This window comes from Bacillus sp. ME78, assembly GCF_903970865.1.
Classification (GTDB): Bacteria; Bacillota; Bacilli; order Bacillales; family Bacillaceae_G; genus Bacillus_A; species Bacillus_A cereus.
Genome location: NZ_CAJCKK010000014.1, coordinates 1 through 57671, shown reverse-complemented (window position 1 = coordinate 57671; position 57671 = coordinate 1). Strand labels below are relative to the sequence as shown.

Genomic DNA, 57671 nt, shown 5'->3' with positions numbered 1-57671 from the left:
AATTAAAGCGTTAATAATTTTCGGGTGACGATGACCTTGGTTTACTGCAGAATATGCACTTAATAAGTCCATATAGCGGTTTCCTTCAGGATCTTCTACCCAAACACCTTCTGCTTTAGAAATAACGATTGGAAGTGGGTGATAGTTATTTGCTCCATATGTGTCTGTAAGTTCGATAATATCCTTAGTTTGAATCATGATTGTTCCCCCTTTTGTTATTACAAGAAGTTTGTAAATACTCTAAATATTATAGCATTTAAATGTAAAAAAGCGAAACATTTCCTGAAAATAAATGAACATGTTATCATATAGAGTGAAAAAGTGTGAAAAGAGGAGGTAAGGGATACGATGGTACATATGCATATTACAGCATGGGCGTTAGGTTTAATTTTATTCTTCGTTGCGTATTCACTTTATTCAGCAGGAAGAAAAGGTAAAGGTGTACATATGGGGCTTCGTCTTATGTACATTATCATTATTGTGACAGGTTTCATGTTGTACATGAGTATTGTGAAGACAGCAACAGGTAGCATGCACATGTGGTATGGCTTAAAAATGTTAGCTGGTATTTTAGTTATCGGTGGAATGGAAATGGTTCTTGTGAAAATGAGCAAAAACAAACCAACAGGGGCGGTTTGGGGCTTATTTATTGTTGCGCTAGTAGCAGTATTATACTTAGGACTGAAATTGCCACTTGGCTGGTACGTATTCAAATAAAAATAAAACCACCTTATAATCTCAAAGACTTGGGAGCTAAGGTGGTTTTTATTTTTTTATGTCGCATCGATATGCAACTCTTCTCCATTTACTTTCGTAAAACGGAACATATTTTTATTGGATGTAGTGTGACGGACGAAATGATGCTGTAGTGTACAGATCATCTCTTCGTTATCAAACAAAAGAATATTTACTCCTTCGCGTGAATCCTCTTTCGGTAAGAAAGATAAATAATTATGACAATACATGCAATCATATAAAGAGTAGTGAAGTGATTGCAATGATTCGGTTAATAATGTGAACACAGAGTCGGGTAATTCCTCGAGCCATTCATTATAGCTAAGAAGTAATTTTTTTCGAATGCGTATCATTTCCCCGTTTTGCAGGTGGTGCTGTTCGTTGGCGATTTGTAATATATCTTGTTCATAGAAACGAGCTGGTAGCCAGTTGTTGTTATATAAAATCTCAAAACCATCTTCGGCAATATCTTCTAATAAAAATGCTTCATCATTTTCATCATCAAAGAATACCCATTCATTGTTTATATATTCTACATTACCGACTGTATGAGCGCGGGGCTGGTTATATAAAATATGGTTACGTTGTATCATACATGATTTCTCCTTTATGAAAAGTAGTTATTCCTGTTATAGACAGTTCGTGCATTCTTTATAACTAGACACATCTAGACATAGGTGGGCATACAATAAAACACGTTTTACTGAGTGAGAATGCTATTCCATATGTGGATAGTAGGTTATCGTCAAGTTTTCCATTTTTTGATCCGCACTCTTAGGGTGGGGATTACTGCACGTTCAAGAAAAGAAATAAGATGGAAGGATGATTTATATGTGCGGGATTACAGGCTGGGTGGATTATAAACGCTCATTAGAAGGAGAAAGAGCTGTCGTTACGAAGATGGCTGAGACGTTAGCGAAACGTGGTCCGGATGATAATAAAGTTTGGATTAAAGGCAATGTCGCATTTGGGCATAAACGATTAATCGTTGTGGACCCTGAGGGCGGGAAACAACCGATGACTTGTTTAAAAGATGAAACGAATTACGCCATTTGCTATAACGGTGAACTTTATAACACAGAAGACATTCGAAAGGAATTATTAAGAAGAGGATATACGTTCAAAGGTCATTCTGATACAGAAGTATTATTAGCTTCTTATATTGAATGGAAAGAAGAATGTGTCGATCATCTAAACGGTATATATGCGTTTGCTGTATGGGATGAACAGAAAGAACAAGTATTTATTGCGCGAGATCGACTAGGTGTAAAACCGCTATTTTATAAATATGATAGTGGGCGATTACTATTTGGTTCAGAGTTAAAAGCGATACTGGCTCATCCAGATGTGAAGGCGGAAGTAACGTTAGAAGGGTTATCCGAAATATTCGGTCTCGGACCGTCAAGAACGCCTGGCCATGGTATTTATGCTGGTATAAAAGAATTACGTCCAGGTCATGCGATGACATTTTCAAAGAACGGTTTATGTATATGGAGATATTGGAATGTAGAAAGTAAAAAACATGAAGACTCTTTTGAAGAAACAGTAGAGAAAACGCGCTTTTTATTACAAGATGCCATTACAAGACAGCTTGTTTCTGATGTACCACTATGTACTTTTTTATCAGGTGGTGTAGATTCGAGCGCTATTACAGCTATCGCAGCGAAAGAATACGAGAGATCAGGAAAAGGGCAATTACACACGTATTCTATTGATTACGAAGATAATGACAAATACTTTAAAGCGAATGCGTTCCAGCCAAATTCAGATGCTCCGTTTATTAATTTAATGACTGAGACATTTCAAACAACCCATCATCGCTGCGTCATTTCGAATGAAAAATTAGCAGAGTATTTAACTGAAGCAGTACTCGTTCGTGATTTGCCTGGTATGGCAGATATCGATTCGTCATTATTATGGTTTTGTCGTGAAATTAAACAAGATTTTGTCGTCGGTTTATCTGGGGAATGTGCAGATGAAATATTTGGTGGATATCCGTGGTTTTATAGAGAAGATGATTTACAATCGAGTGCCTTTCCGTGGATGCGCTCTACAGAAGCACGTGAACAACTGCTAAAGAAAGAATGGAGAAATAAATTAAATTTACAACAATATGTACAAAGGCGCTATGAAGAGTCGATTCAAGAAGTTCCTATTTTAGAGGGAGAAAGTCCGCTAGAAGCAAAAAGACGCCAATTATTTTATTTAAATATGGTATGGTTTATGACAACATTATTAGACAGAAAAGACCGCATGAGTATGGGGGCAAGTTTAGAAGTACGTGTTCCATTTGCAGATCATCGCCTTGTCGAATATGCGTGGAATATTCCTTGGGAAATGAAAATGTATAAAAACCGCGAAAAAGGTCTATTACGTAAAGCGTTAGAAGATGTACTTCCACATGACATCTTATATAGAAAGAAGAGTCCTTATCCGAAAACGCATAATCCACACTATACAAAAGCAGTAACAGTATGGCTTCAAAAACTATTAACGGATAAAGGTTCAATTTTACACGAATTGTTTGATAAAGAGCAGTTGAACGGATTAATTCAGTCTAATGGCAGTGCATTTCAAACACCATGGTTTGGTCAATTGATGACTGGGCCACAGCTTTTAGCTCATTTAGCACAAATTCACGTTTGGTTTAAAGAATATGGGGTAAATATTAAGGAATAAGGGAAAAGCGGCTTACAATTATGTAAGTCGCTTTTTATTAAAGAAATTGTCATATAAAATTCAAAATCACCTTATAAATAATACTTAATTATAATTATTATTTTGACGTACTTATTATTGCTTGTTATAATTGGAAACAAACGTTCTGAAAAGGATTCTCATTTATAAAATTGAGGTGTTATATAGATGACAAAGAAAAAAATAGGTTTACTCGTAATGGCGTATGGAACACCAGAATCATTAGACGATGTAGAGGCATATTATACACATATCCGTCACGGGCGTAAGCCGTCAGAAGAAGCGCTTGAAGATTTAATTGAGCGCTATAAAGCGATTGGTGGAATTTCGCCGCTTGCAAAAATTACGAAAGAGCAGGCGCATAAATTAACAGATTCAATGAATAACATATTTACAGAGTATGAATTTACTTGTTACTTAGGTTTAAAACATACTGCGCCATTTATAGAAGATGCTGTAGAGGAAATGAAGCGAGATGGAATTGAGCAGGCGATTAGTATCGTATTAGCACCGCACTATTCTACATTTAGCATTAAAGCGTATAATGATCGTGCTATTCGTCTTTCAAAAGAAATCGGTGGTCCTGTTATTGAACCAATTGAACAATGGTATGATGAACCGAAATTTATTTCGTATTGGGCAGACCAAATAAAAGAAACGTTTACAGAAATTGATGATAAAGAGAAAGCAGTCGTAATTTTCTCAGCGCATAGTTTGCCAGAAAAGATTATTGCAGCAGGAGACCCATATGTAGAACAACTAAAACATACGGCAGATTTAATTGCAGAAGCTGCAAATATTCAAAACTATACAATCGGTTGGCAAAGTGCTGGGAATACTCCTGATCCATGGATTGGTCCAGATGTGCAAGATTTAACGAAAGATTTATATGCAGAGCATGGGTACGAATCTTTCGTATATTGCCCAGTTGGTTTTGTAGCGGAGCATTTAGAAGTTTTATATGACAACGATTATGAATGTAAAGTTGTAACTGATGAATTAAATGCCAAATATTTTAGACCAAGTATGCCGAATGCACAATCTGCATTTATCGACTGTTTGGCTGAAATTGTTTCAAAAAAAGTGAAGGAAATAGTTGACAAAGGTTTAGTTCTGAATAATAATTAGTTTATAATAATTTTAAATAAATAATAATTACTATGAAAGAAAGAGGAGGATCCCCCTAGATGAATCCAAATAATCGCTTAACAACAAACCAAGGTGCTCCAGTTGGAGATAACCAAAATTCTCGTACAGCTGGTCGTCGTGGACCAGTATTATTAGAAGACTATCATTTAGTAGAAAAACTTGCGCACTTTGATCGTGAACGTATTCCGGAGCGTGTTGTGCATGCACGTGGTGCAGGTGCTCACGGTGTATTCGTAACGAAAAATAGTATGAAGCAATATACGAAAGCGGCATTTTTACAAAATGAAGGAACTGAAACGCCTGTATTTGTTCGTTTTTCAACGGTTATTCATGGTCAAGGTTCTCCTGAAACAGCACGTGACCCACGTGGGTTCGCTGTTAAATTTTATACAGAAGAAGGAAACTACGATATCGTAGGTAATCATTTACCGGTTTTCTTCATTCGTGATGCAATTAAATTCCCTGATATGGTACATTCTTTAAAACCAGCACCTGATACGAATATTCAAACGCCAGATCGTTACTGGGATTTCATGACGTTAACTCCAGAATCTACACACATGATGACATGGGTATTTTCTGATTACGGTACACCAGCAAGTTATCGTGAAATGGAAGGTTTCGGCGTCCATTCATTTAAATGGATTAATGAAGAAGGTAAAATTGTTTATATTAAATACCACTGGAAACCACAGCAAGGTGTACGTAACTTAAATGCGAAAGAAGTGCAAGAAGTACAAGGGAAAGACTTCAATCATGCAACTCGTGACTTGTTCGACGCAATCGAAAAAGGAAATCACCCGAAATGGGATTTACACGTACAAGTTATGCAATTAGATGAAATGGACTCTTTAGACTTTGATCCATTAGATCCAACGAAAGTATGGCCAGAAGATCGCTTCCCATTAATGGAAGTAGGGACGATGACGTTAAATCGTAATCCGAAAAATTTCTTTGCAGAAGTAGAACAAGTAGCGTTCTCTCCAAGTGCAACTGTAAATGGTATTGAGCCATCGGAAGATAAATTATTACAAGGTCGTTTATTCTCTTACCCAGATACACAGCGTTATCGTCTTGGTGCAAATTACTTACAAATTCCTGTAAACTGCCCATACGCAGCTGTTCATAATCAACAACGTGATGGTGCGATGCAAGTAAATCAAAACCCATCTACAATCAACTACGAACCGAGCCGTCATGCAGAGAATCCGGTTGAAGACAAAGCTTACCGCGATTCAACTATGAAAGTAGAAGGCTATGTATCTCGTGAAAAAATCGAGAAACCAAATGACTTCAAACAAGCAGGTGAGCGTTACCGTTCATTCTCTAAAGAAGAGCAAGATAACTTAATTGCAAACTTAACAAATGATCTAAAAGACGTAAATGAACGCACAAAATTATTAGCTGTTTGTAACTTCTTCCGTGCAGATCAAGAATACGGTATGCGTTTAGCGCAGGCATTAAATGTTGATATTACGCAATATGTAGGAAATGCTCCGAAATAAATAGGAAAAGACGACTGTTATGAAACGGTCGTCTTTTTTATGTGTAAAGTTACACGCGGGTATTCTTCAGTTTCGTTATGTCGGAATTTGTTGGTAAATCGATATCTTGTGTCGAAACGTTGATATATTGAAAGAAACAATCGATATATTTGAAAAATCGTTGATATATCCAAAAAACCGTTAATATATTTCCGGTTATACTAGGTGGGATATGTTGCCCGGTGCGCAAAAAAGAGATGCAATCTATTACTAATAGATTGCATCTCTTTTTTAGTTTGCTCGCTCTGCATGTTCATAAGCTTTCTCACCATGCATCGAAATATCAAGTCCCATATGTTCCTCGTGCTCATCTACCCGAACAGGGAGGAAGAAGTTAATAACTTTAATAATGGCATAAGTCATTATTATTGTGAATGCATATGTTGCTCCAATTGCTACCAGTTGTTTAAACAGTAAAGCGGCATTTCCGTAAAATAATCCGTTTGCACCATCTCCGTTTATGGTAGTGGTTGCAAATAGTCCTGTTGCAATACCGCCCCAAGTTCCTCCGATGCCGTGGCATCCAAAGGCATCAAGTGTATCGTCATACCCGAATTTTGTTTTTAAGAAGAAAACGGCGCCAAAGCATAATATACCACCAATTGCTCCGATAAGAAGAGCGGAGAAAGGTGTAACGAACCCGCAAGCTGGTGTAATAGCGACTAGACCAGAAACAACTCCGCAAGCAGCTCCCATCGCAGTCGGTTTTGATTGGAAGAACCATTCAGAAAGCATCCAAGTTAGAGCGGAGGCAGCAGCGGCTATATTTGTATTAATAAATGCAGTTAAAGCTACGTCGTTTAAGGATAATGCGCTGCCGACGTTAAAACCGAACCAGCCAAACCATAATAAGCCTGCGCCTAACATTGTAAATGGCAAATGGTGAGGAGAAGAACCATTTATGTTTTTTCGTTTTCCAAGGAAAATAGCTAATACAAGACCAGCAACTCCGGAAGTGATGTGAACGACGTTTCCGCCAGCGAAGTCTAGTGCCCCAAGTTCCCTTAGCCACCCGCCGACGCCCCATACCCAATGAGCGACAGGATTGTAAACGATCGTTGTCCATAGAAGGATAAAAATAAGAAAGGCAGAAAATCGCATTCTTTCAGCGAATGCACCTGAAATTAAAGCTGGAGTTAAAATGGCGAACATGAGTTGAAACATCATGAATAAATTGTGAGGAATAGTAGATGAGTAGTCTGGATTTGGTGCGTAGGTAACTCCGTTTAGCCCGAACCAATCAAGTGTACCGATAATCCCGTGCCAATCTGGTCCGAATGATAAAGAATAGCCGATAACAATCCATTGAATCGAAACGATAGCCATTGCGCTATAACTATGCATCGTTGTACTGAGTACATTTTTGCTGCGAACCATACCTCCATAAAAAAGTGCCAATCCTGGTGTCATTAACATGACCATTACTGTCGTTACAAACATAAAAACCGTATCTCCCATATTCATGATTTTCCCTCCTGTAATGTTAGAAAAAATAACATCATTTTGTTATGTTTCATATCATATTCGAAATTAAACTAAAAATCAACTAAAAATTCATAAAATTATATAAATGATGTTAGGAAATCTAACATGTATTATTTTGTGAGGGTTGAAATCGACATATGCGTTTCATTCAGAAAATTGGTATAATATTCTTACAATTAAAAAACTTGGGGGATGCGTGTGGGAAAAATACGGACTAGGAAACTATTCATTTGTTTTTGCTTAGCTGTTGTTTTGTTTGTACCAATACATACTTTTGCAGACGAAAAAAGAGAGTGGCGAGACGAAGTTATCTATTCCATTATGATTGATCGCTTCAATAATGGAGAACCGAAAAATGACAAACAGTTAGAAGTTGGTAATTTAGAAGGGTATCAAGGCGGGGATATAAGAGGAATTATAAAAAGGTTGGATTACATAAAAGAAATGGGTTTTACTACCGTTATGCTTTCGCCACTTTTTGAAAGTGGAAAGTACGATGGATTAGACGTGCGAAATTTTAAAAAGGTAAATGAACATTTCGGGACAGAAAATGATGTGAAAGAACTTGTAAAAGAAGCTCAGGCAAAAGGAATGAAAGTTGTATTTCAATTTCCGCTTGGAGAAAACGAACAACAGGTAATTGACGCAATGAAATGGTGGATAAAAGAAGTTGATTTAGACGGAAGCTATGTTATACATAGTGAAAAAAAGCCGCGTTCCTTTTGGGATAACGCGCAAAAAGATATGCAAGTGATAAAGAAAGATTTTCGTATTATGACAAAGGAGGATAGCGAATACAACGAAAAAATAGTAGAATCGTTTTCCAAAGCGGATGTATCGGTGAAATCGTTATACGATGTGAGTAAAAAAGAAGGGGAATTTGTTACGTTTTTAGATGATCAAGAAACAAAAAGATATGCGCGTATTGCAAAAGAAAATATGTATTATCCGCCATCACGTTTAAAACTGGCGCTTACATATTTGTTAACATCACCTGGGATTCCGAATTTTTATTACGGAACTGAAATTGCATTAGATGGAGGAAGTGTACCCGATAATAGACGATTAATGGATTTTAAGTCAGACGAAAAATTTATGCAGCACATAACAAAACTAGGTGAACTTAGGCAGGCGAGACCGTCTTTACGACGCGGTACGTTTGAGCTTCTGTATGATAAGAGCGGGATGAGCATACTAAAACGAAAATATAAAGATGAAGTAACTTTAGTAGCAATTAATAATACGAAAGAAACACAAAAAGTCTCCTTACCTGCAAGTGCAATTGGTGAAAAACAAGAGTTAAGAGGATTGTTGCAGGATGAAATTATAAGAGAGGAAAACGGAAAATTTTATCTCGTTTTAAAGCGTGAAGAATCAAACGTGTATAAAGTTAACAGAGAAACAGGTGTGAATTGGTTATTTATCTCCTTAATCGTTGGTGTGAATGTATTATTTATTGCGTTTTTAATTGCAGTTAAAAGGAAACGTAGATGAGATGAGAAGTTACGCACTCTATGTTCATGTCTTCTTATTGGATTTGTAAGTTTGTTCGGTGGGGCCAGGTTAGGGAGAAAGTCTTCTTCCTAGCCTGTTTTTGTGTCAATACGGATAGAGAAAGACCTTTGAAACAAACAATAATTGCAACTATATTAATTTTACATTACATTAAAAGTTAGAGAATACTCTTATACTAATATAGTACTAAATAGTAGGTGGGAAAATGGAATTTTACGATTTGGGTATTACCATTAAAGAGCTTAGAATTAAAAAAAATATATCACAATCCGAATTATGTCATGGAATATGTTCGCAAAGTCAAATTAGCAAAATAGAAAAAGGTATGATTTATCCATCTAGTATATTGTTATATCAATTATCAGAAAGACTTGGTATTGACCCAAATAATATATTTGCATTAACTCAAAACAAAAAGTTAAAATATGTAGAAAATGTAAAATGTGTAATAAAAGATTGCTTAAAGCAAAAACAATATAAAGAACTTTATGAAATCGTGAAAAAAGAGAAAGATGAAAAAAATTTTCAGGCAAAAGAAGATAAACAATTTCTCCTATGGCATGAAGCAATTGCTGTATTTGAGGTGAACAGATCCATAAAAACTGCTTTAAAGCTTTTAAATAATGCATTAAAACTAACTTTAACCAATGTTGATTTTTTATCAGAAAGAGAAATAGATATTATGCAGACAATGTCTATATTTTATGCGGAAAATAAAGAATATGATAAAAGTATTACTATATTAGGAAGATGTTTAACTAATTTTAATAAGTTAGATTTTCCGAGAGATAAAGCGATTAAATTAAAAATCATTTTTAATTTAGCGAAATGTTTAGGTATGACCTATCAATATGAAGAAGCGGTAAAATACATTGATAAGGGCATCAAATTAGCTATTAATCTAAATACTCTATACTTATTAGGTGAACTTTACTATTTAAAAGGATGGAATTTATTAAGATTTAAACAACAGAATGAAGAAGATATTGCAAATAACATGAAAAAAGCATTATTTATATTTGAACTAACAGAAAAAGAAAATCTGATAAAAATGGTTAAAGAAAAATATTTTGAAAACCAAACTGAAAAAAGCCACTCATAATACATTTGGAAATCACTTGAAATATAATAAAACCTACAGGGGAAATCCCTGTAGGTTTTACACTTATAAACTTGCTTCTAAAATATTAGTGTTTAATATAAATTTTTGAATAAGAGTTTACTTAGTGTACTTTTTATTTTGAAGTCTGCATCTTTATTAACAATTTATGCTTCTTTTTAATTACATCCAAATATTGTTAAGATTGAGATGATTCAAGTCGGAGGAAGGCACTTTGAGGTGTCTTTTTTTTATGACCTTTATCATTAACTATTTAATGTTTTTTAAATGATTACATGACATATTTTTTTTGTACCAAGCTTTGTTGATACAGTTAGACTTATCCGTTAGTGTATTCGTATTATTAGAACATCCTACAGTATTTAGGGAGAATGTGGCCAATAAAAACCATAATATTAATTTCTTCAAATAACCACTTCTAACTCTTTTTTTATTAACATTTTTTTAAATACTTATTAATTTTACATTACATTAAAGGTTGGAAAATATTCTTATACTCATAAATTGTTACGTTTTGGCGAGGAGAGGAATTATGAGTTATAGCAATTTTTAAGATGACTTTGGCCTAGGATGTAATTACTAAGAAAAGTAATTCAAATCGAAGGGAAAACGTCTTAAGGTGTCTTTTCCTTATTTTCAATTTACTTAGCGATTTTTACCGCACATACCCTTTTTTCTATGGTTTGTTCTTGTAATATTGTCTCTACAAGACAAAAAGAAAACTCCTCTAATTAAGAGGAGTTTTCTTTTTAGCGGTAGTTAATGAACTGTACGTCGATTGGTAAATCAGCGCTACGAACAGCTGCGATTACGGCTTGTAAGTCATCACGGCTTTTCGCTGTAACACGTACTTGATCGTCTTGTACTTGTGTTTTTACTTTTAATTTCATTTCTTTAATGATGTTGTTAATTTTTTTAGCGTTATCTTTATCGATACCTTGTTGAAGTGTTGCACGTTGGCGAACAGTGTTGCCAGTTGCAGCTTCAACTTTTCCGTAATCTAAGTTCTTAATTGGAACGTTACGTTTTACAAGTTTAGAAATTAAAACGTCTTTTACTTGGTCTAATTTGAACTCGTCGTCAGAAGTTAAAACTAGTACTTCTTTTTCTAATTTAATATCACTTTTACTTCCTTTAAAGTCATATCGGTTTTGGATTTCTTTTAATGCGATATTAATTGCGTTTGTTACTTCAGGTAATTCTACTTTCGAAACGATGTCAAAAGAACTATCTTTTGCCATAGTTAGCACCTCCAAATAAATTTCTAATCTTGTTATGTACTGTACATACTAAAGTATAGCTGAAAACGAGTCTAGACTTAAGTGTTTTCGTACTTATATTCATGGAACCTCATTTTATTATAGTGAATTTTGGGCAGTTGGACAAATACAGGAAAAATCATGTTATAATTAACTTTTGTTTGGAATGATAAAAAAGATAATTTTATATATATAGAAGGGAATTAAAAAATATGTATTTGCAAATAGGATCGATTGAACAGGTAACTGTTTTACGCGAAACGGAAATCGGATATATGGTTGGGAATGAAGAAGAAGAAATTTTCCTACATAAAAACGAAGTAGCTGGAGAAATTGAAGAAGGCGATACGATTGATGTATTCTTATACCTTGATCACCAAAATCGTATTTCAGCAACAATGAAGGAACCGATTATTACAACTTATGATTGGAACTGGGTAAAGGTTGTAGAAGTCATTCCTAGTTTAGGTGTGTTTGTTGATATTGGTGTGTCAAAAGATATACTAATTCCAGCTGATGAGTTCCCGATTTATATGCCAGTATGGCCAGAAGTAGGCGACGAATTATATTGTACGTTAAAATTAACGAATCGTGATCGTTTAATTGCTCTTCCGGCAAGAGACAGTGATATGCAAGAAATTATCGTAGATGCAACGCCATCTATGCGTAATAAAAACGTAAATGGACGTGTATATCGTTCGCTTCAAGTTGGTTCATTCATACTAACTGATGAGCATTTCCGTGCTTTCTTACACCATACAGAAAGAAAAGAACAAGTTCGCATCGGTGAGCGTGTAACGGGCCGTATTATTGACGTGAAAGATGATGGTACAATTAACATTTCACTTCTTCCTCGTAAAGAAGAAGGAATGGAAGACGATGCGGCAGTAATTTATGCATATATGGAAGAACGAGGCGGAGCAATGCCGTTTTGGGATAAGAGCCATCCGGAAGATATTAAAGAACGCTTTAACATGAGTAAAGCTGCATTTAAGCGCGCACTTGGTAAATTGATGAAAGAAGAAAAAGTTTACCAAGAAGAAGGTTGGACTTACTTTAAGAAATAAGATAGAAGATTAAAAAGCACAACCTTATTTAAAAAGATAAGGTTGTGCTTTTTTAATTTCCTTGCGGTGAAACAAGAGTAAACGTATCTTTCAAATCACTATCATTTATTTTAATATTTGCCTTTTTTAATTCCTCTTGTAACAATTTTTTGCTGAATACAGGATCAGCAGTACGTTCTTCCTCTAAGTTTTTGCGAATAGAGTCTTTCACTTCATCATAAGGCTTTAAAGCTTTTTTATCAGTTAATTTAATAACGTGATAACCGTTTGATGATTTTACGGGATTGCTAATTTGTCCAACATTTAGTTTGTAGGCAGCGGTTTCGAATTCAGGAGCCATTGTACCTGAATTGAAGTATCCAAGGTCTCCACCTTTATCTTTTGATAGCAGATCTTGTGATTCTTGTTTTGCTAATTCTTCAAATGAAGCACCAGCATCTAGTTTACTCTTTATTTCTTTCGCTTCATTTTCGTCACTTACTAAAATGTGACTCGCTTTAATTTCTGGCTTATAGTGGTCTTTTACGTCTTTTTCTGTAATGCTTTTCTTAATCGCTTCATTCATAGCAAGTTTGAACTTAATTTGATTTTTGAAATCCTCTTCATCTTTTAAACCATAATTTTCTAATACTTTTTTGAATTGATCTCCATATTGTTTTTTTACTTTTTCTACTTCTTTATTTACCTCTTCATCAGGTACTTTATATTTTTTTGTGATGACGTCTTGTGCCATCATTTCGTATAGCATGTCTTTTCCGTAACGATCTTTCAATTGTTTTTCGAAGTCGTCCTTCGTAACAGTCGAGTCTGTTGCTGTGGCGACTGTAGCTGATCCGTTTTTTTGTCCGCAAGCAGATAGCATCAATATACTTATTAGTGCAGTAATAATGAAAATATGTTTCCCTCTCATGCCAACACCTCATCCGAATATGTTATCGCTATTGTAGAATATAGAAGTGAACATGAAGTGAATTTTTAATGTTTTTTTCCTTTAAAATGTAAAAAAGTACATCAACATAATTGTTGATGTACGATGGAATCAAAGGTGATCGGTCTTTTTAGAGTATGCACGTTTACCTTGCTGAATATTTTTTTGCTCTTGCTCATTTTTTTGTGTGCGTTTTGCATTATTATCGCGTGCTTTTTTGTCGTTATCACTCGTATGTGGCATATGTATCAACTCCATTTCTAAACGTTGTACGTTTATCATTTCCTTTTTCGTAAAGACTATGTATAGAGGTGCATTTATGAAGGGTAAAGGTGGATTCGAAATGGATTTGAAGTTGAATTATACTGAACTTATAAAGAAGTTAATCGTTGTAATCATCGCAGGTTTATTAAACGCGATTGGGATGAATTTATTTTTAACGCCAGCGAAAGTGTATGCGAGCGGCTTTGCTGGATTGTCTCAATTATTATCACAAATATTAGGTGATTTTTTATCGATTCACATATCTACGGGAGTATTGTTTAGCTTATTTAATATTCCTGTCGTTATTTTAGCGTGGAAAAAGGTTGGAAAGGCCTTCACCTTTTTTAGTTTTCTTTGTGTTATATTTATGACTTTGTTTCTAGAAATCATCCCTGTTAGAGCGGTTTCGAATGATATCATATTAAATGCGATTTTTGGCGGGATTATTTCGGCAATTGGAGTAGGGATTGCTTTAAAGTGGGGTGCTTCTACAGGTGGATTAGATATTATCGCCATGATTTTATCAAAAATAAAAGATAAGCCTGTCGGTACATACTTTTTCTTTTTTAATGCAATTATCATTATCGCTGCTGGCTATGTATATGGATGGGAAAAAGCGTTATATACGTTAGTGACTTTATATGTATCGACGAGAATTATTGATGCAATTCATACTCGTCATGTAAAGATTACAGCATTAATTGTTACGAAGAATGGGGCGGACGTAAGAAAGGCGATTCACTCGCGATTAGTAAGAGGAATTACAACGATACCAGCAACAGGTGCTTATACGAATGAAAATAAAGAAATGTTAATGATGGTTATTACCCGTTACGAGTTATACGAATTGGAGAGGATTATTAAACAAGTGGACCCAGGTGCATTTACAAATATACTGCAAACAGTTGGGGTGTTCGGATTGTTTCGGAAAGATTAAAGAGGACCGAAGTTGGTCCTCTTTTTTAATGTACATTCGTAATGTTTTGCAATTGCTCTTGCATTTCACGGAGCTGAACTTTTTCAGCAGTTGAAGAGTTTGCGTAAGCAGATTGCAAAGCATTTTTTGCTCTATATACGAGATCTTGTTGCTCAGTACCGCTTGAACAAGATACGGCATTTTCAACAGCATTTCTAGCTTGTTGGAATAGTAAGTTCCCCATTTAAACCCCTCCAAAAGAAGAGTTACTTCTTGCCTTTTCTGCCTCAGCTAATGTACCTCTGTACGGGAATCTTGCATCATGCTTCATAACAGCATCGGCTCCTTGTTGGATAAAACGCTTTGATTTGTTCTTTTTACCCATTCGAAAAACCCCCTTTATTTAGCTGAAAACAATCGACGCGATGTCTCTTGCGTCTACTTATAGTATGGACATTTGGCAGGAAACTATAAGTAGGGAATTTTTAGATTACAACCCAAGAACCTCTTCTAAATATAAAGCAATTCCATCTTCTTCGTTCGTTAACGTCGTATGGTTTGCGAGTGATTTTAATTCAGGGATGGCATTCCCCATTGCGATGCCGTGACCAGCAAATTCAATCATTTCAAAATCATTATCTTCGTCACCGAAAGCGATAATTCGCTCTTGTGGAATGTTGTAATGACTAGAAATTTTTTGTAATCCAATCGCTTTATTTAATCCGCTTTTCACAATCTCAATAATCGGCCAAGGTGCGCCCCATTTTCTATGATCGATTACTTCCGCGTGCATATCCGTTAAATGTTGACGAATTGCAGTGGAATGCTCGTCATGTGCATCAATTAATAAGCAAGTTGGATGATCGTTTAAAATATTTAATAAGTCTCCCGTAAAAATCTTAGGAGAGCCGAATTCGAAAATATGTTTTTTATCTTCATCAATTTCTCGAACATACACATCGTCCATTACTTCCGCGTATATATTTTTTACGCCGAAATCAAAGCAAGCTCGTACAATTTCTTGCGCTGTTGCTAGCTCAAGAGGAGAGTGATGTGTTCCCCAGCTTGTATCAAGAGGATGATGTACGTAAGCACCGTTAAAGTTTACGATAGGTGTGTTAAGAGCAAGTTCTTTATAGTAATCATAACTAGCACGGAATGGACGTCCTGTTGAAATAACAACAATATGTCCCTGTTCCTTTGCTTTTGCAATTGTATGTTTCGTTCGAGTGGAAATTATTTTGTTGTCTGTTAATAAAGTACCGTCTAAGTCTAATGCGATTAAATGTTGTTTGTTCATAATTTCACCTCTTATAATAATTTTTTTGTATCTATCTGTATTTCCGTTTTTAATATGCAGAAATAAGAGGTTAGACTCGGTGAAATCACCATAGATGGAAATTTCACTATATATCCATCTTACGTCTCAAAGTGCTGCGGTGTCTACTATTTATCGTTGGAAATTAAGAAAAGTCAACATCTTTTTAGAAAGTTCAAACAATGTTTCTTTCATTATGTACAAATTGTGAAAAGGGTTACATTGCCCGTGTGATGAGACTTATAATGAACATGTAATCTTCTCGTATATGTTTGACTCTCCTTTGAAACTAGCCTAGAGTAGGTTGGTTTCTTTTTTTTCTACAAGTAGGAAAGAAATCCCTGCTTACGCTTGTGTCATTCATATATATGTACAAGAACGAGATGTAGTACTGTTTCCTAAACATGACAGAAAACCTTTCTTTTAAAATGGATATACTAATGAGGCAAAGACGTCATGGAAGGAGAATGAAAATGGGACAAAATCGCAGGTTTCGTTCTGGACAAAAAGCGCCGAATGATGGTATTTATGTAGAAATTGGTGAAACGGGAAGTATGGTGAAAAATCCGCAAATGGTACAATTAACTGCCGGTGAAAAGTTTCCAGATAATACGAATCATAACCGTCAGTGGACATATAAAAGAAAACCGTAACAGAAGCCGCAATCGTTATTGCGGCTTTTTTGTCGTTACACATTATAATTTCATTTACCGTATTTTTAAAACAATATAATGAATGCTTCCTTTTTCTTTTTCCAATAATAAGTTTGAAAATACATAGGCAAAATTATTGTATAAAAAAGTCAGTTGGCGTATAATCAAATCAAAGGTCAAAGAAAGTCAAACTTTTGGAGGGCTGTAAAGATGGACTTAAATCAAATGACAACAAAAACACAAGAGGCGATTATGAGTGCCCAATCTTTAGCGGTATCTCATCATCACCAAGAGGTGGATACTGTTCATCTATTACTTGCATTATTAGAAGAGCAAGATGGATTAGCAGTACGTATATTTCAAAAAATGAATGTTGATATAGAAGCGTTAAAGCAAGGCGCTGAAAGCTTAATTAAAAAGAAACCTTCTGTAACGGGAAGCGGTGCAGAAGTTGGAAAATTGTATGTAACGAGCGCTCTGCAACAACTGCTTGTAAGAGCAGGGGAAGAAGCAGAAAAACTGCAGGATGATTACATTTCAGTCGAACATGTATTGCTTGCTTTTTCCGAAGAAAAAGGCGATATAGATCAATTATTTGCAAGATTGCATATTACGAAAGATAACTTATTACAGTCTTTAATGACAGTTCGGGGGAATCAAAGAGTGACTAGTCAAAATCCAGAAGCAACTTATGAAGCGTTAGAAAGATATGGCCGTGATTTAGTGGCAGAAGTGAGAGCCGGGAAAATTGATCCTGTTATCGGCCGAGATAGTGAAATTCGACGCGTTATCCGCATTCTTTCACGTAAAACGAAAAACAATCCTGTTTTAATTGGTGAGCCAGGTGTTGGTAAAACAGCAATCGTTGAAGGATTAGCACAGCGTATTGTGAAAAAGGATGTACCTGAAGGATTGAAAGATAGAACGATTTTTGCGTTAGATATGAGTGCGCTCGTAGCAGGTGCGAAATTCCGTGGTGAGTTCGAAGAGCGTCTGCAAGCTGTATTAAATGAAATTAAAAAGAGTGAAGGACGCATTTTATTATTCATTGATGAACTTCATACAATCGTTGGAGCTGGTAAAACAGAAGGTGCGATGGATGCAGGAAATATGTTAAAACCGATGCTTGCTCGTGGTGAACTGCATTGTATCGGGGCGACAACATTAGATGAATATCGTAAATATATTGAAAAAGATCCAGCACTAGAAAGACGTTTCCAACAAGTATTAGCAGCAGAACCAACTGTTGAAGATACGATTTCCATATTACGTGGATTAAAAGAACGCTTTGAAATTTATCACGGTGTAAATATTCATGACCGTGCGATTGTAGCAGCGTCAGTTTTATCAGATCGATATATTTCAGATCGCTTCTTACCGGATAAAGCGATTGACCTTGTTGATGAAGCGTGCGCAACAATTCGTACAGAAATCGATTCTATGCCGACAGAATTAGATGAAGTAACGCGTCGTATTATGCAGCTGGAAATTGAAGAAGCGGCTCTTGGAAAAGAAACGGATCGTGGTAGCCAAGAGCGTCTAAAAACATTGCAACGTGAATTATCGGATTTAAAAGAAGTTGCAAGTGGTATGAGAGCGAAATGGGAGAAAGAAAAAGAAGACATTCACAAAGTTCGTGACTTACGTGAACATTTAGAACGTCTGCGCCGTGAATTAGAAGAAGCAGAAGGTAATTACGATTTAAATAAAGCAGCCGAACTTCGTCATGGGAAAATTCCTGCAATCGAAAAAGAATTAAAAGAAGCGGAAGAAATGGGCGCGCATAATAAAGAAGAAAATCGTTTATTACGTGAGGAAGTAAGTGAAGAAGAAATTGCAGATATTGTTTCACGCTGGACTGGTATTCCTGTTGCTAAACTTGTTGAAGGCGAACGTGAGAAATTACTACGCTTAGAGCAAATCTTATCAGAGCGTGTCATCGGACAAGAGGAAGCAGTAAGCCTAGTATCAGACGCGGTTCTTCGTGCACGCGCTGGTATTAAAGACCCGAATCGTCCAATTGGTTCCTTCATTTTCTTAGGCCCTACGGGTGTTGGTAAAACAGAACTTGCAAAAACGTTAGCGCAGTCTTTATTCGATAGTGAAGAGCAAATGATTCGTATTGACATGTCTGAGTATATGGAGAAACACGCTGTGTCACGCTTAATTGGTGCGCCTCCTGGATATGTAGGATATGAAGAGGGCGGTCAATTAACAGAAGCGGTAAGACGTAAACCATATTCAGTTATTTTGTTAGACGAAATCGAAAAAGCACATCCAGAAGTATTCAACATTTTATTACAAATGTTAGATGATGGACGCATTACAGATTCACAAGGAAGAACAGTAGACTTTAAAAACACAGTTATTATTATGACTTCAAATATTGGATCTGCTCATTTACTAGAGGGATTAGAAGAAGATGGTTCGATTAAAGAGGAATCAAGAGACCTTGTAATGGGGCAATTAAGAGGACATTTCCGCCCTGAATTTTTAAACCGTGTTGATGAAATTATTTTATTCAAACCTCTTACAACGAATGAAATTAAAGGCATTGTTGATAAAATTGTAAAAGAACTACAAGGCCGTCTAGCTGACCGTCACATTACAGTAGAATTAACAGATGCAGCAAAAGAATTTGTTGTAGAAGCTGGTTTCGATCCAATGTACGGAGCTCGTCCGTTAAAACGATACGTACAACGTCAAGTGGAAACGAAATTAGCAAGAGAATTAATTGCAGGAACAATTACAGACAATAGTCACGTAGTTGTTGATGTAGAAAATAACGAATTAGTCGTTCATGTGAAATAAAAATAAAAAAAGAGTTCGGATAAAATCCGGACTCTTTTTTAGTGTTGTTCTACTGGCTCGTTTGGAATTGCAGCTGAAATTGCGAGTACTAATACAGCAAGAACAACTGAGAAAATAGACGCTTGGTTAAAGTCGTATGTACCGCCAGTCATAGAGCCAATTACGTAGCTCATCATATGTACAAGTAAGAACGACCAAATTAATGCCCAAATGAAACGCATATTTTACACCTCTATTCGTTCAATCTGTCCTTATTGTAACACAATTGAAAAAAGAATATAGAAAAATATTTGTAGATTTTTCAACGCAAATTTGCATTCCGTTCATACATTATAAAAGAGTGGTTTTATATGTTTAGAAAATAAGGCGGGGGAAAAATGAGTATTACGGAACGTTTTTTTTACTTAGAAAAAGAACCATGTGTCATTTATTTACCGGAGAAGCCAAATGGATTTTCTGTTATGCTCCTCGGTGATTATAACTACTTTATTGAGAATGGTACAAGTTTATGGACACAACATGCGGGTAAATCTTATTTCTTACATGGTCTTATTGAGCAAGGCTACACGGTCTTTTCCTCTAATTTATACGGAAGACATTGGGGGAACGATCAATCTGTTCGTCTGGCAAAACGTTTATATGATGTTGTTTTGAGAAAAGAGACGTTAAATGCGAAGATGCACATTATGGCAGATGGTATGGGAGCGCTTGTGGCACTTGAAATGATGAACAAATATCCTGAATGTATTCGTTCTGTTGTTATGTTAAATCCGTGTTTAGATTTACCAGAATATGTGGGTTTTGAGAAAGAGCATAAGTTTTTTTACAAGAGACTCGTGAAGGAATTAAGTTTGGCGTATGATTCCAAAGAAGAAGAATTAGATTTAAAAATAAATAAGAAATCATTTACGCTTCTTCCATCTTGTGTACCTGTTAAAATTTTCGTATCAACACAAGAAAAAAGAGGAAGAAAACAGCAGTTGCGGAGATATGAGAAAATGAGGCAATTAAATCAATGTGATACTTCTGTCTTATTCCATCTGCAAGATGTGAAATATAAAATGGTTAGGCAAACGACCGATTTCTTTAAAAAATATGAAGAAGAATTGTGAAGCTCCCATATACATAAATGAGGAGCTATTTGTTTCAAAGGGAAAGGGTTGGTGGTATGGAACGCGTGCTGATAATAGGTGCACTTACGTTTGTAGGTTATCACCTTGTGAATAAAATGATCGTAGAAGAAGTAGAAGTGTATGGTCTTGATTTTGATGAATTCGATAGTATGACCAAAATTAATGAAGAGAAGTTATTGTTAATTGGGCGAAATGCGTTATTTACGTATTATTCGATAAGAGATGAAGATGGATGGAGATCGGTAGAGGAAGAGAGATTCGATACTGTCTACTTTTGCTTATATGAGCCAAATCAGCAATGTGGATTTCGGAATGAAAGAGTCATATTACAATATTTAAAGCGAATTATAAGAATGTGTGAAGAACAAAAAGTGAAGTTAAATTTAATTTCTTCTATTGAAGTAAGTAGTACAGGTGAATCCGAAAATAAGCGACTATTTTTGAAAGTAGAAGAAGGGTTGAAAAAAGGGAATTTAAAATATAGTGTATTTCGAGTTCCTACATTATATGGACCGTGGCAACCATCCTTTATGATGTATCATCAGCTCATTTTATCAGAATTAGACGAGAAAGAGTGCCGTTGTACGAGTGAGGAAAAAGGAAGTGATTTACTTTATATTGAAGATGTATGTGAATACTTATGGGAAAATGGAACGAACGGGGCGCATCTTGGTATATACAATTTACTTAGTGGTAAACAGTCATTATGGGAAAAAGGTATGAATCTTTTACGCGCGGATGATAAAGTAAATAAAAATAATAATGAAATAAGAGATGAGGCTATTGAAGTCATTTCGATAAAAAGAAATACTCCGTTAGAATACGGTTTAAATAAGCAACTGGCACACATGAAAAAATATAAAGAGTTATACGAAGAGTAGCACGCGTGTTACACTATTGTATGTGAAAGTTTTAATGGAGAGGAAGAGTATAATATGAACGAAAAAAGCATGCAGTTTTTACAAATCGCAATGAAGCATTTACCGGAAGCGAAGGCAATTTTAGATGATAACGGAATTGCACTTGATATGGAGAAGGCACAGCCGGTGTTAGAGTTGTTAATGAAAGTTATGAACGAAGCTTATGAGCTTGGGAAAGCAGATAAAGAATAAAATCCTTCTTTTTTGATGGAGGGGAGGCTCGAATCGTGAGTAGAAGCGGTTCGGGCCTTTTTATTTGGAATGAAACACGAAAAGGTATGATTCTGTTTCTTTTAATGAAAAATAAAGTGGATAATGCGTTAGCTTTCTGTTTTATGCGAAATATATTCTAGACAAAAATACATTTATGTTTTAAAATTAGTACCAAGTCATAATAATTGATATAAAACGGAGGGCTGCGATGTGAACGTGGGCATTTTAGGGATCGGAAGATATGTGCCAGAAAAAGTAGTCACAAATCACGATTTAGAGAAAATAATGGATACATCCGATGAATGGATTCGTACGAGAACGGGAATTGCAGAAAGACGCATTGCCGATGATACAATAGATACTTCATATATGGCCGTAGAGGCTGCAAAAAAAGCACTTGAAGATGCAGGGGTTAGCGGAGAAGATATCGATCTTATTTTAGTGGCGACAGTAACACCAGATCGTGCGTTTCCAGCAGTAGCTTGTGTCATTCAAGAAGCGATTGGAGCGAAACATGCAGCTGCAATGGATGTAGGTGCAGCATGCGCTGGCTTTATGTACGGAATGATTACAGCGCAGCAATTTATTCAAACGGGGACTTATAAAAACGTATTAGTAGTTGGTAGTGATAAGCTATCTAAAATTGTAGACTGGAATGATCGAAATACAGCGGTATTATTTGGAGACGGAGCCGGTGCTATCGTAATGGGAGCAGTTTCAGAAGGAAGAGGCGTTCTATCTTTCGAATTAGGAGCAGACGGAAGCGGCGGTAAGCATCTATATCAAGACGAGTATGTTATGATGAATGGCAGAGAAGTCTTTAAATTTGCCGTTCGTCAACTTGGTGAATCTTGTCTTCGCGTGCTGGATAAGGCTGGTCTTACAAAAGAGGATGTAGATTTCTTAGTACCGCATCAAGCGAATATTCGTATTATGGAATCTGCAAGAGAGAGATTAAATTTACCACAAGAAAAAATGAGTATGACAATTGAAAAGTTTGGTAATACATCAGCTTCTTCAATTCCGATTGCAATGGTAGAGGAATTGCAAAATGGACGTATTCAAGATGGTGATTTAATTATACTTGTTGGTTTTGGCGGCGGATTAACATGGGGAGCAGTCGCTCTTCGTTGGGGTAAATAAGGACTGAGAGAAAAAAAGGAGTGTATTTTGTATGGAAAAAAAGAGGGTCGTAATTACAGGACTAGGAGCTGTTACACCGGTCGGAACAGATGTTGAAACAGCATGGGAAAACATTAAAAAGGGTGTATCTGGAATCGGGCGACTTACAAGAATTGATCCAGAACTATTTCCAGCAAAAGTAGCAGCGGAAATTAACGACTTTGAAGTCGAGAAATATATTGATAAAAAAGAAGCGCGCCGTATGGACCGCTTTACACAATATGCAGTAGCAGCAGCGAAAATGGCAGTTGCAGATGCAAAGCTTGAAATTACAGAAGAAAATGGACCTCGAATTGGTGTATGGATTGGATCTGGTATTGGTGGTATGGAAACATACGAAGAACAATTTAAGATTTTTACTGAGAAAGGCCCGCGCCGCGTGAGTCCATTCTTCGTACCGATGATGATTCCAGATATGGCAGCAGGCCAAGTATCAATTGCAACAGGAGCAAAAGGAATTAACACTTGTTCTGTAACGGCTTGTGCATCTGGTGCAAACTCAATTGGTGATGCATTTAAAGCAATTCAGCGTGGTGATGCTGATGCAATGATTACAGGTGGAGCAGAAGCGCCGCTAACAAGTATGGCATTCGCAGGATTTAGCTCAGCGAAAGCATTAACATTTAATGAAGACCCAGCAACGGCTTGCCGTCCGTTTGATAAAAACCGTAGCGGTTTCGTAATGGGTGAAGGTTCAGGTATTTTAATTCTTGAAGAATTAGAGCACGCATTAGCTCGTGGTGCTCACATTTACGCGGAAATCGCTGGTTACGGTGCAACTGGTGATGCATTCCATATTACAATGCCTGCTCCTGGTGGTGAAGGCGGAGTGCGTGCAATGCGTCAAGCTTTAGCTGATGCAGGCCTACAGCCAGAAGATATTGATTACATTAATGCGCATGGTACAAGTACGGATGCGAATGAAAAATATGAAACGATGGCAATTAAAGAAACTTTCGGTGAGCATGCGTATAAAGTAGCAATTAGCTCAACGAAATCAATGACAGGTCACTTATTAGGAGCAGCTGGTGCTGTTGAAGCGATTTTCTCTATTAAATCAATTACAGACGGAGTAATTCCTCCAACAATTAACTATGAGACACCAGATCCAGAATGTGACTTAGATTACGTACCGAATCAAGCGAGACACCAAGAAGTAAATGCAGTATTAAGTAACTCATTAGGATTCGGTGGTCATAACGCAGTGTTAGTATTTAAATCGTATAAATAATAGATAAAATAAGGAGTTTTTCCGCATTATATTGCGAAAAAACTCCTTATTTATTTTTACGTCTTTTTCTCCTGTAGCATATACATAAGAAAAAGGAGGGATAAAGATGGGGATTGTTGAAACAGCTGAATGGCTACATTTATATTATGGACGGCCAGAGAAACTTTGTGAGAAATTTACGAAGTATATTCCGTTGCCAAAAGAAAGGTTGTATCGCTTTTTAATTTCAAAAGGGATGTATCGCCCGATCATGCGCGGGGAAAAGGAAATTAAAGAATTAGAGGAAAAGGAAATTTGGAAAGAGTTGAGCCTGGAGTATGATAAATTGAAAAATTGGTTGAAAGGTCCGGATGTCCCTGTCTTTATTTTATTATCAGATTCCTATAATCGAACTGTGCAAGAAGAGTATAACGGTAGGGCTGGATTATCTATGCGTCATGTTATTTTCTTATTCGTATGTGGACGGAATTCGGTAGAAGAATTAAAAGTGTTATTGGCGCATGAATACCATCACATATGCAGGTTACATCAAATTGAGACGAAAGAAACAGAATATACATTACTTGATACAATGATTATGGAAGGGCTAGCTGAGCAAGCAGTGACGGAAAGATATTCAGAAAAAAACAATGCACCGTGGACGGCGTATCTTTCAAAAGAAGAGGCTATTTATTATTGGAAAAATGTTGTACATGAAAGAATAAGTATAAAACGAGGAACAAGGGAACATGACATCTTATTAAATGGCTTTCACTCTTATCCGAAGATGCTTGGCTATGCGCTTGGATTTCATATTGTCAAAGATTGTGTAACTTTGGAAGGAGAAGATACACTTTCTTTATTATCTATAGATGCAAAAGAAATATTGAATAAAGCAAATACATTTCATATATAAAAAAACAGGGGCTCTATTTCCTGTTTTTTTTAGTATTAATAGAAGAAAAAATAATAATTAGAATATATTTCCTCAAGTGGAATAAAGTTAAGCAAAAATGAACATAATGATTGGTACAAACAGTAGTGAAGTGAGGGGTAGTGAATGTTATATCTACATGATGTATGGGTAAATTGGTTTGAAGGTGAAGAGAATGGGTATAACGTTTGTCATTTTTACGAATGGCGGAAAGATGATACGATTGAGCTATTAGATCAAGTGCCATTATTAAAAGTAGATGCCACATTATATCATTACATCGAGAACGAATTGTTAGAGCTTCCGCAAAAAATGCTGGAAGACGTACATCATAAGGCTTATATTCGTAAAAATCATGAACGTTTGCAGCAAGAGTATTGCTTTGTTGTTACAGATGGAAAAGGAATTATTGCGATTGACACAATTGGTTACAATGTACCAATTCGCAAAAGCAGACTTATACCACGCCAAGAGCAGATGGTATATGAGATGGTAGAAAACGTACAAGCAGAAAAGTATGAGTTCCAAGTAGAAGAAACAGAAAAAGAACACCACATTTTATCACCATCGCCTTTCATTATGAATGGCTTGACTCGTAAAGAAAGACAGCTGAAACAATTATTATTTATGGCGTTAGATCAATTACATACAACGAAAAATACAGCGGAGATTCGCTATTGGTACACAGAGTGGGATCCATCAGCATATGGAACGGTTCAACATATGGAGTTCGAGGATATTTGGGCTAGACTGTATGATGAAGCGAAAGCTGGCTGGTCTGAGAAACATGAACAATTATGCGAGCGTCTCGTAAAAGGACAGCCATTTTTTGAAAAGTTATGGGAAATGGAAAATGAGCAAAAGGTAAATTAAAAAACCGCCAATTGGCGGTTTTTTAATTTTGTAGTAATCTAGCTCCGGCAGCAAGCCCTCTGCTTTATATGAAATCCAGCTCCGGCTCCTAGCCCTTCGCTTTATATGTTACCTACGTTTTCTACTTAACCCCATTGCATTTTCTACTTTGCGTAGTTGTTTGAATGCAACGCGGTTTGCTTTTTCTGCACCTTTGTCTAGAATTTCGTCTAGTTCTGGTGAGTTGATTAGTTCGTTATATTTGTCTTGGATTGGACGAATTGCTTCTACGACTACTTGCGCTAGGTCGCCTTTGAAGTCGCCGTATCCTTTTCCTTCGTACATTGCTTCAATTTCTTCAACTGTTTTTCCAGAGAATGAAGAGTAGATTGTTAATAAGTTAGAGATACCAGGTTTGTTTTCTTTATCAAATTTCACAATACCTTCAGAGTCAGTAACAGCACTCTTAATTTTCTTTTCAATTGTTTTTGGCTCATCAAGCATACTAATCATTGATTTTGGATTCGGATCAGATTTGCTCATTTTTTTCGTAGGTTCTGTTAATGACATAACGCGAGCTCCTACTTTTGGAATACGAATTTCAGGCATTGTAAAGATTTCACGGTAACGTTTGTTGAAACGCTCTGCTAGGTCACGTGTTAATTCGATATGTTGCTTTTGATCATCACCAACCGGCACGATTTCAGTATTGTAAAGTAAAATATCAGCAGCCATTAATGGTGGATACGTAAGTAATCCAGCTGGAACTGAATCTCTACCAGAAGCTTTATCTTTATATTGCGTCATACGCTCTAATTCTCCAACGTAAGCAACAGATTGCATGATCCAACCTAGTTGAGCGTGTGCTGGTACTTCTGATTGTACAAATAAAGTAGCTTTTTCAGGGTCAATGCCACATGCCACATAAAGTGCAGCAAGACTGCGGATGTTTTTACGAAGTTGTACGGGATCTTGAGGTACTGTAATCGCATGTTGGTTTACAATACAGAAATAACAGTCGTGTTCATTTTGAAGCTCTGTAAACTGCTTCATTGCTCCTAAATAGTTTCCAAGTGTAATCGTTCCACTTGGCTGAATACCAGAAAAGATAACTGACATAAGTAATTCCTCCTAAAATTGAATGCGTGATGGGGGAAGAGAAGGCAAACAAAAAAGCCCATTCATCCCAAAAACTATAGGGACGAATGGACCGCGGTACCACCCTAATTATTTCACTACTGTGAAATCTCTCTAATCCATAATAACGTTTGGATATAACGCCAAAGCCTACTACTTTCGGTTCGGTTTGGTGCTCAAAAGCCCATTCCATACTGTACAATTACTTGTTCACACCGACCACAAGCTCTCTGAAATTGCCTCAATATGTACTCTTCTTTATCATCGCATACATATAAATTTATTTATTGTTACTTGAGCTCTTTTAATATGAAAGAACTAAAGTTTTATAACAAAATGTTTTGCTGATTATTATATCATATGGGATAGTGTTTGCAAACTACATCAAAATAGTAAAGCTAATAAGGGTCGAGAACAACCCAAGAACGATACCTGTAATACAAATTGGATATGTCCATTTGAATGAATATGTTTTATAAATACGTTCTTTCTTATCTGTAGGTTCCTCGACTTCTTCAATTAAAGAGTCAATCTTTTTATTCGTACCAAATACTCTTTGGAATGCGTAAATGGTTACATTGAAAAAACCATTTTGAAATATGTATAAAAAACCGCCGATAAGAATAAAAAACAGTGCAATATAAAACAAGATGTTGACAAAATTCAACAAAAATTGCGATGAAATGAGGAATGCGCCAATACTAGAAGCGATTATCGCTATGAAAATTAGTATACAAGTATGAAAAAAAACTTTATTCAAAATGTTCCCCCCCGTCAAAATATTACTAGAATTATTATACTATAAAAGCTATAATATGTACTAGAATTAATTTTTTGAAAATTATACGCAATTAAAGGTCTGATTTCAAGATGATGGTATCAATGTTAACGTATCCCTTTACAAAAAAATAAAAATATAAACATTTTATTAAAAATTTTAACAAAAAAACAAAAAACTATATTCACAATTGTTATATTATATGTATAATGAAAATTGTAGAAACTTGGAGATTATTCTTTCAATTCTACTTTTTAACAAGTGAGGGTACAGGAAGTGCAAGTAGGGGAGGCAACACAACATGAAGAAAAAGATACCGTTATTAGTTGCATCGACGTTGACAGTCAGTATGCTAGGGGCTTGTAGTTACCAAAAAGAGGACAATAAAGCAGGCGCAAAAGAAAAATCCTCAAACAAACAAGTGTTAAATTTAACCGAAACAGCTGAAATTCCAACTATGGATACGACGTTATCAACAGATGCAACATCTTCTAACATCATGAATAATACAATGGAGGGATTATATCGTCTGGGGAAAGATGATAAACTTGTTCCAGGTGTCGCAAAATCTTATGAGAAATCAGAGGATGGCAAAAAGTATGTATTTAAATTACGTGAAGATGCGAAATGGTCTAATGGTGAACCTGTAACAGCGAAAGACTTCGTTTATTCTTGGAGAAGAGCTGTAGATTCAAATACGGGTGCCAAGTTTGCTTACATACTATTTGATGTTAAAAATGCGGAGAAAGTTAACAAAAAAGAATTACCAATTGAAGAACTTGGTGTAAAGGCAATTGATGATCATACACTTGAAGTGGAATTAGATAACCCTGTTCCTTATTTTGTAAGTTTAACAGTCTATCCAACATTGTATCCTTTGAATGAGAAGTTTGTAACAGAACAAGGAGCAAAATTTGGATTAGAATCCAATACGACACTTTATAATGGTCCATTCGTATTAAATGAATGGAAGCATGAACAAAGCTTCCAACTTAAGAAAAATCCAACGTATTGGGAAAATAAAGAAGTAAAACTTGAAGAAATAAACTTCAATATTGTTAAGGATCGTTCAACTGCTATAAATTTATATGAAACGAAAGCAATTGATCGTGTAGTGTTAACATCAGAGTTTGTAGATAAATACAAATCAGATGCTGATTTCAAAACGATTAAGAGGCCATCTACACAATTTATTCGCTTAAATGAAAAGAATAAATTTTTAGCAAATAAAAATATCCGAAAAGCAATTGCAATGTCCTTTGAACGTGAAAATATCGGAAAAGTTATCTTAAACGATGGTTCAGAGGGGATATATGGTTTTGTTCCGAAAGGCTTAGCAAAAGGTCCGAATGGAAAAGACTTCCGTGAAGAGAACGGAAAGCTTATAAAAGAGGATATTAAAGAAGCTCAAAAATATTGGGAAGCTGGTAAAAAAGAACTTGGTGTAGAGAAAGTAGAGTTAGAGCTATTAAACTTTGATACTGATGATGCTAAAAAAATCGGAGAGTATTTAAAAGGCCAATTTGAAAAGAACTTACCAGGTCTAACAGTTCCGACAAAAATGCAGCCATTTGCACAAAAATTAAAACTTGAAGCAAGTGGAGATTATGCGATGTCGTATGCAGGATGGAGTCCAGATTATATGGATCCAATGTCATTCCTTGAAATGTATACAACAGGTAATGCGCAAAACAAAGTAAATTACGCAAATTCAGCGTATGATGATTTAATTAAAAAAGCAAAAACAGAAGTTGATGTACAAGCTCGCTGGGATGCACTATTAAAAGCGGAAAAACAACTGCTTGAAGATGCTGCGATTGCTCCAGTATATCAACCTGGAAAAGCATATTTACAACGTGGCTCAATTACTGGCCTATTAGAACATAAATATGGCGGAGAATTTAGCTATAAGTGGGTTGAACTCAAAAATTAAAAATGGTTTCCATCATGAATAAGGGTATATGCCTATGATGGGCATATGCTCTTATTTTAAAAAAATAAAAGTAAGAATATTTTAAACTATCTTATTGCTTTTGAGAAAAACGGGGAGGTGCTTGACTATGGGACGTTATGTATTAAAACGTTTCGTGTACATGGCTTTGACATTATTTTTAATTACTACGCTGACTTTCTTTTTGATGAAATTACTTCCGGGTTCTCCGCTTAAAAATCAGGAGAAGCTATCACCGGCACAAAAAGAAATCATTCTTGAAAAATATGGTTTAAATGATCCAGTACCAGTTCAATATGCACGTTACTTAGGTAACTTAGCAAAAGGTGATTTAGGGGTATCATTCCAATATGATAACCGTCCAGTAACAGATATGATTGTGGATCGCATTGGACCATCAGCACAGCTTGGTTTACAAGCGATTATATTAGGAACATTTATCGGTTTAATTTTAGGAATCGTTGCGGCACTTCGTAACAATACATGGGTCGATTATGGAGCGACAATTATTTCCGTACTCGGGATGTCGGTACCATCATTCGTATTCGCCGCTTTACTACAATATTTCGTAGGGGTAAAACTTGGTTGGTTCCCAGTAGCGTTCTGGAAAGGACCAGAGTTTACAGTAATGCCTACAATTGCTTTATCGATGGCAGTTATTGCAACAATCGCACGTTTCGCTCGTGCCGAGTTAATTGAAGTTATGCAAGCCGATTACATTTTAACAGCAAAAGCGAAAGGGATTAGCCAAGGCGTTATCATTATCAAACACGCACTTCGTAACGCGTTAATTCCAGTAGTAACAATTTTAGGACCAATGGTTGCAGGTTTAATCACAGGTACATTAGTTATTGAGCAAATTTATGCTGTACCAGGACTAGGGGAACAGTTCGTTAAATCTATTACAGTGAATGACTATACAGTTATTATGGGAACTACAATTTTCTATAGTGCAATCTTCATTTTAGTTATTTTCATTGTCGATATTTTATACGGAATTATTGATCCTCGAATTCGTTTAGCGGGAGGGAAAAAGTGATGAAAGATGTACAAAAATTATCTCCAGATTTATTTCAACAAGCCAATCAAAATAATGTGGATAATGAAGTCATTGCCCGTCCAAGCTTAACGTTTTGGCAAGATGTAAGAAGACGTTTGTTCCAACATAAAGGCGCGATGTTTGGTTTCGTATTATTAAGCCTTATTATATTACTAGCAATTTTTGGACCGATGGTAAGTAAACACTCGTATAAAGAGCAAGATTTAGGTCGTGCGAAAATGCCACCGAAAATTCCTGTTATTGAAAATGTTCATTGGTTACCATTTGATGGTACAGATCAATATGGTGTTGACCAATATGAAAAACGTGATATTAAAGAGTATTTCTGGTTTGGTACAGATGATCTTGGTCGTGATTTATGGACAAGAACATGGGAAGGTACACGAGTATCATTATATATCGCTCTTTTAGCAGCAGCAATTGACTTAGTAATTGGGGTTGCATACGGAGGTATTTCAGCGTTTTATGGCGGCAGAGTAGATAATATTATGCAACGTATTATGGAGATTATTAACGGTATTCCATACTTAATCATCGTTATCTTAATGGTAATCATTATGGGATCTGGTATATGGTCAATTACACTCGCAATGGCAATTACAGGTTGGATAGGGATGTCGCGTATCGTTCGTGGACAAATCCTGAAATTAAAAAACCAAGAATATGTGTTAGCATCTCGTACATTAGGTGCAACAAATACACAATTAATTGTAAAACACTTAATCCCGAACGTAATGGGACCAATTATCGTAATGACAATGTTTACAATTCCAACGGCGGTGTTTGGTGAGGCGTTCTTAAGCTTCATCGGTTTAGGTATTCAGCCACCATTCGCGTCACTGGGTTCTCTTGTAAATGACGGTTATAAATCTATTCAAACGTATCCGCATATGATGTTCATCCCTGCGGTTGTCATCAGTATATTAATTTTAGCGTTTAACTTAATGGCAGACGGATTACGCGATGCGTTAGATCCAAAAATGCGTAAGTAAAAGAGGGGAGAGGCAAAGATGAAAACATTGTTAGAGGTAAAAGATTTACAAGTCTCCTTTGATACACATGCAGGTGAAGTACAAGCTGTACGCGGCGTTACTTTTGATTTGAAAAAAGGAGAGACATTGGCGATTGTAGGAGAATCTGGTTCAGGGAAATCAGTTACTTCTAAAGCGTTAATGGGATTAATTCCGAATCCTCCTGGACGCATTAAAAATGGTGAGATCGTATTTGAAGGTCGTGACTTAACGAAATTAACAGAAAAAGAAATGCAGCAAGTACGTGGTAAAGATATCGCGATGATTTTCCAGGATCCAATGACATCATTAAACCCAACGATGACAATTGGAAATCAAATTATGGAAGGCCTTATTAAACACCAAGGGATGAGTAAAGCAGACGCACGTAAAGTTGCGTTAGAATTAATCGACCTTGTAGGTATTCCAAATCCAGAAGCTCGTTTAAAACAATATCCTCACCAATTCTCAGGTGGTATGAGACAGCGTGTAGTTATTGCAATGGCGTTAGCTTGTAACCCGAAATTATTAATTGCCGATGAGCCGACAACAGCGCTAGACGTTACGATTCAGGCACAAATTTTAGAACTTATGAAAGACATTCAGCAAAAAACAGAAGCGGCAATTATTTTCATTACACATGACTTAGGTGTAGTAGCAAACGTTGCTGACCGAGTGGCAGTTATGTACGCTGGTAAAGTTGTTGAAATTGGAACTGTAGATGAAATTTTCTATAATCCGAAACATCCATATACTTGGGGCTTAATCGCATCTATGCCAAGTTTAGATGGCTCAGAGGAAGAGTTATATGCAATTCCTGGAACGCCTCCGGATTTATTAAAGCCGCCAAAGGGTGATGCTTTTGCACCACGTAATCCACAGGCACTAAAAATTGATTTTGAAATGGACCCACCTTTATTTAAAGTAAGTGATACACACTATGCGGCAACTTGGTTACTTCACGAGCAAGCTCCAGAAGTAAAACCGCCGGCAGTCGTTGAAAAACGTATTCTTCAAATGAAAGCAGGTGAACAACATGACTAAACAACGTGAGAAATTAATTGAAGTAAAAAATGTAAAGCAGCACTTCGACGTGAGTGGTGGTGTTGTCAAAGCGGTTAATGATATTTCATTTGATATTTACCGCGGAGAAACATTTGGTCTTGTAGGAGAATCAGGTTGTGGTAAATCAACTACTGGAAGAACGATTATTCGTTTATATGATGCAACTGCTGGTGAAGTATTGTTCGATGGTGAAAACGTACATGGTAAGAAATCACGCGCAGAATTGAAGAAATTCAACCGTAAAATGCAAATGATTTTCCAAGATCCATACGCATCATTAAATCCTCGTATGACAGTAGGGGATATTATCGCAGAAGGTATTGATATTCACGGATTAGCGAAAAGTAAAAAAGAGCGCATGGACCGTGTTCATGAACTATTAAACACAGTTGGTTTAAATAAAGAGCACGCAAACCGTTTCCCGCACGAATTCTCAGGTGGACAACGTCAGCGTATCGGTATCGCTCGAGCGCTTGCTGTAGAACCAGAATTTATCATTGCGGATGAGCCGATCTCAGCACTTGACGTATCGATTCAGGCGCAAGTTGTAAACTTACTGAAAAAGCTACAAAAAGAAAAAGGTCTAACATACTTATTCATTGCCCATGATTTATCAATGGTAAAATACATTAGTGACCGCATCGGTGTAATGTACCGTGGTCAAATCGTTGAGCTAACAACAAGTGAAGAGTTATATGCGAATCCAGTTCATCCATATACGAAATCACTATTATCAGCAATTCCGCTACCAGATCCAGATTATGAGCGCAATCGTAAACGTATCGTATACGATCCATCGCAGCATGATTACGGTAGCGAAGTGCCAACAATGCGTGAAATTCGCCCAGGACATTTCGTACTATGTTCTGAAGCAGAGTATAAGAAATATAAAGAGATTTATCAATAATAAAAAAAGCCATTCTTCCATTAAGGAAGGATGGCTTTTTTCTATACTATATAAATGAGTTGTCGGTAAGTCGATATAAATTGCATTTATTAATAACTACATCATGATCAAACAAGTACTACTGTGCCTGAACAGAACCAATCTCGTCTTGCTCTTCTGGTTTCACAAGTGCGTAACGTTCCCACGCCCTGCTTTTCCAGCGGAAGAACATAATAATGGCACGCGTCCATTCGTCGATGGCGATCGCTAGCCAAATACCAACGAGCCCCATATCTAAATGAAAGGCGAAAAAGTAACCTAGTGGTAAACTCATTAACACCATAGAGAATGCACCGATTAAAACAGGATATTTTGCATCACCAGCTGCACGAAGCGAATTAATGATGACGATATTCATCGTACGTCCCGTTTCAAGTAGTACACTTAGTAAAAGAACACTTGCGCCTAACCCGATAATGTGCGGATTATCTGTAAACAGTCCCATTAATTGTGTACGGAATGTAATAACGAGAGCGACCATACATAGAGTTACACCAATCGCCCATTTTACACTTTTCCATAAGCGTTCGTATGCTTCATCCTTTTCGCCACCACCAACAAGGCGGCCAATAATAATGGCTGTTCCCATACCAATCGCAATTGCAAATAAATAAGTGAACATGGAAATGTTAGTAGCGTATTGTCTAGCAGCTAATGATTCCGTTCCTAAGTACGTTGCGTAATAAAGGAAGACGATTTGACAAGCTTGATACATCACTTGTTCAAATGCAGATGGAATACCGATTTTTAAAATTTTCCCAATGTATTCTTTGGATAAAGTGAAGTAATATTGTAATTTCACGCGATATTCCATAACGCGGTATAGTAACCAGAAGAAAACAATAAGTGCGATCAATCGACTGATAGCGGAAGAAATTGCAGCCCCTTGTACACCGAGCTCAGGGAAACCAAATTTCCCGAAAATGAGTACGTAGTTTCCAGCGATATGAATAATATTCATTCCGAGTGAAATAAACATCGCTTGCTTTGTAAAACCGTGTACACGGATAATTGCGGCTAATGAGTTAATGATAGCTTGCAGGAAGATAGCTCCTCCGACGATAGATAAGTAGTTTTGCGCATACGTTAGTACATCGCCTTGTAAGTTCATTGCGAGCATCATATGTTTCGAAAATAAAAGAAAACCAGCGCTTATAACGAGCCCAACTATTAAATTTAATGTGACGGCTAATGCTGATATTTTAGATGCTTCCATAAAGCGTCTGGAACCGAGGTATTGAGATACAACGATAGCAGCGCCGTTCCCGATGACTTCTAATACCAAAATCGCAATATGGAGATATTGATTCGCTGCACCAACCCCAGATACAGCATCGTCTGATAATGCACTTAACATGAAAGTATCAGCGATCCCCATCAACATAAAAAGAAAAACTTCTAGAAAAATAGGCCATGTTAATAAGAATAAACTTAATTTCTCTGTCGGCCCATTTTTTTCCTGAATTGCTGTCATGTCCGTCCCCTCTTTACCGATATCTATTTTTAGCAAAATGTATCGTAACATACTTTCTTATCCTTTGCACTCATTTTAGCCTACATATTTTTAATATGAAGGGACTGCTATTTTATGTTAAAAAGGTTGGGATAATTATACATAAAGTATTATAAAATATAAAATTTATTTTTCTCTGATAATTTAGAAAAATATAAAAATAATTATTTTTGGTACTTTAGTAAAGATAATCAGCAATATAAAACGTTTACAAAGATATATTTTTTTACAGAAAATTTTAATGAAATAGAAATATAAATATACAAAAAATATATTTGTGTGTATAATATGAATTATTAGAACATATATATATTTCTTTCTGTTTGAAAATGAAAGGGCTAACATTTTTTTGGAGGGTGGAAGTATGAAAAAAAAGATACCAGTTTTTGTAGCATCAACAGTAGCGATGAGCATGATGTTAGGGGCATGTAGCTATCAAAAAGATGAACCGCAAGCAAACGCAAAAGGGGATAGCGGGAAAAGCGGTGCGAAGCAAGTTATTAATCTAACAGAAGTGTCTGAAATTCCGACAATGGATACAACACTTGCCTCGGATGCTGCTTCTTCAAAAGTTATGAATAATACAATGGAAGGGCTGTATCGACTTGGAAAAGGCGATAAGTTAGTTCCAGGTGTGGCAAAATCTCATACAAAATCAGAAGATGGTAAAAAATATACGTTTAAATTGCGGGAAGACGCTAAATGGTCGAATGGTGACCCTGTAACAGCAAAAGATTTTGTCTATGCATGGCAAAGAGCTGTTAATCCTGATACGGCAGCAAAATCAGGATATATTATGTTAGATGTAAAAAATGCAGAAAAAATTAATAAAAGAGAGCTATCACCGGATCAATTAGGTGTTAAAGCAATAGATGATTATACATTAGAAGTTGAATTGGATAATCCAGTTCCATACTTTCTCGATTTAACTGTGTATCCACTATTTTTCCCATTAAATGAGAAATATATGAAAGAACAGGGAGAAAAATTTGGTTTGGAAGCAAATACAACTCTGTATAACGGTCCATTTGTATTAAATGAATGGAAACATGAACAAAGTTTCAAATTAAAGAAAAATCCAAATTATTGGGATCAAAAAGAAGTGAAGTTAGAAGAAGTTAACTTTAATGTTGTAAAAGATACAGGAGCAGCTGTTAATTTGTATAATACGAATGCGATTGACAGAGTTGGTTTATCAGCGGAGTTAGTTGATAAATATAAAGGACAAAAAGACTTTAAAACAATTAATGATCCAACTGTATTCTTCTTGCGTTTTAACCAAAAAAATCCATCATTAGCTAACAAAAATATTCGTAAGGCTATTTCTAGTGCATACGATCGAGATGGTATTGGAGAGGTTATTTTAAACAACGGTTCTAAGGGAGCTTATGGTTTAGTACCATCTGATTTTGTTAAGGGACCAGATAAGCAAGATTTCAGAAAAGAAAATGGAAAGCTTTCGAAAGTCGATGTGAAGGAAGCTAAAAAATTCTGGGAAGCAGGCAAGAAAGAATTAGGTAAGGATAAAATAGAACTAGAATTTTTAAACTTTGATAATGAAGAATCTAAGAAAATTGGTGAGTATGTAAAGGGAGAATTAGAAAAGAACTTACCAGGTCTAACAGTAACAATTAAGATGCAACCATTTGCGCAAAAATTAAAACTTGAAGATAGTGGACAGTTTGATATTTCATTTACTGGATGGGGACCTGATTTTCCTGATGCAATCACATTCCTTGATATGTTTATAACAGATGGTTCACAAAATAAAATGGCTTATTCTAATGCTCAGTATGATGACATTATTAAAAAGGCAAAGCAAGAAGGCTCAGATGTAAAAGGACGTTGGAATGAACTGTTAAAAGCAGAGAAAATTTTATTTGAGGATGCAGCAATTGCGCCAGTATTCCAACGCGGCAGATCTATATTAGAAAGAGAAACGATTAAAGATGTGTATATCCACAAATATGGCGGTGAATTAAGCTTTAAGTGGGCATCCGTAGGAAAATAAAAAAAGCAGGCTAACCACCTGCTTTTTTTTAATACGTGCGTTTTTTATAAATGCCTTTTCCACCAACTTGGTTCCAGCCGGATTGTACATCCAAACTCTTGTTAACAAACTTCATTTTTTCTTTTCCACCAAAGAGCTTTTCACCGATGCTATTTGTAATGACACCAATCAATGCTGTTATTCCGATGATGAGGGCAGCAACCGTAATAAAATCAATAAAAAAAGCAATCATTTGCAAACTCCCCCTTTGCCTGTCTGTATGTTTATTGTATGAGATAAAAAATAAAAAAGAAAGAAATGTCAGAAAAATATTTAATTTACTTTAGAAATCGTGTAGACAGGAGGGAGAATGTTTGTTAAAATAAGAACAAACGTTCCTTTTTATTCTCATTTGTATAGTCTTACATTTCTTAATTGATTTATCAAGAAAAAGTAAGAAAACGTTCTCTTTTTCATAGGGAAGATTATAGATAAATAACTATATATTATATGAAAAATTTAGAGGAAGTGAGTATTAAAGGGGTTGAAAGTTATTGTTCAAGTACAGCTAAATTGAGCGTAATCATGTTACATAGCAGTGGAATACACGGAAGAGTTTTCTCAACTAGCAGGAAATTTGCTGTATATTTCTTGCAAAATCTATTGTATAATGATTATAGAAGTTACTTATTAAAAGTAATTGTTGTTTATTATAAGTTGTTGCTTACATGAAATGCGATTTTTGTACTTTTCAATAAGACAAGTTATCGCGAAAAATTGCTGAAGTTAGAAATTAAAACTGTATTTAGTACAGAATTTGTACTCTTTAAGGAGAGTGAGCTTTGTATGGTAACATTATATAGTTCTCCAAGCTGTACGTCTTGTAGAAAGGCGAAATTATGGCTAGAGGAAAATCATATTCCCTATACAGAACGTAATATTTTCTCAGATCCATTAACGATTGAGGAAATTAAAGAGATTTTACGTATGACAGAAAGCGGAACGGATGAGATTATTTCTACTCGTTCGAAAGTTTTCCAAGAATTGAATGTAAACTTAGAATCTTTACCACTTCAAGATTTATATAAGATGATTCGTGACTATCCGGGGATTTTACGTCGTCCAATTATGATTGACGAGAAACGCCTTCAAGTTGGTTACAACGAAGACGAAATTCGCCGTTTCTTACCACGTACAGTAAGAACGTTCCAATTACGTGAAGCACAACGTCTTGTAAATTAATTATAATAATATGAAAACCTTCTACCTATTATATAGTAGAAGGTTTTTTTTAATGTTTCACATTGCGTAATCGAACTTGTTTTACGATAAAGCCGATGCATAAAATAGTGAAAATGAACAAATAAGGAATGCTTGCAGTGAAACTTGGGTTGTTATGAAAAAAGGTTGCAAGTCTGTCTTCATGTGTAACCATTTTCCCTGCAGTATAGGCAAGAATTGCTGCACCGCAATAAATGAGGAATGGAAATCGTTCCATAAGTATTAAAATAAGTTTACTGCCCCAAATAATAATAGGGATAGAAATGAGTAAGCCGATTATGACGAGTAAAAATCTCCCGTGAGCTGCACCTGCAATGGCAATAACATTATCAAACCCCATAACGAGATCCGCGAAAACAATTGTTCGCACAGCTTGAAATAAAGTTGTTTTTCCTTGAATGGCAGAAAGGTCGTTGCTATCATCAGTTAATAAATTGACTGCAATTAATGTAAGTAAAACCCCGCCAATCAATTGTAGAAATGGAATGTCGAGTAAATAGACAGCTAGTATAGTAAGGACAATTCTTAGTACGATTGCTAAAAGAGTACCGATCAAAATAGCTTTATTTCGTTTCGATTCAGGTAAATTTCGGCTAGCTAGTGCGATGACGATTGCATTGTCACCACCTAATACGACATCGATACCGACAATCATTAGTACGGATGTTAAAAACTCTAAGTCCATTCGTCTGCCTCCATTTATGATGTTTTAATAAGCGAACTGTATGTATGTGATGCAGAAAGTTGTTGTTAAATAATCTCTTTCAATAGAAGTTTCACCTTATTACAGTGTACGGGGGAATGTGGAAATGTATGTCCAAATTTTTTGTAAGTAAGAAATCGCTATAATAATATATTTATGTAGTTGATCGAGTAAAGATAGGCATATAACTATTTTTGTAAAATAAATCGATTTTATTTCCATTCTGGAGAATCTTATCATAAAATGAGAGTACAAGAATCTATTGATTTGTCATATGAGTGGGGAATCCCTTCATAACAATTCTAAGCAGGAAGGGAGAGTTGTATTTTGGATATTGAAAGAATTAATGATCATACGATGAAATTTTTTATTACGTACATTGATATAGAGGATAGAGGATTTAATCGTGAAGAAATTTGGTACGATCGCGAACGAAGTGAAGAGCTCTTTTGGGAGATGATGGACGAAGCTCGTGATCATGACGATTTCTTTATTGATGGGCCGTTATGGATCCAAGTGCAAGCAGTCGATAAAGGGATTGAAGTACTTGTCACGAAAGCAGAGCTTTCAAAGGATGGGCAAAAGCTGGAACTACCGATAGGGGTAGACAAAATTATAGATATTCCTCTAGATGAAGGCATTGAATCATTATTCCAACAAGAGTTAGTCGAAGAGGTAGAAGAACAAACAGGAACAAACTTTAATGAAGATGGTACGTTTGGCTTTTTAATTAAATTTAATGATTTTGAAGATGTCATTTCATTAAGTCATCGTCTTATCTTTGAAGATATAAAAGATGAGCTGTATTCATTTGAGGACCGCTATTATGTATATGTGGAATTCGATGAAGTGCTACATGATGAAGAAGAAATCGATCGTATTTTAAGTATTGTTTTAGAATATGGGGAAGAATCAACTTTAACAATTCATCGTGTAAGTGAGTATGGAAAACAAATTGTGAAAGAGCATGCGCTTGAAACGATTCGCAATAATTTTCCTGCTAAAACGTAGGCCGATTTCTGTAGTATGAAATCGGCTTTTTATATGAAGAATAGGAAAGCTTTCTTAGTTAGGAGGTAAGAGATGAAAAATACGTTAAAGCTGATTTTCTTTATCTTGCTATTGTTCGCATTATTTGTTTCGTTACGTATGTTTATTGATGTAGCATTTTATTCAGATGTGATTGGGATAAAAGATGTTTCGATTTTAGGTATTATTAGTATTTTATTTACAGTATCTGCGTTTTTAATTGGTTGCGTTATTTTCTTAGAAAATCGCCACCCATCTAAAACACTTACATGGTTAATTGTGTTAGGGATTTTTCCTGTATTTGGCTTCTTTGCTTATTTATTATTTGGACAAAATTTTCGGAGAAAAAGAATGTTTCAAAAGAAGGCGTTACTTGATGAACAGGCGTTTTTACAATATAAAGGGCATGAAGATTACGAAGAACGAATTTTACGCAATCATAAGCATCAAGAACTGTTATTTCGTTTAGCGGATCGATTAGGTGCTTTAAATATTTCATTTCAAACTGAAACGAGGACATTAACAAATGGAGATGAAACGTTTCAGGCCATTTTAAATGGGTTAAAACGAGCGAAACATCACATTCATATGGAATATTACATTGTGCGTGATGATAAATTAGGAACAGAAATTAAAGATATTTTAATACAAAAATCAAAAGAGGGCGTTGTTGTTCGCTTTTTATATGATGCGGTTGGAAGTTTTAAGTTATCGAAATCGTATATTGAAGAATTAAACGATGCAGGTGTAGAAATGATTCCGTTCTTTCCTGTGCGCTTTCCGATTTTAAACGATAAGATTAATTATCGAAATCATAGGAAAATTGTTGTGATTGATGGGAACGAAGGGTTTGTAGGCGGATTAAATATTGGTGATGAGTATTTAGGAAAAAGTAAATATTTTGGCTTTTGGCGAGACACTCATTTGTATTTACGTGGTGAAGCGGTTCAAAGTTTACAGCTTATTTTCCTTCAAGATTGGTTCTATATGACTGGAGAGGCTGTGCTAGCTCCTGAATATTTACAAGCAAAAGCAGTTGAGGGTGATCATTGGGGAGGAGTGCAGCTAGTTGCAGGCGGCCCCGATAATAAGTGGGAAACGATTAAGCATTTATATTTCGCAATGATCGCTTCTGCTCGGAAATCTATTTGGATTGCAACGCCGTATTTTATTCCGGATGATGATATTTTATCCGCATTAAAGGTTGCTGCACTTGCTGGTATTGATGTCCGTTTGTTGATGCCGAGTAAACCTGATAAGCGCACTGTCTTTTACGCATCGAGATCGTACTTCCCAGAGCTTTTAGACGCAGGAGTAAAGATATATGAATACGAAAAAGGTTTTCTTCATAGTAAAATTGTCATCGTTGATTCTGATTTAGCTTCAATTGGGACAGCTAATATGGATATGAGAAGTTTTCATTTGAATTTTGAAGTAAATGCCTTTTTATATGATACAGATAGCATTAAAAGACTTGTTCAAGACTTTAAAGACGATTTAGAAGAATCCAGTGAAATTCACGTTGATCGTTTTCATAAAAGGCGTCTGCATAGACGAATTGTTGAATCAACGTACCGGTTATTATCGCCATTATTATAAAAAGAGATGTCCGAAATTGGGACATCTCTTTTTTAAAAGGAATTTGTAATAAATTGTAGAATATAAGGAGCTGAAAGGGTGTGATTCCGATATTTATAGCTAAAAGAGAAAACGGAGAAAAAATTCATTTACTCTATAATTGTAATGAAGAGCTTTTGCGCCGTATGCGCCAACAGGAACGATTCTTTTGTGTAGCTTGTGGAAAGGAAGTGCAAATGAAATTAGGGAAACAAAAAAGTTGGCATTTTGCTCATAAAAAAGTGGATTCATGTCTTGCCTTTTATGAAGCGGAATCAACGTATCATATGCACGGTAAAGAATTGTTATATAGATGGTTCAAACGTCAAAACTTTCAGGTGGATATTGAGTACTACCTTCCGGAAATTAAGCAACGACCAGATATTTTTGTAGAGAGGGCGGGCAGAAAAATTGCAATTGAATACCAATGTGCAAACCTTGCTATAGAGCAGCTGTACAAAAGAACCTATTCATATTGGCGAGCTGGTATACAGGTCATTTGGATCGTTGGTGGAAATCAATTGAAAAAGCAATCGGCATATTGGATGAAATTCTCCTCACTTATGGCTTTCTCCTTACAATCTTATCCTCAACCATTTCTTATTTTCTTCTGTTCGAAAGAGAAATCATTTATGAAATGTGCATTTGTCACTCCATTTTCTACAAACATCTTTTTCGCGCATACTGTATATTTACCAATCGATAAAACTACTTTTGAAATGCTTTTTTCTCCCGTTCCTTTCGAGAAAGAGATACTAAGGGAAGAGTGGAAGAAGAGAAAGAACTACTTCCGCAAAAATGCCCTGCCGATTTGGAATTATAATTATAAGTCATTATTACGCCTCTTATATCAATTTAAATGTACCCCAGCGAGTTTTCCTTCTGAAATTGGTGTTCCACTCCCTTCTGGATTTGCTTTTCAAGCAAATCCATTTATATGGCAAGCTTTTCTATATATGAAGTGTATAGGGGGGCTTGCAGTAGGAGAGTGTATTTCTCTTCAATATGTGTGTAGTTATGTAAAAAGGTATACGAAAAGGCGGATACTTCCGTACTTTTCACAGCACACATGGAAAGTGGCAGTTACTGAATATATGACATTTTTATGCTATATAGGTGTATTGCATAAAGCGGGAAGTTATACGTACCGAAAAATAAGGGATGTAGTGATGTTAAAAACAGAGGAGGAAATTATGAAACATGATGAGATTTGCTTAATACATGCGCTATCTTTATTTGAGGCAAATTTTAACATGAGAGGAGGAAAAGGGGATATAATAAAGAATGATTGTGAAGGAATTACATAAGAAAAAACGAATTGTACTTAAGTAGAGATATTTAAAGGAGGGCTTAAAGAATGTCTGAACAAAACAAAGCGAAAGCATTACCAGATCGCAACGAGATTGAAGAAGCAAGTACGTGGCGATTAGAAGATATTTTCCAAACGGATGCAGAATGGGAAAAAGAATTCCAGGCTATTAAAGAGCTATTACCGAAGTTAACTGAATTTAAAGGGAAACTTGGTGACTCTGCGGACAATTTACTTGAGGCATTGCAATATGAAGATGAAATTTCAATGCGATTAGGTAAGCTATATACATATGCTCATATGCGTTACGATCAAGATACAACAAACTCTGTATATCAAGCATTAAATGATCGTGCAACAAATTTATATTCACAAGTATCTAGTAGCACAGCGTATATTGTGCCTGAAATTTTATCGATTTCAGAAGATACAATGCAAACATTCTTGAAGGAAAATAGAGATTTAAGTGTATATGAACATGCATTAGAAGAAATTACACGTCAACGCCCGCACGTATTATCAGAAGCTGAGGAGGCTTTATTAGCGGAAGCATCTGAAGTAATGAGTTCATCAAGCAATACATTCGGTATGTTGAATAACGCGGATTTAAAATTCCCATCTATTAAAGGTGAAGACGGAGAAGAAATAGAAATTACACATGGCCGTTACATTCAGTTTTTAGAAAGTGATGATCCTCGTGTTCGCGAAGATGCATTTAAAGCTGTATATGAAACGTATGGGAAATTTAAAAATACATTCGCAAGTACGTTAAGTGGAGCAGTAAAACGTAATAATTTCAATGCGCGTGTTCGTAAATATGATTCTGCTCGCCAAGCTGCACTGAGCAATAATAATATTCCGGAAGCAGTATACGATCAACTCGTTGAAACGGTAAATGACAACTTACATTTATTACACCGTTACATCGATATTCGTAAGCGTGCATTAGGACTTGATGAGCTTCATATGTATGATTTATATACACCACTTGTACCAGAAGTGAAAATGAATGTGAAATACGAAGAAGCACAAGACCTTTTATTAAAATCTTTAAACGTACTTGGTGATGAATATGTTGATATTTTGAAAGAGGCATATGAAAATCGCTGGGTAGATGTGTATGAGAATAAAGGAAAACGAAGCGGGGCATACTCATCTGGTGCATATGGAACAAATCCGTATATTTTAATGAACTGGCATGATAATGTAAATAACTTATTTACACTTGCTCATGAGTTTGGTCATTCGGTGCATAGTTACTATACAAGAAAAACACAACCGCACGTATATGGTGATTATTCCATCTTTGTAGCAGAAGTGGCATCTACTTGTAATGAAGCGCTTCTAAATGATTATTTATTAAAAACGACAGAAGATAAGAAAGAGCGTCTATATTTATTAAATCATTATTTAGAAGGATTCCGTGGTACTGTATTCCGTCAAACGATGTTTGCAGAGTTTGAGCATATTATTCATAAGAAAGTACAAGAAGGACATGCTGTTACGCCAGATATGCTAACGGAAATCTACTATGATTTAAATAAGAAATATTTCGGTGACGCTTTAGTAATCGACGAAGAGATTGGTTTAGAATGGTCTCGTATTCCACACTTCTACTACAACTATTACGTATATCAATACGCAACAGGATTTAGTGCAGCGACTGCTCTATCTAAACAGATTTTAGAAGAAGGACAACCAGCAGTAGAACGTTATATTAACGAGTTCTTAAAAGCAGGAAGCTCTGATTATCCAATTGAAGTGCTGAAAAAAGCAGGAGTAGATATGGCATCTCCTGAACCAGTAAAAGAGGCACTACAAGTATTTGAAGAGAAATTAAATGAATTAGAAGCATTATTATTTGAAGAAAAGTAATGAAAAAAGACGAGGGATTGTATCCTCGTCTTTTTTGGAATAGATTAAATGTCGATATATGTCGAAAAAACAAGATGGATTTCTTTGTTTTTTCTAACTGAAAGGATAGTTTTACGGCTGATTTTTGAAATTAAAACCCTTTGAATCGTTTTTTATGATTGAAATAAGAGAGAGTGATAACAATGATTACGAATAAAAGAGGTAAGGCAATAATTTTAGGAAAAGCTTGTAATAGAGAGAGGATGTACAAGAAAAAAGAAACGATGACAGCTAGAAAGAGAAGAGCAATATAAGATTTTTTCATAAATAAACCCCCTAAATGACCTTTTTTATAGCTTATTCAAAAATGAAAACGTTTAGAATGTGACAAAAGTGTGAAATTCGACAAAAGGGGTTGTCATCTGACGTCGAATCTTGTAATATAATAAGCGTGAACGAATTCACATACAAACATATACCCCTTTGTTTGAACGTGAAAATTTCTCCCATCCCCTTTAATATTTTTATAAGCCGTAAAGAAAAAGACCTGGTGTTTACACCAGGTCTTTTTCTTTTGCTATCCATTTCCAATAACGTTGGCATTTTACTTCTATCATTTGTACTTTTCGTTTCAGTTGTAATTTTTTAAGTTCGCGCTCAATTTCTTGTTGCGAACAGTCATAAATAAATGCTACTTCTTTTGAAGATATAAATTGTGTTGCTTCTAGTAGCACTTCTAAAGGTGGTAATGGTTCTGGCTCAATTTCACATTTTACAAGTTCTTTCAATAATTGTACGTATACATCGTAGGAATAATTTCCAGCGATTTTAATACCTTCTTCATCTGAGTTCGCATGAAAAAAGACGAGGGAGGGTATTTCTGTAATATGCATTTCATTCGTGAATTTCAAGTCACATTGGAAAGCTTTTTTTGCACTAGCAGAATGTAGATCTTTTTTAAATTCTTCTACATCAATATTGCTATCTTTCGCACATGCAAGTAATAGTTCGCAGTCAGGGCTTGATACATTTTCAAGGAAAATGTATTCTTGGAGTTTTCGCAAAAACTTCGAACCTGCTTTTCGGCCTTGCAACTCCGCTGCCTTAATTGCCATCGAAACTAAATATGGTGTTGACGATGCTTCTTGCATATGTACCTTTCCATCGCATGAAAAACCTTGTAAACTTGTTGTCTTTTCCCACACAAATCGAATATTAGCAGGTTTATTCCATTTGTGTGAGGAAGCGTTCGTTCCATCCACTTTTCCTGTTACGATATGACGAATAGAGAAGTATTTCCCGTATTCAAGCCATAGTTTAATAATAAAAGGCTCAATTTCCCAGCAATCTTTACAAAGTGGATCAATAAATAAATATGCTTCTACAGACTTATGCTCACATGCGGAAGGAGATGGCATATTTATATGCTTTGCTTCCTGCTTATCCATTACACTTCACCTGTTTCGTTTGGAGTATTAACCATATGCTGAGCGGTTAATGCTAAACGTTCAAAGACAAACTCTCTTATATGACCATGCACTCCAGTATCATCCATTGCTTGCTCCATGCATGATAGCCAAGCCTCTGCTCGTTTTGGAGTAATCTCAAACGGAAGATGGCGTGCTCTTAACATAGGATGACCATGTTCTTCAGTGTACAAATTAGGACCACCTAAATATTGTGTTAAAAATTGCTTCTGCTTCCTAGCGGTTTCTGTTAAATCTTCCGGGAAGATGGGAGATAAGTCAGGGTGTTTACTGACATAGGAATAAAATGTATCTACTAATATTGCAATGCATTGTTCACCGCCAATTGCTTCAAATGGTGTCATCGGTTGCTTGCTCATCCTTTATAAACTCCTTTTTCCATGAAATGTATATCTATTGTAGCAATGGAATGTTCGAGAGGGCAAATAAACAGCCTTCTCAAAGATTCTTTGCTTATTCTATGGGTGTAAACTTTTTTAGTGAGATGTATCCACTAGTGAAACATATTCACTAGTGGAATTTTCACTTTAGCGTGCTTTGTTTTGTTTGGCAAGGAAAAAGCGTTTTACTTTGTTATTTGTATGGCGAACAGGTATGTTATGTTGCGTTAATAAATGAATAAATGCAGCTTTTCCTGTTTCTTCATCTTGTACTTCAAATTCAATTTCATAATCATCGTGATTGTAATAGAAACTATGATCAAAGACAAGCGTTCCGCCTTTAAATAATGTTTCTGCTCTTTCTGTTGTTAAACTACCCATATATGTTAAAGCAGAAACAGGAATTTGTAATTTGTGTAATTGATCTACTACTGCTCCTTGAATGATTGTGTTTGTTTCCATCATCATTTTTGCTTCGTCTTCTGTTACGACTTGATGCGTTTCTAATAAACCGATTTCTACAGGTTGTTTCAACGTTAACGTATAAGTTTCTCCTTTATGACGAATACGAAGTGCAGAGCCAGCTTCTTTTAACGAGAAGTCAGGTGTTTCAAAGTAGTGATTCACTTGTTTCGTAAATGCTTCAATAGAAAACGATTTACATAATGTATCGAATTCTTCTTTTGTAACGATATTTTTGAATTCAATTTCAATTTCTTGTGTCATTGTATAATCTCCTTTTGAAAAATAATTCTTTACACATTATCGCTTTTTCATAAATTTGGTTCAATGTTTTATTTGTTTGCGTCCATGTTATGATACAATAATACTGTTAAGTAAGACAGGAAGTTGAGATGGAGGAGTTAGAGCATGCAAAATAAAATCCAAGTTAAGAGCGTAGAAAAGAGAGAGAATGCTCTTATTTTTTGTGCGGAAAATAGTGAAATAGAGGTAAAGGAGTTAAGTGCACGTAATCACGTACTTGTAGACTCAGACAATTTATCATTTTTATATATCTTAGAAAATGAATCATCTTTCGTTTATGTAAGTATTCCGCACACATGCTGGGAAGCAATGCATGAAGCGATGAATAACGATGTGGTTATGTTCGTTAGCGTGAATGACATTGAAATGGAATTAGAAGGATTAAAAGAAGAAGTAGAATATTTAGTTGAAAATATTGAAGGTAATGCAAATTACGGAGAAGAATTAGTAACTGCTGTAGAAAAAGTATTTCTATAAGCAAATGGATTGATTTTGGTGGTGGTTGAAATGAATCGAAATTGGGAAGAATTTTTAGCACCTTACCACCAAGCGGTGGCAGAGCTGAAAGTGAAACTAAAAGGAATGCGTACTCAATTTGCAATGTTAACAGAGCATTCTCCAATTGAGTTTGTAACAGGAAGGGTAAAGTCGGTTGCAAGTATTATTGATAAAGCGGAGAAGAGAAATGTACCGCTAGACCGATTGAGAGAAGATATGCAGGATATTGCTGGGCTTAGAATGATGTGTCAATTTGTTGATGAGATTAAGCCTGTTGTAGAATATCTTCGAAAACGAAATGACTTTGAAATCGTGGAAGAACGTGATTATGTCACGCAAAAGAAAGATAGCGGTTATCGTTCTTATCATGTTGTCATTAGTTATCCTGTTCAAACGATTCAGGGTGAACAAAAAGTATTGGTAGAAATCCAAATACGCACGCTAGCAATGAACTTTTGGGCAACAATTGAGCATTCTTTAAATTATAAATATAGTGGACGTTTTCCTGAAGATATTAAAATACGCTTGCAACGTGCAGCTGAAGCGGCGTTTTTATTAGATGAAGAAATGTCTTCTATTCGTCTTGAAATTCAAGAAGCGCAAAAGGCTTTTTCAAGAAAGCAAGAAACGAAAGATTCCGAATCATAAACTAAAGGGTGTTGGGCGATGAAATTTACAATTATGTCAAAGGGAGATCAATCATCAGATACACTGGCAAGCACGATGAAAGAGTACTTGCTAGATTTTGGATTTATAATGGATGAAAAGGAACCCGATATTGTAATTTCTGTTGGGGGAGATGGAACGCTTTTGTATGCGTTTCATCGTTATTATAATCGATTGGATGAAACAGCATTTGTTGGTGTACATACAGGACATTTAGGTTTCTATGCAGATTGGTTACCGACAGAAGTAGAGAAATTAGTAATTGCGATTGCAAAAACACCATTCCAAGTGGTGGAATATCCGCTTTTAGAAGTTATTATTCGCTATGTGAATGGAAGTAAAGAGTCACAGTATTTAGCGATGAATGAGGCGACTGTAAAAAGTGCAGAAGGTACATTAGTAACAGAAGTAGAAATACGAGGAGAATATTTTGAAACATTCCGCGGGGACGGCCTTTGTATTTCTACTCCTTCAGGAAGTACTGCGTATAATAAAGCGCTTGGCGGAGCAATTATTCACCCATCTATTGAAGCGATTCAAATTGCAGAAATGGCGTCCATTAACAATCGTGTGTTTCGTACTGTAGGATCGCCACTCGTATTGCCGAAGCATCATACATGTGTGTTAAAGCCGGCTGCAGGAATGAACTTACAAATTACAGTGGATCATTTAACAATGGTCCATCAAGATGTGAAATCAATCCAGTATCGCGTCGCAAACGAGAAAGTACGATTTGTTCGTTTCCGCCCGTTCCCGTTCTGGAAACGAGTTCGTGACTCGTTTGTTGCAGATAAATAGAAAGGGTTATATATTTGAACAGATTTACATTGAAATGGGATATAGGGCTGGCTGAAGAGGGAACTTTAGTTAGGGAATTTTTGAAAACGAAAGGTATTTCTAAAGCCGCTTTAACGGATATAAAGTTTCACGGCGGGGCAATTGAAGTAAATAGTCAACATGCGAGTGTTCGTCATCAGTTGCGCGCTGGTGAAGAATTAAGTGTCTTTTTTCCAGTCGAGGAAAGAAGTGAAGGGATGATGGCAGAAGATATCCCTTTATGCATTGTATATGAAGATGATGCGGTTCTTATCATTGATAAAGAGGCGAACATGTCAACGATTCCGTCTAGAGAACATCCGACAGGGAGTGTTGCCAATGCGATTTTATCTCATTATGATAAGCAGCATCTTGCAAGTACAGTGCACATTGTAACACGGTTAGATCGTGATACTTCAGGGCTTATGCTTATTGCAAAAAATCGTTTTGTGCATCATCTTTTATCTAAGCAGCATCAACAAAAAGCTGTGAAACGAACGTATGAAGCAATTGTTCACGGTGAGATGGTAGAGCGAGAAGGAATGATTGATGCACCAATTGGTCGGAAATCTGATAGCATTATTGAGCGAACGGTTTGTGAGGATGGACAAAGGGCAGTTACTCATTTTAAAGTAATTGATAGTACATATGATAAGACACATGTAGCGCTGGAGCTTGAGACAGGAAGAACGCATCAAATTCGTGTGCATATGGCTCATATAGGACATCCATTACTTGGTGATAACTTATATGGAGGAAGAAGGGATGAAATGAAACGGCAAGCACTTCATAGTAAATCTTTGACGTTTTATCATCCTATTTTAGAGAAACAAATGTCTTTCACTATAAAAATTCCAAGCGATATGCAAGAGCTACTTAGGAATGCTTAAAAAGGGAACAAAATTCTTATATTATAAAGAATTTTGTTCCCTTTTTTCTTAGCGGAATAATATTAAAATTTGGTTTTCACCCGTACGCTTTATAACGAAAAATCCACTTTCGGCTTTTGTAGCAATGCCATTGTCATTTGGACGACAATATCCATGCGTTTCGCAAGTGCCGTCATCACGTACTAACATTTGCCCAATTAATCCGACAGGAAGCCACTCGGCGCGATCTTTTCTTGCTACATATTTGCAAGCTGGATCCCATTCTGTATTTAAAAGAGGTTGTATTTCTTCTGTTTCCGTCCATACATATTGGCGTTTCCCAAAGTTATCTGTTTTATAGCGTTTTTGCCAACTTAAAGCCCCGCTATTTCCTATAAGTGCAGGGGTTGCACTAGATATTCCTAAAATGAACGAATCGTGTGAAGTAGCTATCCGAATTTTTTCTTCGCTACTAAATGTAACGAAATAACCGACATCAATAGGTTTATGACCTTCTGTTTCAAACATTTGTGCAAAATCCGTTCCGCTTGCATTGTAAGACGCGCCCTCAATGTACATTTCTCCATTATGTGCAAGCCATTTAGCACCGATATTATGGTCGGTGTCGTTTACACCATTTGCAATAAACCAAGAATAAGCTTCTTCTGCAGTGCCGAAGCGCCCCATAATATGGCTACCTGCAAAATGAGCTGTTGATGTATGATGACCTTCCGCATGAGAAGAGGAGCCGTTAGCGATAGTTGCGGTTCCTTCTGCGTGTGCTGCTTCGCCTAAAGCAGTCGTCTGTTTACCCTCTGCATGAGAATAAGCACCGCCTGCTGTCGTTTCACTTCCCTCACTATGCGAACTATGTCCAGTTGCTTTTGAGTTTGATCCTTCTGCATGAGAGAAAGAACCTTTTGCGTGCGTTAATAAGCCTTCCGCATGTGCTGCCATGCCTTCCGCATGAGAGTGAAGCCCCTCCGCATATGCATATCGGCCGCCCCTTTTAACTTTTGTATTTTCAGGTGTAGGTGTCTCAATTATGAGTGGTTTTTCAGTTTGTATATCATTCGATGAAGCTAATGCTTCTTTTATTTTTTTTACTTTGTTTATAATAGCAGCTGGAATTTCTGGTTCCACTTTTTTATTTATTGCTACAGAAATATTTTCTTCCGCCTTTTCTTCTGTTTGGTTAGAATGTAGTACCTGTTCATCTTGATTTGAGAGCTGTTTATTTTTTTGTTGCATCTTTATTTTTTTACGATCGATTATGCGGCTCATCACAGCATTTTCTAAAGAGACATATGTTGGTTTTACTTTGCTTTTTTTTGATGACTCTTGTTCTTCCAGTTCTTCTATCGCTGCAGCTCGAATACTACACCAGTTGTTAATTCCGTACATGGGCAGATATAAAGGGGGAAATTTTCTTTTTTGTTTAGAAGATTTTTTCTTCATTCTGTCACCTCCTGCGACATTATATGTAGGGTAATTAAAAAAAGATGCACTTTATTGCATCTTTTTTTAATTACTTTACCTAGTTTTATATGAGATCTGCCTAAATAATGCTAAGTAAGGTAGTTATGGAATTGGACGGAATTTCTCAGCGACAAAAGGTAACGAAGAAGGGACAGAGATAGTCTCCATTTCAGGATAACGTAATCCGGTTAATTTGCCACCAAATACAGCACCAGTATCAATATTGACTGTCTGATTGACGAATCGAGGTTCTGCTACTGGTGTATGTCCATATACAATCCAAGCTTGCCCCTTGTATTCTTGCGCCCAATCACGACGGACAGGTGAGCCATCGGCATGCTTTTCTCCTGTAATATCGCCATATAATACAAAGGTTTGTACTTTTTTATCTCGTCTTCCTATGTAATCTTGCCGAATCCCAGCGTGACATACGATTACTCTTTTTTCATCTAGTATGTGGTAGAGCGGTGATTGTTCATAAAGAGTGGTAAACTTTTCTTTTATAATGTTTTGCTTATGAGAAGGAAGTGCTTCATATTCAGCAACAGTTGTTTCAAGTCCGTGAGCGACTGTTACATTACGTCCAAGGAAAAATCGATATAGTTTATTACAGTGATTTCCAGGAGCGTAATAAGCTTCTTTTTTATGTATGACAAGTTCCCATACAATTTCGATCATACGTAATGAATGAGGACCACGGTCTGTAATATCGCCAACGAATGCAAGTTTACGTTGGTCAGGGTGAACCGGTAGACCGCTACTCCAGTTATATCCTAGCTTCTCTGTTAAATTTTGAAACTCTTGGAAGCATCCATGAATATCTCCTATAATGTCATATTTCATATTTAAACCTCCATCGTATTTTTCATTAGTATATCTAAAAAAGGATAGAGATAAAAATATAGCGTTTTTTTGTTGTTCATTTAAACATAAAGATTTTCGTTCTTGAGCGAACATTTAAAATGAATCCAATCGCAATCATGTATGTAAGCAGTGAACTTCCTCCGTAGCTCATAAGAGGTAATGTTATCCCTGTAATGGGAAGTAATCCGATTGTCATCCCGATATTTTGGAATACTTGGAAAGTAAACATTCCGATTGTACCAGCGCAAATGTAACTACCGAAAGGGTCATTACTTTCTAAAGCGATATGAATCATTCGAAAAATGAGTAAGAAAAAAAGTGAAATAATGACACTTGCGCCTAGAAATCCAAATTGTTCAGCGACATTAGTGAAAATAAAATCTGTATGTGGTTCTGGAAAATATACTTGTCCATTTTCCCACCCTTTTCCTTGCATTTCTCCGGATCCAGTCGCTAAGAATGCTTGTCTTAATTGATAGCCTTGTGCATCATATTTGTAAGGTGCTAACCATCCGTAGAAGCGATTTAGTTGATATTCTTTTAAAATGTGTGCTTTAAAGAAATCTGTGTGAGTAAAAAAAATATATATTAATGTAGATCCAGCAACGAAAGTACCTGAAACTAATCCGAAAATAAAACGCCATCGTATGCCAGAAACTAGTATCATTGCTGCAAGCATCGCTGAAATGACCATTGTGTTTCCTAAATCTGGTTCCTTTGCGATAAGTAGTAGTGGTGGCAAACTTGTTGCAAATATTTTTCCAAGTAATAAAAAATCGTCACGCATTGTTCGGGAAAAATATTTCTCATTATGATTTGCTATAATTCTTCCAATGACGATAATTAAAAACAATTTCATAATTTCAGAAGGCTGAAAATTTCCGATGCCTGAGAGCCTGTACCAAGCAGTAGCGCCTTTAATTGTAACGGCACCTGGTACTTGAAGTTCTAGTCCTATAAGTAGTACCATTGCAAAGCTATACAAATACCAAGCAATTTTTTGATAACGATCGAAATCAATAATCATAATAACACCAATGGCTATAAATCCAATGAAGTACCATTGGATTTGCTTTAGTACAAAATTGACGTTTTGTAAAAATGGTGGTAAAGAGGCTTGCGCACTTGCAATAGCACAACAACTAACAATCCCAATGGCAAATAAAATAAATAGTAATACGTAGTCTATTTGATATTGAGAATTTGGATCTTTCAATGTAGGTATTCCTTTCTACTGCTCTTTATAGTAATGGATTTTATAGTATGAGAAAGAATGTATGAACTATAAGAATGATTCACATATAGTCCATACACTTTTGATTTTGCAGAGTAGTTTAATTGTTTAACTCTTTAATAATTATATCCAAACAATGGGAAAGACGTACATGTGCGTCAGGAAAAATATCTAATTGATGAAGATAGTATTTTAAGGAACTTTTACACCATTGGTAAGCACTAAGTAGAGCTGCTCTATAGTCCGTAGTATTTTGTAAAAAGCCATATTCTTTTGCTGTTATAACGAGGTGTGTGAAATCTTCACAACCTTGAAGGAGCTTATTGTGTATTTGTTGTCCAGCATGGTAGCGAAATTGACTTAAAGGCTCAGAAATGTATATTGCATTTCCTTTAGAAAGTAAAGAAATCCATGAGGCCATATCAACACTACAAGAATATTGTCGCTCTTTAAGGGTACCAAAAGGATCAGTGAGCAATTCTTTTCGGAACAAAGTAGTTGTAGGCTCACCGATAATGTTGTGCCCACCTTTTAACATCCAATTACCTAAAAATATCCCGTTTAATGGAGTGTCTTCACTATATAACCTTTGTGTTGGATGGGAATCACCGATTAGATTTCCATGATCATCAATACGTACTCGATAAGAAGTAACAAGAGCAAGATTTTTATTGGGATCTTGCTCAAAATAGGCCATCATTTTTTGTATTTTATGCTTATAAAACACGTCATCGTCCATTAAAAAATTTATATACTCACCATTTGATTTTTCTATGAGCATAAGGTCATTGTGAAATTGTCCTAGAGTAGGGATATTTCGAATGTATGTTATATTTTTATAATTTGGTAAGTATTGTTCGCGTATTAAAGTTTCTGTTTCATCATTTGTGCTGTCATCTCCGATGATGATTTCAATATTTGAATAAGTTTGTGCCAATGCACTTTCTAGAGCGATTTTAAAATAATGAGGCCGATTATAAGTGGGAATAAGGATGGAAACGAGAGGTGGATTTTTTTCATTCATCATACATAACTTCCTTTCAGAAGCTTTTTTTTGTAAGAACAATATCTTGGTAACTTGTATATTCATTTCTGCCGCACCATAAACCGTAATGCGGCTTATTAATTATTTCTAGGCCGTACTTATTCAATAGATTGCAAATATCTGTCTCAGGATAAGCAACTGCAAAATTCGGAATATCTTTATTCACAACGTAGCAATTTTCAATTCGATGATAAAAACCTAATGTACTTTGTCCTGCATTTAAATAATAGGACGATTCAGGATTTATTAGAAAGAATGTAATGAAACATCTCCCATCTTTTTTTAATACACGTACAATTTCAGATACGTAATGTTCTAATTCTTTTGGGAGAAGATGCGTAAATACAGAAGTTAAAAAGATAAAATCGAATGTTCCGTCTTCATAGGGAAAACGATATTGAGAGGCATCTTCTTTTCCTTCTGGATTATAGAATTGATTGTATATGTCAACATGTTCAAAGTGAAAATTATTACGCATAGTTGAAATGTTATTTTGACACCAAATAATTCCATCTTTAAACAAATCAAATCCATAATACGCTCCATCATCATTTAAGTAATTCATTAATGGTACAGCCATTCGGCCGACGCCGCAGCCTACATCTAATACTTTTTCATTTGATTTTAAAGCGCCAATTTGAATAAAATGCTTTAGGAACTCTTTTCCAACCTTTTTGAAGTCGCCACCTACATATTGGACGAGTTCAGGAGGGGGGAGTAAAGTCATTTCTTTGTTAAGTTCGCTCATGAGTATACCCCTTTCTTATGTGAGAATATGCAGTAACTCTATTAATGAAATTTTCAATTTGTAGTGAGAGAACACAGGAAAACAATTGTTATATGTAAGGAGATTCCGAAAAAAATATTTTGTTGGATTAGAAGTGAGAGAAGGATGAGTGAAAATGGGATCTCCTATAGATTAAATCTTTTTTATTCTTTTCTCCAATAAACGCCAAATACATCAATTTTAGTAATAGGGGCTTTTAAATTTCGTTGCTTTCTAAAGTCTGTCACAGCCTCAGCGCATGGTGGTAGCCCGTAGTCATCGATAATTATATAGCCACCTTTAGAAACTTTATCATATAAGTTCACGAGACCATCCATTGTGGATTCGTACATATCACCATCAAGCCGTGCAATTGCTATTTTTTCAATTGGTGCTGTTGGTAAAGTATCTTTAAACCAGCCTTTTAAAAATTTTACTTGATCATTTAGTAAATCATATTTTTTAAAATTCTCTTGTACTTGTTCCAAAGAGACGCGTAAGTAATCGAATGTGTGTAAATAATCACCGTAATCTTTTGGATATTGTTCTAGATTCGGTGCTGGCAAACCTTCAAATGAATCTGCGACCCACACATTACGATTCGTAATGTTGTTTGCTTGTAAAAAACCATTCATAAAAATGCATGATCCTCCGCGCCATACACCTGTTTCAATAAAATCTCCTTCTATATTTTCACGAACAACGGTTTCCATTGCCTCTTGTAATTGGTTCATACGTTCTCGACCAATCATGCTATGTGCTGCTCTTGGCCAATCCATTCCATCATGACGTTCACTTTTTGAAACATTTGGTTTTACAATTTTTAAGTTATGGTTTTCAGCATATTGCTTAATGAATAAAGGGAGGGGGACTGTAACTGGTTCGAATTCTAGTTCTTTCGAAATATGTAGAGATGCGGGTAAGTATGCCTCATATTCCAACCATATTTCAAATAAAATTGTCTTCTTTAGCAATTCGAGATAAAGCTGAACAGCAGATTTACTTTCCATATTTGTGCCTCCTGCAAAATGTCATACAACAATATGATTATGTAGATAGCGAATGTTTCATGATTGAATTTAAAATTGAAAAAGCAGTAAAACTGATAACAGTTCTACTGCTAAGTAAAAAATTAAGCAACTTTTTCAATAATAATAGATGCATTTGTACCAAGAGCTAATGATAGCCCAAGTCCTGTAACGATTACTTCAACTAATGATGGAGTTGTCGTAATTTGCGTAATTGCTTGAACAACGATAGGTGCTCCAACTGAGATTAAAGTAGCCCCAGTACCTGGTACAGATACCCCATTTACTTGGATTGTAAGCCCCCCTAATACACTTATTGCCGCAGTATATACGATAACAGTGATTTTATAGAATCCAGTTTCAGCAATAACGAAAGTATCAGCATCTAATTGAGAAATTGCTGTACCAAACTGAGATCCAACAGTATTAAATGGTACTGGAGCATTAAGTCCAAGATCTAAAGAAATTCCAGCGGAGTTAAATGCATACAATCCTGCTGGAAGTCCTAGTCCGGATGGTCCAGTCGGTCCAGTCGGTCCAGTAGCCCCAGTCGGCCCCGTAGGTCCAGTAGCCCCAGTGTCACCAGTCGGCCCCGTAGGTCCAGTAGCCCCAGTGTCACCAGTCGG

57 protein-coding genes, 1 pseudogene and 1 other annotated feature (1 of these 59 running past the window's edge) are annotated in these 57671 nt (G+C 35.9%); of the genes and pseudogenes, 32 read left to right on the top strand and 26 right to left on the bottom strand.

Features of this window, described 5'->3' with window-relative positions; translation table 11 throughout:
• A protein-coding gene (gene rocD / locus H6481_RS16515) for an ornithine aminotransferase (protein ID WP_000616660.1) crosses the window boundary here: on the bottom strand, positions 1–198 show its start. The gene continues 993 nt to the left of window position 1, outside the view; the window shows 198 of its 1191 coding nt (coding positions 1–198); its start codon is at positions 196–198; its stop codon lies beyond the left edge, outside the window.
• Between the two features lie 150 nt (positions 199–348).
• Between rocD and H6481_RS16510 the strand changes: the two genes are divergently transcribed.
• Positions 349–717, top strand: a complete 369-nt coding sequence (locus H6481_RS16510) for a YisL family protein (RefSeq protein WP_000233495.1) — start codon at positions 349–351, stop codon at positions 715–717.
• A gap of 56 nt (positions 718–773) precedes the next feature.
• Here the strand turns inward: H6481_RS16510 and H6481_RS16505 are convergent, their stop codons facing one another.
• Positions 774–1328, bottom strand: a complete 555-nt coding sequence (locus tag H6481_RS16505) for a DUF2777 domain-containing protein (protein ID WP_097987117.1) — start codon at positions 1326–1328, stop codon at positions 774–776.
• Between the two features lie 238 nt (positions 1329–1566).
• Between H6481_RS16505 and asnB the strand changes: the two genes are divergently transcribed.
• The 3 genes from asnB (at position 1567) to katB (ending at position 6086) form a co-directional block, all read left to right on the top strand.
• Positions 1567–3414, top strand: a complete 1848-nt coding sequence (gene asnB / locus H6481_RS16500) for an asparagine synthase (glutamine-hydrolyzing) (protein ID WP_097987118.1) — start codon at positions 1567–1569, stop codon at positions 3412–3414.
• A gap of 186 nt (positions 3415–3600) precedes the next feature.
• Positions 3601–4560, top strand: coding sequence for a ferrochelatase (hemH, locus tag H6481_RS16495; RefSeq protein ID WP_095691233.1), 960 nt, complete (start codon positions 3601–3603; stop codon positions 4558–4560).
• A gap of 59 nt (positions 4561–4619) precedes the next feature.
• The gene (gene katB, locus H6481_RS16490; RefSeq protein ID WP_001069184.1) at positions 4620–6086 is read left to right on the top strand and encodes a catalase KatB; all 1467 of its coding nucleotides are present in this window, start codon (positions 4620–4622) and stop codon (positions 6084–6086) included.
• A gap of 270 nt (positions 6087–6356) precedes the next feature.
• On the opposite strand, the gene H6481_RS16485 is transcribed toward katB, so the two are convergent.
• Complete coding sequence (locus tag H6481_RS16485; protein ID WP_001055850.1) at positions 6357–7589, bottom strand: ammonium transporter; 1233 nt, start codon at positions 7587–7589, stop codon at positions 6357–6359.
• A gap of 213 nt (positions 7590–7802) precedes the next feature.
• On the opposite strand from H6481_RS16485, the gene H6481_RS16480 reads away from it, so the two are divergent.
• Together H6481_RS16480 and H6481_RS16475 are read left to right on the top strand one after the other, a co-directional pair.
• Entirely contained in the window at positions 7803–9104 is a 1302-nt protein-coding gene (locus H6481_RS16480) for an alpha-amylase family glycosyl hydrolase (RefSeq protein ID WP_078400954.1), read from the top strand.
• 226 nt (positions 9105–9330) lie between these two features.
• A complete protein-coding gene (locus H6481_RS16475; RefSeq protein WP_000397875.1) occupies positions 9331–10227 on the top strand; it encodes a helix-turn-helix domain-containing protein in 897 nt (298 codons plus the stop codon).
• A 767-nt stretch (positions 10228–10994) separates the two neighbouring features.
• On the opposite strand, the gene H6481_RS16470 is transcribed toward H6481_RS16475, so the two are convergent.
• Complete coding sequence (locus tag H6481_RS16470) at positions 10995–11486, bottom strand: YajQ family cyclic di-GMP-binding protein (protein ID WP_001040146.1); 492 nt, start codon at positions 11484–11486, stop codon at positions 10995–10997.
• A 230-nt stretch (positions 11487–11716) separates the two neighbouring features.
• Here H6481_RS16470 and H6481_RS16465 point away from each other — a divergent pair, with 230 nt between their 5' ends.
• The gene (locus H6481_RS16465) at positions 11717–12571 is read left to right on the top strand and encodes a S1-like domain-containing RNA-binding protein (protein WP_000281259.1); all 855 of its coding nucleotides are present in this window, start codon (positions 11717–11719) and stop codon (positions 12569–12571) included.
• Positions 12572–12623: 52 nt separating this feature from the next.
• On the opposite strand, the gene prsA is transcribed toward H6481_RS16465, so the two are convergent.
• Entirely contained in the window at positions 12624–13481 is an 858-nt protein-coding gene (gene prsA / locus H6481_RS16460; RefSeq protein ID WP_097987120.1) for a peptidylprolyl isomerase PrsA, read from the bottom strand.
• A 129-nt stretch (positions 13482–13610) separates the two neighbouring features.
• Positions 13611–13742, bottom strand: a complete 132-nt coding sequence (locus tag H6481_RS16455; RefSeq protein WP_001120851.1) for a DUF3941 domain-containing protein — start codon at positions 13740–13742, stop codon at positions 13611–13613.
• Positions 13743–13842: 100 nt separating this feature from the next.
• On the opposite strand from H6481_RS16455, the gene H6481_RS16450 reads away from it, so the two are divergent.
• A complete protein-coding gene (locus H6481_RS16450) occupies positions 13843–14700 on the top strand; it encodes a YitT family protein (RefSeq protein WP_000364431.1) in 858 nt (285 codons plus the stop codon).
• A gap of 25 nt (positions 14701–14725) precedes the next feature.
• On the opposite strand, the gene H6481_RS16445 is transcribed toward H6481_RS16450, so the two are convergent.
• The 3 genes from H6481_RS16445 to H6481_RS16435 form a co-directional block, all read right to left on the bottom strand.
• Complete coding sequence (locus H6481_RS16445) at positions 14726–14923, bottom strand: DUF3813 domain-containing protein (RefSeq protein WP_089170600.1); 198 nt, start codon at positions 14921–14923, stop codon at positions 14726–14728.
• Positions 14924–15064: a hypothetical protein gene (locus tag H6481_RS16440; RefSeq protein ID WP_000516816.1), complete on the bottom strand. Its 141-nt coding sequence runs from the start codon at positions 15062–15064 to the stop codon at positions 14924–14926.
• Between the two features lie 105 nt (positions 15065–15169).
• Positions 15170–15979 (bottom strand): Cof-type HAD-IIB family hydrolase, encoded by an 810-nt coding sequence (locus H6481_RS16435; protein ID WP_097987121.1) that lies wholly within the window; start codon positions 15977–15979, stop codon positions 15170–15172.
• 491 nt (positions 15980–16470) lie between these two features.
• Between H6481_RS16435 and H6481_RS16430 the strand changes: the two genes are divergently transcribed.
• Together H6481_RS16430 and clpB are read left to right on the top strand one after the other, a co-directional pair.
• Positions 16471–16650, top strand: coding sequence for a YjzC family protein (locus H6481_RS16430; RefSeq protein WP_000531422.1), 180 nt, complete (start codon positions 16471–16473; stop codon positions 16648–16650).
• Positions 16651–16860: 210 nt separating this feature from the next.
• Positions 16861–19461, top strand: coding sequence for an ATP-dependent chaperone ClpB (clpB, locus tag H6481_RS16425; protein WP_182812371.1), 2601 nt, complete (start codon positions 16861–16863; stop codon positions 19459–19461).
• A gap of 38 nt (positions 19462–19499) precedes the next feature.
• Here the strand turns inward: clpB and H6481_RS16420 are convergent, their stop codons facing one another.
• Positions 19500–19682, bottom strand: coding sequence for a YjzD family protein (locus H6481_RS16420; protein ID WP_001211116.1), 183 nt, complete (start codon positions 19680–19682; stop codon positions 19500–19502).
• Positions 19683–19838: 156 nt separating this feature from the next.
• Between H6481_RS16420 and H6481_RS16415 the strand changes: the two genes are divergently transcribed.
• The 7 genes from H6481_RS16415 to H6481_RS16385 all read left to right on the top strand — a co-directional run bounded on the left by H6481_RS16415 (position 19839) and on the right by H6481_RS16385 (position 25926).
• Positions 19839–20573 carry a hydrolase gene (locus tag H6481_RS16415; protein ID WP_000028690.1) on the top strand — a complete coding sequence of 245 codons (735 nt, stop codon included), beginning with the start codon at positions 19839–19841 and terminating at the stop codon, positions 20571–20573.
• 29 nt (positions 20574–20602) lie between these two features.
• Positions 20603–21475: an NAD(P)-dependent oxidoreductase gene (locus H6481_RS16410; protein ID WP_071731606.1), complete on the top strand. Its 873-nt coding sequence runs from the start codon at positions 20603–20605 to the stop codon at positions 21473–21475.
• Between the two features lie 54 nt (positions 21476–21529).
• Positions 21530–21706, top strand: coding sequence for a ComZ family protein (locus H6481_RS16405; protein WP_001986215.1), 177 nt, complete (start codon positions 21530–21532; stop codon positions 21704–21706).
• A gap of 231 nt (positions 21707–21937) precedes the next feature.
• Positions 21938–22870 (top strand): beta-ketoacyl-ACP synthase III, encoded by a 933-nt coding sequence (gene fabH / locus H6481_RS16400; RefSeq protein WP_001100533.1) that lies wholly within the window; start codon positions 21938–21940, stop codon positions 22868–22870.
• Positions 22871–22901: 31 nt separating this feature from the next.
• On the top strand, positions 22902–24140 hold the full coding sequence (gene fabF, locus H6481_RS16395; protein ID WP_000412656.1) for a beta-ketoacyl-ACP synthase II: 1239 nt from the start codon (positions 22902–22904) through the stop codon (positions 24138–24140).
• A gap of 106 nt (positions 24141–24246) precedes the next feature.
• On the top strand, positions 24247–25035 hold the full coding sequence (locus H6481_RS16390; protein ID WP_053565023.1) for a DUF2268 domain-containing putative Zn-dependent protease: 789 nt from the start codon (positions 24247–24249) through the stop codon (positions 25033–25035).
• Between the two features lie 144 nt (positions 25036–25179).
• A complete protein-coding gene (locus H6481_RS16385; RefSeq protein WP_000966129.1) occupies positions 25180–25926 on the top strand; it encodes a YjbA family protein in 747 nt (248 codons plus the stop codon).
• A 108-nt stretch (positions 25927–26034) separates the two neighbouring features.
• Here the strand turns inward: H6481_RS16385 and trpS are convergent, their stop codons facing one another.
• Positions 26035–27024: a tryptophan--tRNA ligase gene (gene trpS, locus H6481_RS16380; protein ID WP_063546790.1), complete on the bottom strand. Its 990-nt coding sequence runs from the start codon at positions 27022–27024 to the stop codon at positions 26035–26037.
• Positions 27025–27099: 75 nt separating this feature from the next.
• Positions 27100–27316: a binding site (T-box leader), on the bottom strand.
• Between the two features lie 105 nt (positions 27317–27421).
• Complete coding sequence (locus tag H6481_RS16375; RefSeq protein ID WP_001044985.1) at positions 27422–27802, bottom strand: DUF3899 domain-containing protein; 381 nt, start codon at positions 27800–27802, stop codon at positions 27422–27424.
• Between the two features lie 319 nt (positions 27803–28121).
• Between H6481_RS16375 and H6481_RS16370 the strand changes: the two genes are divergently transcribed.
• From H6481_RS16370 to H6481_RS16350, 5 genes are all read left to right on the top strand, one after another.
• The gene (locus tag H6481_RS16370; RefSeq protein WP_053565022.1) at positions 28122–29753 is read left to right on the top strand and encodes a peptide ABC transporter substrate-binding protein; all 1632 of its coding nucleotides are present in this window, start codon (positions 28122–28124) and stop codon (positions 29751–29753) included.
• Between the two features lie 127 nt (positions 29754–29880).
• Positions 29881–30810: an oligopeptide ABC transporter permease gene (opp3b, locus tag H6481_RS16365; RefSeq protein ID WP_000534165.1), complete on the top strand. Its 930-nt coding sequence runs from the start codon at positions 29881–29883 to the stop codon at positions 30808–30810.
• Positions 30807–31823, top strand: a complete 1017-nt coding sequence (opp3C, locus tag H6481_RS16360; RefSeq protein ID WP_000974098.1) for an oligopeptide ABC transporter permease — start codon at positions 30807–30809, stop codon at positions 31821–31823. Before opp3b ends, opp3C begins: the two co-directional genes overlap by 4 nt.
• An 18-nt stretch (positions 31824–31841) precedes the next feature.
• Complete coding sequence (locus H6481_RS16355) at positions 31842–32885, top strand: ABC transporter ATP-binding protein (RefSeq protein WP_000854346.1); 1044 nt, start codon at positions 31842–31844, stop codon at positions 32883–32885.
• A complete protein-coding gene (locus tag H6481_RS16350) occupies positions 32878–33813 on the top strand; it encodes an ATP-binding cassette domain-containing protein (protein ID WP_016082471.1) in 936 nt (311 codons plus the stop codon). The genes H6481_RS16355 and H6481_RS16350 overlap by 8 nt, the downstream gene beginning before the upstream one ends.
• A gap of 118 nt (positions 33814–33931) precedes the next feature.
• Here H6481_RS16350 and H6481_RS16345 read toward each other — a convergent pair whose 3' ends face one another.
• The gene (locus H6481_RS16345) at positions 33932–35377 is read right to left on the bottom strand and encodes an MATE family efflux transporter (RefSeq protein WP_003291568.1); all 1446 of its coding nucleotides are present in this window, start codon (positions 35375–35377) and stop codon (positions 33932–33934) included.
• Between the two features lie 352 nt (positions 35378–35729).
• Here H6481_RS16345 and H6481_RS16340 point away from each other — a divergent pair, with 352 nt between their 5' ends.
• Positions 35730–37376, top strand: coding sequence for a peptide ABC transporter substrate-binding protein (locus H6481_RS16340; protein ID WP_071731611.1), 1647 nt, complete (start codon positions 35730–35732; stop codon positions 37374–37376).
• A 28-nt stretch (positions 37377–37404) separates the two neighbouring features.
• Here the strand turns inward: H6481_RS16340 and H6481_RS16335 are convergent, their stop codons facing one another.
• Positions 37405–37608 carry a hypothetical protein gene (locus H6481_RS16335; protein WP_000559971.1) on the bottom strand — a complete coding sequence of 68 codons (204 nt, stop codon included), beginning with the start codon at positions 37606–37608 and terminating at the stop codon, positions 37405–37407.
• A 593-nt stretch (positions 37609–38201) separates the two neighbouring features.
• Here H6481_RS16335 and spx point away from each other — a divergent pair.
• Positions 38202–38597, top strand: coding sequence for a transcriptional regulator Spx (gene spx, locus H6481_RS16330; RefSeq protein WP_000258267.1), 396 nt, complete (start codon positions 38202–38204; stop codon positions 38595–38597).
• 49 nt (positions 38598–38646) lie between these two features.
• Here spx and H6481_RS16325 read toward each other — a convergent pair whose 3' ends face one another.
• A complete protein-coding gene (locus H6481_RS16325) occupies positions 38647–39321 on the bottom strand; it encodes a TerC family protein (protein ID WP_000362612.1) in 675 nt (224 codons plus the stop codon).
• Between the two features lie 345 nt (positions 39322–39666).
• Between H6481_RS16325 and mecA the strand changes: the two genes are divergently transcribed.
• From mecA to pepF, 4 genes are all read left to right on the top strand, one after another.
• Positions 39667–40350: an adaptor protein MecA gene (gene mecA / locus H6481_RS16320; RefSeq protein ID WP_000350715.1), complete on the top strand. Its 684-nt coding sequence runs from the start codon at positions 39667–39669 to the stop codon at positions 40348–40350.
• A 72-nt stretch (positions 40351–40422) separates the two neighbouring features.
• Positions 40423–41967, top strand: a complete 1545-nt coding sequence (locus H6481_RS16315) for a cardiolipin synthase (protein ID WP_000799191.1) — start codon at positions 40423–40425, stop codon at positions 41965–41967.
• 80 nt (positions 41968–42047) lie between these two features.
• Positions 42048–43292, top strand: a complete 1245-nt coding sequence (locus tag H6481_RS16310; RefSeq protein WP_182812368.1) for a competence protein CoiA family protein — start codon at positions 42048–42050, stop codon at positions 43290–43292.
• 50 nt (positions 43293–43342) lie between these two features.
• Positions 43343–45169: an oligoendopeptidase F gene (gene pepF, locus H6481_RS16305; RefSeq protein WP_089170608.1), complete on the top strand. Its 1827-nt coding sequence runs from the start codon at positions 43343–43345 to the stop codon at positions 45167–45169.
• A 130-nt stretch (positions 45170–45299) separates the two neighbouring features.
• Here pepF and H6481_RS16300 read toward each other — a convergent pair whose 3' ends face one another.
• The 4 genes from H6481_RS16300 to H6481_RS16285 form a co-directional block, all read right to left on the bottom strand.
• Positions 45300–45473: a hypothetical protein gene (locus tag H6481_RS16300; protein ID WP_081366397.1), complete on the bottom strand. Its 174-nt coding sequence runs from the start codon at positions 45471–45473 to the stop codon at positions 45300–45302.
• 229 nt (positions 45474–45702) lie between these two features.
• Complete coding sequence (locus tag H6481_RS16295; RefSeq protein WP_000360658.1) at positions 45703–46596, bottom strand: ClpXP adapter SpxH family protein; 894 nt, start codon at positions 46594–46596, stop codon at positions 45703–45705.
• Positions 46596–46994 (bottom strand): hypothetical protein, encoded by a 399-nt coding sequence (locus tag H6481_RS16290; RefSeq protein WP_000043386.1) that lies wholly within the window; start codon positions 46992–46994, stop codon positions 46596–46598. Before H6481_RS16290 ends, H6481_RS16295 begins: the two co-directional genes overlap by 1 nt.
• 168 nt (positions 46995–47162) lie before the next feature.
• Entirely contained in the window at positions 47163–47741 is a 579-nt protein-coding gene (locus tag H6481_RS16285) for a CYTH domain-containing protein (RefSeq protein ID WP_182812365.1), read from the bottom strand.
• 144 nt (positions 47742–47885) lie between these two features.
• Between H6481_RS16285 and H6481_RS16280 the strand changes: the two genes are divergently transcribed.
• The 4 genes from H6481_RS16280 to H6481_RS16265 are packed head-to-tail and all read left to right on the top strand — an operon-like array spanning position 47886 to position 50650.
• Positions 47886–48257 (top strand): hypothetical protein, encoded by a 372-nt coding sequence (locus tag H6481_RS16280; protein ID WP_182812362.1) that lies wholly within the window; start codon positions 47886–47888, stop codon positions 48255–48257.
• 30 nt (positions 48258–48287) lie between these two features.
• On the top strand, positions 48288–48926 hold the full coding sequence (locus tag H6481_RS16275; RefSeq protein WP_001081482.1) for a GTP pyrophosphokinase family protein: 639 nt from the start codon (positions 48288–48290) through the stop codon (positions 48924–48926).
• 18 nt (positions 48927–48944) lie between these two features.
• Positions 48945–49742: an NAD kinase gene (locus tag H6481_RS16270; protein ID WP_000673190.1), complete on the top strand. Its 798-nt coding sequence runs from the start codon at positions 48945–48947 to the stop codon at positions 49740–49742.
• A 14-nt stretch (positions 49743–49756) separates the two neighbouring features.
• Positions 49757–50650, top strand: coding sequence for an RluA family pseudouridine synthase (locus H6481_RS16265; RefSeq protein WP_182812359.1), 894 nt, complete (start codon positions 49757–49759; stop codon positions 50648–50650).
• A gap of 48 nt (positions 50651–50698) precedes the next feature.
• Here the strand turns inward: H6481_RS16265 and H6481_RS16260 are convergent, their stop codons facing one another.
• From H6481_RS16260 to bclA, 7 genes and pseudogenes are all read right to left on the bottom strand, one after another.
• Entirely contained in the window at positions 50699–52087 is a 1389-nt protein-coding gene (locus H6481_RS16260; RefSeq protein WP_071731615.1) for a peptidase G2 autoproteolytic cleavage domain-containing protein, read from the bottom strand.
• Positions 52088–52210: 123 nt separating this feature from the next.
• On the bottom strand, positions 52211–52951 hold the full coding sequence (prpE, locus tag H6481_RS16255) for a bis(5'-nucleosyl)-tetraphosphatase PrpE (RefSeq protein ID WP_182812356.1): 741 nt from the start codon (positions 52949–52951) through the stop codon (positions 52211–52213).
• 76 nt (positions 52952–53027) lie between these two features.
• Positions 53028–54188, bottom strand: a complete 1161-nt coding sequence (locus tag H6481_RS16250; RefSeq protein ID WP_182812353.1) for an FtsW/RodA/SpoVE family cell cycle protein — start codon at positions 54186–54188, stop codon at positions 53028–53030.
• 118 nt (positions 54189–54306) lie between these two features.
• Positions 54307–55233 carry a glycosyltransferase gene (locus H6481_RS16245; RefSeq protein WP_003269828.1) on the bottom strand — a complete coding sequence of 309 codons (927 nt, stop codon included), beginning with the start codon at positions 55231–55233 and terminating at the stop codon, positions 54307–54309.
• Positions 55234–55246: 13 nt separating this feature from the next.
• Entirely contained in the window at positions 55247–55999 is a 753-nt protein-coding gene (locus H6481_RS16240; RefSeq protein ID WP_001292840.1) for a class I SAM-dependent methyltransferase, read from the bottom strand.
• Between the two features lie 182 nt (positions 56000–56181).
• Positions 56182–57027, bottom strand: coding sequence for a TylF/MycF family methyltransferase (locus tag H6481_RS16235; protein ID WP_000444385.1), 846 nt, complete (start codon positions 57025–57027; stop codon positions 56182–56184).
• Between the two features lie 122 nt (positions 57028–57149).
• Positions 57150–57671, bottom strand: a pseudogene (gene bclA / locus H6481_RS16230) (collagen-like exosporium glycoprotein BclA); the annotation flags it as partial.

Coding starts and splice junctions, on each gene's coding strand:
- H6481_RS16510 (WP_000233495.1), top strand. CDS start 349: ATGGTACATATGCATATTACAGCATGGGCGTTAGGTTTAATTTTATTC.
- H6481_RS16505 (WP_097987117.1), bottom strand. CDS start 1,328: ATGATACAACGTAACCATATTTTATATAACCAGCCCCGCGCTCATACA.
- asnB (WP_097987118.1), top strand. CDS start 1,567: ATGTGCGGGATTACAGGCTGGGTGGATTATAAACGCTCATTAGAAGGA.
- hemH (WP_095691233.1), top strand. CDS start 3,601: ATGACAAAGAAAAAAATAGGTTTACTCGTAATGGCGTATGGAACACCA.
- katB (WP_001069184.1), top strand. CDS start 4,620: ATGAATCCAAATAATCGCTTAACAACAAACCAAGGTGCTCCAGTTGGA.
- H6481_RS16485 (WP_001055850.1), bottom strand. CDS start 7,589: ATGAATATGGGAGATACGGTTTTTATGTTTGTAACGACAGTAATGGTC.
- H6481_RS16480 (WP_078400954.1), top strand. CDS start 7,803: ATGCGTGTGGGAAAAATACGGACTAGGAAACTATTCATTTGTTTTTGC.
- H6481_RS16475 (WP_000397875.1), top strand. CDS start 9,331: ATGGAATTTTACGATTTGGGTATTACCATTAAAGAGCTTAGAATTAAA.
- H6481_RS16470 (WP_001040146.1), bottom strand. CDS start 11,486: ATGGCAAAAGATAGTTCTTTTGACATCGTTTCGAAAGTAGAATTACCT.
- H6481_RS16465 (WP_000281259.1), top strand. CDS start 11,717: ATGTATTTGCAAATAGGATCGATTGAACAGGTAACTGTTTTACGCGAA.
- prsA (WP_097987120.1), bottom strand. CDS start 13,481: ATGAGAGGGAAACATATTTTCATTATTACTGCACTAATAAGTATATTG.
- H6481_RS16455 (WP_001120851.1), bottom strand. CDS start 13,742: ATGCCACATACGAGTGATAACGACAAAAAAGCACGCGATAATAATGCA.
- H6481_RS16450 (WP_000364431.1), top strand. CDS start 13,843: ATGGATTTGAAGTTGAATTATACTGAACTTATAAAGAAGTTAATCGTT.
- H6481_RS16445 (WP_089170600.1), bottom strand. CDS start 14,923: ATGGGGAACTTACTATTCCAACAAGCTAGAAATGCTGTTGAAAATGCC.
- H6481_RS16440 (WP_000516816.1), bottom strand. CDS start 15,064: ATGGGTAAAAAGAACAAATCAAAGCGTTTTATCCAACAAGGAGCCGAT.
- H6481_RS16435 (WP_097987121.1), bottom strand. CDS start 15,979: ATGAACAAACAACATTTAATCGCATTAGACTTAGACGGTACTTTATTA.
- H6481_RS16430 (WP_000531422.1), top strand. CDS start 16,471: ATGGGACAAAATCGCAGGTTTCGTTCTGGACAAAAAGCGCCGAATGAT.
- clpB (WP_182812371.1), top strand. CDS start 16,861: ATGGACTTAAATCAAATGACAACAAAAACACAAGAGGCGATTATGAGT.
- H6481_RS16420 (WP_001211116.1), bottom strand. CDS start 19,682: ATGCGTTTCATTTGGGCATTAATTTGGTCGTTCTTACTTGTACATATG.
- H6481_RS16415 (WP_000028690.1), top strand. CDS start 19,839: ATGAGTATTACGGAACGTTTTTTTTACTTAGAAAAAGAACCATGTGTC.
- H6481_RS16405 (WP_001986215.1), top strand. CDS start 21,530: ATGAACGAAAAAAGCATGCAGTTTTTACAAATCGCAATGAAGCATTTA.
- fabF (WP_000412656.1), top strand. CDS start 22,902: ATGGAAAAAAAGAGGGTCGTAATTACAGGACTAGGAGCTGTTACACCG.
- H6481_RS16390 (WP_053565023.1), top strand. CDS start 24,247: ATGGGGATTGTTGAAACAGCTGAATGGCTACATTTATATTATGGACGG.
- H6481_RS16385 (WP_000966129.1), top strand. CDS start 25,180: ATGTTATATCTACATGATGTATGGGTAAATTGGTTTGAAGGTGAAGAG.
- trpS (WP_063546790.1), bottom strand. CDS start 27,024: ATGTCAGTTATCTTTTCTGGTATTCAGCCAAGTGGAACGATTACACTT.
- H6481_RS16370 (WP_053565022.1), top strand. CDS start 28,122: ATGAAGAAAAAGATACCGTTATTAGTTGCATCGACGTTGACAGTCAGT.
- opp3b (WP_000534165.1), top strand. CDS start 29,881: ATGGGACGTTATGTATTAAAACGTTTCGTGTACATGGCTTTGACATTA.
- H6481_RS16355 (WP_000854346.1), top strand. CDS start 31,842: ATGAAAACATTGTTAGAGGTAAAAGATTTACAAGTCTCCTTTGATACA.
- H6481_RS16350 (WP_016082471.1), top strand. CDS start 32,878: ATGACTAAACAACGTGAGAAATTAATTGAAGTAAAAAATGTAAAGCAG.
- H6481_RS16345 (WP_003291568.1), bottom strand. CDS start 35,377: ATGTTACGATACATTTTGCTAAAAATAGATATCGGTAAAGAGGGGACG.
- H6481_RS16340 (WP_071731611.1), top strand. CDS start 35,730: ATGAAAAAAAAGATACCAGTTTTTGTAGCATCAACAGTAGCGATGAGC.
- H6481_RS16335 (WP_000559971.1), bottom strand. CDS start 37,608: ATGATTGCTTTTTTTATTGATTTTATTACGGTTGCTGCCCTCATCATC.
- spx (WP_000258267.1), top strand. CDS start 38,202: ATGGTAACATTATATAGTTCTCCAAGCTGTACGTCTTGTAGAAAGGCG.
- H6481_RS16325 (WP_000362612.1), bottom strand. CDS start 39,321: ATGGACTTAGAGTTTTTAACATCCGTACTAATGATTGTCGGTATCGAT.
- H6481_RS16315 (WP_000799191.1), top strand. CDS start 40,423: ATGAAAAATACGTTAAAGCTGATTTTCTTTATCTTGCTATTGTTCGCA.
- pepF (WP_089170608.1), top strand. CDS start 43,343: ATGTCTGAACAAAACAAAGCGAAAGCATTACCAGATCGCAACGAGATT.
- H6481_RS16300 (WP_081366397.1), bottom strand. CDS start 45,473: ATGAAAAAATCTTATATTGCTCTTCTCTTTCTAGCTGTCATCGTTTCT.
- H6481_RS16295 (WP_000360658.1), bottom strand. CDS start 46,596: ATGGATAAGCAGGAAGCAAAGCATATAAATATGCCATCTCCTTCCGCA.
- H6481_RS16290 (WP_000043386.1), bottom strand. CDS start 46,994: ATGAGCAAGCAACCGATGACACCATTTGAAGCAATTGGCGGTGAACAA.
- H6481_RS16285 (WP_182812365.1), bottom strand. CDS start 47,741: ATGACACAAGAAATTGAAATTGAATTCAAAAATATCGTTACAAAAGAA.
- H6481_RS16280 (WP_182812362.1), top strand. CDS start 47,886: ATGCAAAATAAAATCCAAGTTAAGAGCGTAGAAAAGAGAGAGAATGCT.
- H6481_RS16275 (WP_001081482.1), top strand. CDS start 48,288: ATGAATCGAAATTGGGAAGAATTTTTAGCACCTTACCACCAAGCGGTG.
- H6481_RS16270 (WP_000673190.1), top strand. CDS start 48,945: ATGAAATTTACAATTATGTCAAAGGGAGATCAATCATCAGATACACTG.
- H6481_RS16260 (WP_071731615.1), bottom strand. CDS start 52,087: ATGAAGAAAAAATCTTCTAAACAAAAAAGAAAATTTCCCCCTTTATAT.
- prpE (WP_182812356.1), bottom strand. CDS start 52,951: ATGAAATATGACATTATAGGAGATATTCATGGATGCTTCCAAGAGTTT.
- H6481_RS16245 (WP_003269828.1), bottom strand. CDS start 55,233: ATGATGAATGAAAAAAATCCACCTCTCGTTTCCATCCTTATTCCCACT.
- H6481_RS16240 (WP_001292840.1), bottom strand. CDS start 55,999: ATGAGCGAACTTAACAAAGAAATGACTTTACTCCCCCCTCCTGAACTC.
- H6481_RS16235 (WP_000444385.1), bottom strand. CDS start 57,027: ATGGAAAGTAAATCTGCTGTTCAGCTTTATCTCGAATTGCTAAAGAAG.